We start from the raw sequence: 52,455 nt of genomic DNA, 5'->3' as shown, positions 1-52,455 counted from the left end.
AAACTTCCTCAAAGGCACAGTGGGTGATGCGATAAATCTCCTCATGGCTGCGTGTGCCTGGAATTTGAGAAAATGGATGATCAGGGCGCTGGAGGCGTTTTTTTGTGCCCTAAAAAATCGTTTTCACCTATTTTTATGATCTTAAATCCGTTCCGGCTAATAATACGGATATTTTACTTACGTTTTGGAAGGTGGATTTAGTCCGAATCGCCCCGTAAACCCTCATTACACCGTGCTGGAGGTAAGTGTTTGGTTTTTTTTCAGGGCCGACTACTTATGTCCTTGCTTGCACTCCGCGCGGAGAAAGCACAGAGCCATTTGATTAGGATTGGAAATCTGTGAAGTTTGGCGATCAGTTTTAAGTCCCGGTTTTTTAACAGGTCGTTCATTCCAGTCTCGCCCAGTGGTGCCACAGGGGAGGCCAGAACGACCCTGCTGACCTTTTTCGGAAGATGATAAGCGATGGAGAGCGCATGGGGGCCACCTCCGGAGTGCCCGATTACAGAGAACTGATCTATTTGCAGGAAGTTAATCAGTGCTTCCATGTCCAATCCCCATTCCACCATTTTGCGCCCTCTACAGGGAGAAGAGCCACCCACACCCGGTTGATCAGCAGCAATCATTCTTATTCCGAGAGAAGCGGTCAGGGAGTTATCGGGGTTGCGGATCAGTCTCGAGTCAGAAAAGCCATGGTTAAAGATTACCGGGAAACCGTTGGGATCGCCGTAAATGTCGAAAGTGAGTTTACGCCCATCTTTTAACTGAAGTTCTGGCACCTTTGCGCCCCGTTTGGCATTGTTGGCCTTGTGAATCAGTATCGATTTATCGGAGTATAGTGTTACAAAAAATCATGGGGCATTCCTTCTGGGGAAATGCATTTTCCGCCTATTGGATTCAGCTAAAGATTCTTTAGACCTTTTGGGCAACGGCTGTGAGAGAGCACTTTGATCGTTATAAGATGGTTCCTGCTATTTATTCTTTGCTTTTCCGTACTACCCGGCAAAGCCCACCTTTCTGCTCAGGAAACAGCTTCCGGTGATCATGTGACCGTACGCTGGTTGGCACCAGCCAGTTTTGCGGAGGGGAAGACGGAAAAAATTGGCTTCTACTTTGAGGTGGATCCCGACTGGCATGTGTACTGGCGCAATCCGGGGGATTCAGGTGCGGCTCCGCGTTTCACTATAAGGCCGGCTGGCGCTTCAGTGGGACCTATCGAATGGCCATTCCCTGTGCGCCTCAGGATTGAGCACCTCACCAACCTGGGTTACGCGGGTAATGTGGCTTACCTGTTCGATTTAACGCCTGATCCGGGGGTAAAGACAGTCTCCCTGCAAGTGGATCTCGAGTGGCTGGTATGCAAAATTGAGTGTATTCCCGGATTTGCCACCATGACCTTGTCCCGCCCGGTAGGGGATAAGACTCGCTGGCAATCAGGAGACCAGAATCTGCGGAATCATTTTGCGCAACGAATTCCACGGCCCAGTACCAGCAGCCCCTGGGAACCGGTTGCTCTCGCTGCACTGGGGGAGGATCGAATACGTCTACTGTTGGAAGGGGAGAAAGGGCGTAAGCCGCCGCAAGTTTTCCCTCTGGATGGCAATCTGTTTTCCGCGGCCAAGCCGGCGTTACAGCGTGAAGGGAAAACCCTGATTTATATCTTTGAGCGTCTGCCGGGGGCCGCCTTGCGTCAATCTGCCGATTTTGTCTTGAGCGATGGCAGCCGTGCCTGGCAGTTGGATGAGGTGTCATTTAGCGCAGCTCTGCCTCAGGCGCAGCAGCGCCCTCTATGGCTATTGGTTCTGGCCGCCCTGGCCGGGGGGATTATTCTGAATTTAATGCCCTGTGTTTTTCCCGTGCTTTCAATCAAGTTGCTCGGTCTGGTACGAGAGGGACACAGTGATAGAGGGCGCCTACTCGAAGGGCTATTGTATGCCACTGGAGTACTCACCACTTTCACGGCACTTGGGGCATTACTGTTAGTACTTCGCGCCGGAGGGGCCGCTATCGGTTGGGGGTTCCAGCTCCAGTCTGCCCCGGTGGTAATGGCCCTGTTACTGCTGTTCTGGCTTGTGGCTCTGTCATTCAGTGGAGCTTTCGAATTCGGTCATCGCCTGATGAATCTTGCAGGTGTTAGTCGTGGCGGGAGCTTTGCAACCGGAGTATTAGCGGTATTTGTTGCGGCGCCCTGTACCGGCCCTTTTATGGGGGCTGCACTGGGCACAGCGGCAATACTCCCTGCCACTGAGGGAATATTGATTTTTCTTGGGCTCGGCGTTGGGCTCGCTGTGCCATTTGTTGTGTTGTGTGCCAGCCCTGCGTTATTGAACCGGCTGCCAGCGCCTGGGCCCTGGATGGAAAAGCTGAGGCAATTATTGGCCTTCCCCCTTTATGCTACGGTGATCTGGCTATTGTGGGTGCTGGGCCGGATGTTGGGAGAAAGTGGCTGGTTGATTGGTGCCCTATTGCTATTGGCGGTGACCTTCGCCCTGTGGCTGGGACGTAATTTTTCCCGTGTTGGCCGGGCCTGTGCCTGGGTGCTACTGCTGGTTTCCCTGGGGATTGGGTATTTGGCGCTGGTTGAAGGGCATGAAGAGGCACCGCAAGCAGTCGACAGTTGGCAGAAGTATGATCCGCGGCTACTTGAGCAGGCCCTTGGTGATCATCGCCCAGTGTTTATCGACTACACTGCGGCATGGTGTATCACCTGCCAGGTAAATAAAAAATTGGTTTTGGATACACCAGAAGTCCAGAAACTATTCCGTGACAATAACGTGTTGCTTCTGCGTGCAGATTGGACCCGGCAGGACCCGGAAATCACAGAGGCCCTGGCTTTACTTGGGCGCAACTCGGTACCAGTCTATGCATGGTACCCAGCCGGCGCGACAGAGCCCGAGCTTTTGCCACAAATATTACAGAAGCATATGATTTCTGACCTGTTTGCTGAAAACAATAACACCCAAAATGAAAAGGAGAATTAGTCATGTGTAGGCATCACTGGTGCGGCGGTCTTGGCCGGATGGGAAGCCTGTTATTTTTTTCACTATTTTCGACCCTGGTATTGGCGGTGGCGATACCGGGTGATAAAGCACCGGATTTCTCCGTTGTGGATGCAGAAGGTGAAAGACATTCCCTGGCTGATTATGCGGGGCAGTGGCTGGTGGTCGAGTGGTTTAATAAAGATTGTCCCTATGTAAGGAAGCATTATGGTAGTGGCAATATGCAGGCCCTACAGAAAAAATATACGGGCCAGAATGTCAAGTGGCTAACGGTTATTTCCTCGGCAAAAGGCAAGCAGGGCTACTTGGAGCCGGCAGAAGCACTCGACGTCGCCAAATCCCATAATTTAAATGCCAGTCGGCCTTTTCTATTGGATGCCAGTGGAGATATGGGACGTGCCTATGGCGCCAAGACTACACCGCACATGTTTATTATTAATCCACAGGGAGTAGTGGTGTACGCGGGGGCGATTGATGACAATGACTCGGCCAATCCGGCGGTGATTGCCAGCTCCCACAATTACGTTTCTGCCGCCTTGGATGCCTCTCTTAAGGGAAAGGGAGTCCCGCAGTCTTCATCTAGAGCCTATGGTTGCAGTGTGAAGTATTGAAGAGGAATCACCTGAGGTGCTAAATCGCAGGTATCAGCTGGCGGGCAAACTGGCAGTTTTTATTTTGCTGGCGATCTTGGTGACGACAGCTGTTGCCTATTACCAGCAACGGGATATACCAAAAGGACAAGCGCCCCCCTTAAAGGGGCGCACCCTCCATGGTAACTTTTTAGATCTCCAGCAGATGACCGCCCAGGGGCCGGTGCTTATTTATTTTTGGGCCTCTTGGTGTCCATACTGTCGCATAGTTTCACCAAAAATCTCTGAGTTGGCCCGGGAGCACCAGGTCATTGGGGTTGCTATGCAGTCGGGAGGAGAGGAGAAGGTTGAAGAGTTTATGCAGCGCTACAACCTGAAGTTTCCCACCATCAATGATCCAGGGGGTGCAATTAGTGCTCTCTGGGGCGTCAGGATTACACCGACTATGGTTATTGTGGGAAGTGATGGGAAAATTGCCTGGATTACCAGCGGGACCACTTCCAAACTAGGCTTAAAGCTTCGATTGGAGATGACTGATTAGATGGCTTTTGCCGTATAGATAGTGATGGAAAAGCCCCCACGGAGTACGAGATCAGCTTGAAGCCAGAGAAATTTCTCAAGCTTTGTTAATCTACTAAAAAGGGGGGAAGGAAAGAATACACTGCGCTCGGGACCGTATGAGGCATGGATGCCGATTACGAGCTTACAGGGATGTATTCACAGCGCGTCTTGAGTGCAGTGTATTCTTTCCTTCTGGCCCAGTGGTAATAATTAATTGCCGTTGGGTGAGCAGCTAGGTGGCGCAAGCTACCTTCCCAAGAATGTAACTTCAAAATTTGCTTTTCGACGCCGGAGGGTGGCGTGTCGGTTATTGATTCTTTTGACTACAAAGACCTGGATGCGCAAAGGGTTGGCAGGTTTGACTTTGGAATCAACACTACTTTTATTGTTTATCGTCTAAAAGACACCATTATTGACACCGGGCCAAGCAACCAATGGAAATACGTTAAGTGGTTTGTAAAGAACAAGCCATTCAAGCAGCTGCTGCTGACACATCACCATGAAGATCATAGTGGGAATGCTGGCGCTATTTATAAACTAACCGGCGTCCAGCCCCGGGCTCCCAAGGCAACCGTAGATATACTGAAACGAGGTTTCCAAATCCCGCCGATTCAACGGTTAATATGGGGCGCTGCCGGATTGGCTGAGGCCGCTGAGTTACCAAAAGATTTGCGAATTGCCGGTGAAGAGGTGATTCCAATTGCAGCGCCTGGACATGCCAAGGATATGACCTGCTACCTGATGCAAGACCGCGGTTGGATTTTTACTGCGGATCTCTATGTTGCCAGTCACCTGAAATTACTGCGCAAAGATGAAAGTATCCCCATCCTAATGCAAAGTATTCGCAAAGTGCTTAAGTACGATTTTGAATTGATTCTCTGCCCGCACAGGGGAATAGTGGAAAATGGGAAAAAGCGTCTTCAGGATAAATATGATTATTTATTGAACCTCTCCTGCGCTGCTCAAGAGCTGGGTCGCCAGGGGCTTCCACTAAAAGAAATTACCCGTAAGCTGTTGGGTCGTGAAAATATGATGGGGATTCTATCCGGGTACAACTTTAGTAAAAGAAACCTGATTGCCTCCTGTATGGCTTTGGACCCTTCTCAAATTTCTGAGTAGGTTTGTATTACTAAAAAGAGGGAAGGAAAGAATACACTGCGATCGGGACCCTATGAGGCATGGATGCCGATTACGAGCTTACAGGGATGTATTCACAGCGCGTCTCGAGTGCAATGTATTCTTTCCTTCTGATCCAGTAGTAACAACTTTGGAGAAATTCGCAGTGAAGAAATTGGGCTTGCTCGGTGGTATGAGCTGGGAAAGTACAGTGGTCTATTACCAATTAATTAATGAGGGGGTTAATCAGCGACTTGGGGGGCTGCATTCTGCAGAAATGATTTTGTACAGTGTCGACTTTGAAGTAGTTGAGAAACTTCAAAGTGCTGGTGAGTGGGAGGAGGCCGGACAACTGCTGGCTTGTGCAGCAAAAGGAGTAGAGCAGGCTGGTGCCGAGTGTGTGCTGATATGTACTAATACCATGCACAATGTTGCTGGCCAGGTAGAGGCATCTGTTGAAATCCCGCTTTTGCATATTGCAGATGCTACTGCTGAAAAGCTGGTTGAAAATCAAATAAAAACAGTTGGCCTATTGGGGACAGCGTTTACTATGGAGCAGGATTTTTATCGTCAACGAATGCTGGAAAAGTATGGAATCGCTGTTCTTGTTCCTCAGAAAACTGACCGGGAGATAGTCCACTCAATTATTTATAAAGAACTCTGCAAGGGTAAAGTGTTAGATAGTTCCAGGAAGGAGTATCTGCGTATTATTCAATCCTTATCGGATATGGGGGCGGAAGCTGTTATCCTCGGTTGTACTGAGATTGGGTTGTTAGTAAGCCAGGATGATACTGGAATTCCACTTTTCGACACTACTCGAATTCATGCGGATAAGGCGATTGATTTTGCTCTGTCGGAATCCTAAAAATGGATTTTGGTAGAGCCGTTAAATAAGTGTTAACAGGTCATGTCTGGTAATACCTGTTCAGCTCTATTCTGCAAGTTGTTGGGCTGGGATAAATAATTGGATTGTCACATATTGAGCCCCCTTCTTGATAAATCGATAATTTAGGATGTAATTACAGCTGGATAGCTCTTCTAATAGTAATTGTTTGTAGTATATCGTTGTAAAAGGATGTTGGTCATTTCCCTGCTTTTTTCTCCGTAGTTTAATTTTCTCTTAGTTGGGGTAAGTCTAATAATAAAGGTGTCACAAAAGGCAGGAAATCGCCACAAGACATAATCTAAATTGTAAATATCTGTTAATTAGGTGTTTTAATTTTTCATTTTTACTGGCACTTTCTACATGTGTCACAGCTTTCTGTTGTGATTCTCCAGGATGATAATCCTCGTCCAGTTGCCGAACTGATGTGGTGCGTTGTCTGTAGTTATGACGGTTAGCTTTGATAGGCGCATTTTTTAGGATAGTGATCTGGTCCTGTCTGTAGAAATAAGACTGCCTGGCAAGTTGGCCAGTTTTAACTTGGAAGATAAGACAGATAATTAACAGGGTATTTCTATGAAAGAAAACAAAGGGCGCTGGTTGGCGGCCTGTGGTGTTCCATCACTGCTGGCGGTGACGATTGCCGCCGTATCGAGCCCCGTCGTCGCCGACGATACACTTCTGGAAGAAGTGATCACAATTGGTACCCGAGTTGAAGGCCGCTCTGCGACCGACTCCTCAGCACCGATTGATATTGTAACTGGTGATGAATTTGTCAATCAGGGAGATGGTGACCTCAACAATCTGTTGCGCAATGTTGTGCCGTCTTACAATGTGAACGCCAAGCCAATCTCTGATGCCGCATCCATTGTCCGCCCCGCAAACCTGCGTGGACTGCCACCGGATAGCACCCTGGTTCTGGTGAATGGCAAGCGTCGCCATCGCGCTGCTGTAATTGCTTTCCTTGGTAGTGGTGTCTCTGATGGCGCCCAAGGGCCAGATATTTCTGCAATTCCTGCTATTGCCTTGAAACAGGTGGAAGTATTGCGAGATGGTGCTGCCGCGCAGTACGGGTCGGATGCCATAGCCGGCGTGATTAACTTCCAACTGAAGGATGCCGCTGAGGGGGGCTCGGTAGAAGTAAAGCATGCGACTACCGCTGAAGGGGATGGCGACCAGAGTATGGTTGCTGCCAATTTTGGTTTGCCTCTAACGGATTCCGGGTTCGTCAATTTTAGTTTGGAATATCGCGAACAGGATTCGACCAGTCGCAGTGTACAGCGCGATGACGCAGCACAGCTGATTGACGACGGATATACTGAGATTGCTAATCCTGCTCAAGTCTGGGGGCAGCCTGAAGTTAACGACGATACAAAGTTCTTTGTTAATAGTGCTATCGAACTGAATGATGCCGCTGAGCTATATGCATTCGGCAACTATGCTAGTCGTTCTACCGACGGAGGTTTTTATTACCGTAATCCGGCAACTCGAGAAGGTGTTTTTGCTAAAGAAGTCGAGCTGAATGAGGATAGGGATGGAGATGGAGAGCCCGATAAGATTTTAGTCCCTCTAATCGGCGATCTTGATCCCACAAATGGAATTGATAGTTGTGAAAACGTTTCTGTTTCAGAAGCGCATGAAATTGTTGAATGTTTCTCTTTCACAGAAATGTTCCCCGGTGGCTTTACTCCACGTTTTGGTGGCGATCTGGAAGACTACTCCATGGTCTTCGGCCTACGCGGTGAGTTTGCCAATGGTATTGGCTACGATGTAAGCGCGAGCAGGGGACATAACAAGGTAGATTTCAATATCTATAACACCGTGAATGCCACCATGGGACCGGATACACCGACCAACTTTAGCCCCGGTGGTTATGCGCAAACAGAAACAAACTTTAATATTGACTTGACCAAAGCGACTGAGCTTGCCGGCAAAACGCTTTATATGGCTGGTGGGTTTGAGTGGCGTGAAGAAGAGTTTGAAGTCAATATGGGAGATGAAGCCTCCTGGACAGTTGGGCCTTTGACGGAGCAGGGTTTCCTTATCGGGTCTAACGGTTTCTCCGGTTTTGGGCCGGAAGTGGTCGGTACTTTTGACCGCGATAATATTGCACTCTACACCGACTTTGAACTGGAGGTGACTGATAACTTGAGGCTGGGTACCGCCTTACGCTGGGAGGATTTCTCAGATTTTGGTGATACCTCAAACATCAAATTGTCAGGTCACTATATAGTTAATGATATGTTGGCCTTACGTTCAACTATTAGTACAGGTTTCCGTGCACCTACACCAGCCCAGTCGAATATTACTAATGTTACGACAGCATTTACCGATGGCCAGCTGGCAAATAAAGGCACTATTCCTCCAACAAACCCTATCGCTGAGTTGAAGGGTGGTAAACAGCTACAACCTGAAGAGTCTGAGAGCTTTACTCTGGGTGCTATTGTTTCGGCTGGTGACTGGGAGATTACCCTGGATTATTTCCAGATCGCAGTAAGTGATCGTATTACCCAATCAGCTGATCAGGAGTTGAGCGATGCTGAGCGTGCCCAGTTAGTGGCAGATGGTATCAGTGGTGCCGATTCACTAGAGTATTTCCGCTTCTATACCAATGACTTTGATACCAAGACTCGTGGTATTGATCTAGTGGCAACCTACCCTCTGGGTGATGCCACCGACCTGAGTTTTGCTGCTAACTGGACGGATACGGAAGTTACTGATTACAGGGAAGAGACCATTAGTGACATGCGTCTGAGGCAGTTGGAGGATGGATTACCAAATATTCGCGGTAATGCCACAATTAACCATGTTGGTGATGGCTGGCGTGGCCTCGTTCGCCTGAACTACTACGGCAGTTACTGGGAAGCGCACCTGGATGATTACAGTCTTCCCATTAATGCAGGTGATGAGTGGACGGTGGATGTCGAGGCTGCTTATGACTTTACTGAATCCCTAAGTCTGATAGCTGGTGCCGAGAATCTGTTCAATAACTACCCTGACAAGAATCCTTGGTCCGGCGTTGCTGGTGCACAATATCCGGAAACTGCGCCCATGGGGTTCAATGGCGCGCTTTATTATGTGCGTGCGCAGTATGACTTTTAAAGTCTAGTGCGTGGTTGCATAACCTATATTTTTGGTGAGTTCAGACAGTCTGCTGGCTGAACTTGCTGAAAGGGTTTGTTACCGAGAGAGACAGCCCGCTCTAGTCAGCGGGCTTTTTTATCGGTGATTTGGACTAGTTCAGCCCAAATCTGACTCACCCTCTTGAAATAGAAGGGGGGTACTGGTTTTGATGGAGGTGACCAAACCTGCAACCAAAACCAAGGATAAACCTCATGGTCCATACTAGTGATCGGATCATTAAACACAAGGCTGGGTTGCCCAATCTAAAAGAAGAACTCGGTAATATCTCAAAGGTTTGTAAGATGCTCGGCGTGTCGAGTGTAGTGGTGGTGCGGGATGTGTCACGTCACTACTCTTTGTTGTCGAAAGACTAGTGACGCGGAAAGTCATATTGGCAGGAAACTAGTCACAAAAAGTATACTCTGGGTTTTTCATGCATCAAAAAATTCTGATGCGAAATATTCCAAGCATATGCCCCCGCCAAGGGGAAGCAGAGATAGTCCCCAAGAGACAAAGATTTGACCATTTCTGATTTTGCTAACACATCTTTGGGAGTACATAATTGGCCAACGATAGTGATTTTTTCGTTTTCTACGCTAACTTCGGAATTTCCCCCCTTGATGACAGAGAATGGGTGGCTGTGCCCTTGTGCTGCAGGTGTCCTGAAGTGATGCGTACCGCCCCTGGCAATGGCAAAGAACTCTCCATGATTACGCTTGATATCAAGTACTTCCATCACGTAGTAACCGCACGTGGCTGTTACGAAGCGACCGCATTCGAAACGAATTCTCGTGTCATTCATTGATTCCGCATCAATCAGCACTTTTAACCCTTCACAGAATCGCCACCAATCAAAGTGGTTACCCGGGTCTTGGTAGTTGATTCCCATGCCCCCCCCCACATTCAGTATCGGCGGTGATAATTGATAGTCGGTGCACCACTGCTTAAATGTGTTGAAATACAACTGGATCAACTTGAGGTGTGTATCAACGCAAAGTTGGTGAGACATCAAATGAAAATGAAACCCCTTTAGTTCCAGGTAATTACTACGCTGAACAATTGCCAGGGCATCAGGTAGCTCTTGGGGGTCAAAGCCAAAAGGCGTGGGCTTGCCTCCCATAGCGAGCTTGGTAACTTCTATGTTATCCAGTGGTATATTCATCCTGAGGAAAACCGGTGCTGGTCGTCCCATTTGGGCCGATAACTCAGCGAGTCGTTTTAACTCGTTCTGGCTTTCGACATGAATGGCATCCACTCCGCACTCTAAAGCCAGTTTGAGTTCACTGGGAAGCTTCCCAGGCCCTCCAAAAATCAGGGGTTTCTCCGGGTGCAATTGATGCAGCCACTTCAATTCGCCACCGGAAGCAGCCTCAAACCCATCTACAATCGGTGACAGCGCAGCCAGAATCTCTCTTTCTGGGTTAGCCTTGGCGGCATAAAAAAACTCTGCATTTTTTGGCAAGGCAGATATCATCTTTTGAGCATGAGACCTGAGTTCTCCCAGGTCATAGAGATATGCACAGAATGGTTCTTCACTGTGCGTTACTAACTGCTTTATCGTTGCCTCAATATTTAACATTAGGCCGGCTCCCACTGCATTGGATTGGACAGCGGCGTATAACTTGAAAGTCGGTCCGCCTGCTTAAGTAATCGTGTGATCATGTTGTTTTTGCAGGGTATAGCTTCACCCTGCAGGACACCTTGTAATTCAAGTTGCTTGCCAAAACGGACTTGCCAGTTATTGAGTGCTTGCTGCAGTTTTTGCCAAAGTTGCTGCTCCAGTCCCGGCTCGCCCACAGACAAGTAAAAAATCGCTTCGCTCAGGTTATTGATTAACAGACAATAGGCAATTCGTTGCCAGCCTTTTTGCCTAGAGTAGTAAACAGAAGAGCGTGCACGTTCGGACAGAGTTCCTAAACGCTGCTCTGGCCAGAACTCCGGCAGTAGCTTGGTTCCTTCGAGATCACGAATCCACACGCAGCTTGGAACTCCATCCTTGAGCCCAATTACTGTATTCTGAAGATGAGGTTCGAATACGATTCCCAGTTCAAAGAAATAGCGAAGTACGCCTGGCACTAGCACACGGACATAATTATCAAACCAGTTGGTTGCCAGTTTGTGGTAAGGAGTGCGCATCTTATGACAGGTTGCTTTGAGTGATTCAGCAATTACGCTCTGTCCTTCCAGGTTCCAGGAAAACAGACTGGCAGCTAGTACTGGTTGATAACGTTCACGATCTTTGGGTGCAATATTTTTTCGGTATAAAATACCGAATGATTCCCGGCATTGCTCTTCGTGATTCTGCTTGCTATCTCCGGCCAATGCACTGAGGTCAATTGTGGTCGCCATAGGCTCCAACATTACCCGAAACTCAGGGAGGTCGGTATTAATGGATTTTCCTGCTTTCTGAATCAGATCGGTTAGAACCACTGCGCTTTCCAATTCATACCAGGCATTTTTCCTGACGCAGTTAGTCAAGCGCACATGGATGGATAACTTCATTTGGACAGGGGATTGTGGATGATAGAGTGTCCTTACCGAAGAAGTCGGAGCCCAAAATTGTCCCTGGTAGCCCCGTGGCTTGATCAGTCCTCGCTCGACTGCTTCCTGAATCAACGGGTTTTCCAAAATAGTTTCCACTTCCCAGGGGTGACAGGGGTACAATCGGGTTGAGTTCTGGGATGGGTTATCTCCGTTTGCCCCTGCTGGCACAATGCCGCCATCGAACTCGCTGTTGCCGAGCACCTTGATCAGTGAGGCATCTACTTCAAACCAATATAATTGGAACCGTGCAGCAGTCTCCGGCGAGCAATTCAGCAAGGAGGCTATCGAAACTCCTTCCCGACTTTTGGGGGTGGGGTGCATCGCATGCCCCCACAACAAACTTTGTTCAGAACGAATAAAACTGTCATCTTCACACGGGGTTTCAACTTTCTTTGCCAAAAATTCTTGCGTTACTTCGATACTATTTCGGACTTGAAGTAGAAACTCTTCATTAAAATTATCCGTTAACGTCAGTGACAAATGTTTGAGAAGAAACCGGCACAGCGTTTCTGCTTGTACAGGAAGCCAGGGTTTTCCGGATATTTTCAGGTAAGGCCTACTGATAAATCGACAACGCTGCAAGGCACTGACAATATCAGCCACAATCAGTATGCGAGCACTGGACTCAGGAAAATCAATGCACACCAACTGACTTCCCGAGCTTACAGATTGCCTCAGCGCCAACGGGCAATCGGCCACATTTGTATCAACGAATACTTCTTCTCTGGCACTGGCGTACTCGCGAATATAACAGTTAAGTAAGCAGCTAATCGCATTGTTGCCCGAAAGCTCGGTTAAAAAATGGGTGTGGCTATTTTCAAGCACATCCTTGGTATTCACGAGTCGTTTTTCCTTTGTTAAATATCCGCAGCAAACTGATAGCCAGTAGGGCGCTGACTACCGATAGTAAGAAGGGCATCCTGATGTCAATCTGTGCGACAACGATGCCAGCCAATATACCGGCTGCAACACCAGCCCATTTGCCACTGGCATCAATCTGGCCGAACACTGTGCCCGAATTGGCCGGTGACACTACATTCGTTATCAACAAATGCAAACCGTTGTAAGTCATTAATATGCCGGAGCCAAACAACAGGCGAGCAAGCACCAGGATCTCTGTTGAAGCTGTCAATGACTGCATAGCACCAGAGGTCGCCAATAAAGACAGCCCCACTACGGTTTTTGACATCGCGCTCCAAGACAGTTTGCCTATGGGTATCAGCAATAGGGCATATACCAGGTGCGGCAGGCTGTAGAGCAGCCCTACCAAGCTGTCGTTCGTCAACCCCAGCATCTCGGCGTAGGGGAGAAAATAGGGGTAAGTCACCACCATCGAAAAGCAGAATAAGAACTGTAATACTGCTAGTTGAGTCACAGCGATTGGCTGCTCTCCGTTTTCCGCTATTTGCTTATCGCCTACAACCGATGAATCGACAGGCAACCACAAGGTGGCCAACAAGGCCAGCAGGGGAAGTAATGCCAGCCCCCGGTAAAGTAGCAGTGGCTCGGAGAGCTGGGTAAAAAATCCCAAAGCAATGGGGCCGACGATTAGCGCAACACGTGCGGATAGCTGCGTCAGGTTCAGACTGTTGGTCAGATGCTGTCCTTTTAGCTGGGTTGCCAGATAAGCGTTGGAGGCGGCTAATGTTCCGCCGCACAATCCCTGTACCAACAGCCCCAAGATGAACATCCCCAGTGAGTCTGCAAACCCACACAGCAGGAACCCCATGGTCAACCCCAGTTGGGCACGCAGCAACGATGTGCGCTTCCCATATCGATCTGCAAAACGGCCCCAAAAAGCGGCGGCCATTGCGGTACAGATACTGGGTAAAGCAAACAGAATTCCAATCAGGTAATCAGGCGCTTCACTCCCGAAGGTTCCCAACATTCGAGGCATAAAAAGCGGCATTCCCAGCACGCTGAAAGCCGATAGAAAGTGGCATAAAAGAACACAGGCAAGGATTCGCATAGCCTCAGTCCTTGAGGAAGTTGGGGGCACTCAGGCCATAGTATTTGTTAATATCCGCAGCGCCCGATTGCTGCTTGCTCAGTAAACTGCCCGCCGTCAACAGGTACTTCACATAAAGCCGATCCGCGAACAGGATATCCTGTGCGCTCTTGGTTCTTATTCCCTCGCTCTCCAGGCTATCAAGATGATTTCGCAGCCTTAGCCGCAACTGTCCATACAGGTCGCTACGTTGAGCCATACCAGCCTTGATCATGGCTTCAAAAATAGCGCTGATGTTCAGTTGCAGAGTGATGGTGCAGAACATTTGGGCAAGCGGCAGCTCATCCTCAACTTTTATTCGCTGGTCCTGAATAGCCGTTACAGTACTTGCTACTTCGGGCACGGCGCTCAATAAACGTCTCGGCCATAGCCGCGCTGAATCGTTGTCTTTCATTACCAACGTCAGGGGACGCTCGTGGTCAAACACCAACACGGCGTTTTGCTGATTGGCCTCTAGCGCGATGCCATAGCGCAGCCACAACCGCAGGTGTACACCAAGCATTAAATCCAGATACTCACCCAGCCATTGGCAAACATCTCCCTGGTAATAGGTATCCAGTAACTGTTGAAGGTAAAGATCGCCATTTGGCATTGGGCTGACCAGTGCAGCAACGGGAACCAGAGAGCAGCTTTCCGGCAGAGGCTCAGGGTAGCGGCGTACGATATAGGCTATCGAATTATTACCATCGAAGTGTGCGCCATGCTCTTCATCACAATGTTGATAGCGCCCACGCAAGGCTACATCTATTTGCTCAATACGTTGCAGAATGAGTGATAGGTTGTGACCATCAATAATGGTGCTAGGTTTGATTAGGCGTACGTTACGCGTGCCCAACGTACGCACCTCCAACGGAACTTTAATGTGGGTATAGGGGTCATTGGCAACGGCTACTGTTCTCACCGACAAGGTCGGTATGACAGTTACTGCCGTCAACGGCGCTTTGATCACGCCCAGCCGATCTTCCGGCACATTTTCCCAGCTCACCGGATGAATCGGAAATAACCTATGACTCTGTTTAAGGCTATCGGGCAATCCAACATCGCTCATACTTGGCCAACATGAAGGTGGTGAGCCCGCCACAGATACCCGCTGTTTGTCCACGGCAATCCAGCGCAATTGGAATTCCGGCGTAAACTCCGGTGCATACTGCCGCATTTCTTGTTCACCAAACCCTGGTTTCGCACGTGCAGTCGGGTAATAGGGGTGATCCAGGTAGGATGCGATCTGATCACTGAATAGCATCCGGGCCGACCAGTCTTGCGCATCGGAAATAAGACATTTCAATAGCTCGCGCTTATCATTGAAGGCCTCGCGGCACAAACGGCGGTGCTCTACCGCTATGTCTGCTTCTAATACGTATTGCTCAAAAGCGTCCTGCGTCTGCTCATCCCTGTCGGCTGCTAGCATTCTCAGCCATTGCCGATATCCCAGACACAACCGCCAACCAGTCGCATCTTCTACCCACCAAACCGGGTTCGCTACCAGCCAGCGCTGCATAGTGGAGGCCTCCACAACCGGCAGATGCGCTGTACCTCCCGCTATTTTTATCTGTAGCCAACGATTATTCGTATTCCCTTCATCCCAGGCCGGTGCGTCTTGTGGCAGTTCATGCGTTAACCTAGCACTATCCAGTAAGCCAAACAGGTTTTCTCGCAGACAGGCATCAATAATGCGTCGAGTGATGTAGATTTCATCTGCCTCAATCACGCCACGACCTCCCACTCCAATTTGGATAACTGCAGCTCGACCAGTTCGGCCAAGGGTAGTTCTGAGGGCGTGATAGCAACCAGCACACCCAGATAGTCCTTGTTGGATTGCGTCAGCTCAATAGCGTCGCCCTGTTGTTTCAACGGTCGGTAATGGTATTTGACGCCCTGTGCTTCCCAGTGGCACTCAGACGAATGTCGAGTCAACTGCCCTTCGCTTGTCGCAACGAGGTAACGAATCATCGCCTGGCTCTTGCCAAGCTCGACGGGGGTCAATGGTGCACCGGTATGAAGCTGGAGAATGGGCTTAAACCAACCGCCGGGTAGCAGTTCTTCCAGTAGAAATTCCCGGCTATCACCGACACTGCGGCAGTTGATTTCCACCAACTTGGGGCCCGTCGAGGTAACAATGAATTCACTGTGACAAACCCCCAGCCCAACACCAAATTTTCTTACTTGCGCCAGCGCCTCATCGCGATAACGAACGCTGTTTTCACCGTTCCACGTCGCACTCAATTCAACAAAGTGCGGTGGTGGCGAAAGCTCGACATCAAATCCGCCCACAGCGATAATTTCACGACCATCCGACAGGGTTTCCAGAGTAAACAGCTCTCCCGGCATATAGCTTTCCAGCAGCAGTGGGACGGTTGGACTACTTCGATGATAATCACGCCTGATACTCTCCAGTGCTCGGCGATTTTCACAAAGGGCAACGTTCATACTCCCGACACCTTCCCTGGGCTTGGCTACCACTGGGTAACTCAGGTCATCTGGCACCGGATCCGTGATCTGCAACACAACGGACTCTACTGAAGACAGTGATAGGTTCTGCAGCTGTAATCGCATTGCCGCTTTATTCTTTGCTTGATAACAACGCTGCCAGGATTTTGCAGGCAATGAAAAGTAGTTGGCTACCAATGCCGTTGATGATTGCAAGTGGTCGCTGTTGGAAAACACGGCCTGCGGCACAATAGCTGCTGTGGTCAGAGCATCAATGATGGCAATGGGATTAAATACATCACACTCAAGGATCCTCACTGGTGAAGGGTGACTTGGATGAGACGCATAGTGTTTTCGGTACGCCAGACCGTGATCGGTAACTATTGTGATCTCGTAACCCAGCTCAATAGCGGCTGGAGTAAACCCTTGAGTAACGGCGGGGTGAAGCACATGGCTGATCAATACCAACTGGGGGGGCATTACTTTTCTCCTTTTAAGGCACGCTCCTGTTTGTCTGGCTATCAAATAGCCCTCTCAAGCTGGCCGAAAGGGGCTCATTCATCCGCCCCCGGCCAATGACGGCACTTTCCTGCTCGAACCATTACCCTGAGCAGAAAAAAGGTATTTCCCAGTCATTAATCGATCTTGAGTGGCTGAACAATGATGGTCAGAGAGCGCTAGGCTACTGACAAAGACTTGACTTGTAAATGATAATGATAATAATTATCAGAATTATACAGAGGAGGTCACACTGTGCTTGGATGCAACCGCGTCAAAAAGAAAATCAGTATTGGGGAAGAGGTCTTTGGGATATTGAATTCCATTCCTAGTCCTTTGCTCTGTGAGATGCTTGGTTATGCGGGTTACGACTTCATCATCCTGGATACCGAGCATGTTCTGACCTCCCCAAGGGATCTCGAGCACGCTATACGCGCCGCTGAAAACGCTAATCTGACTCCCTTTGTACGCGTACCCAGCACAGATTCGGCTCTGATTGCCCGTGTTTTGGACTGCGGCGCACAGGGTATTGTAATTCCAAGGGTTTCTTCCGCGAAACAAGCTGCTGATGCTGTTGCCGCCGTCCGTTTTCCGCCACTTGGCAAGCGCGGTATTACCGGTGGGCGGCCTACGGGGTTTGGCACGCTCACGTTGGATGATTATATGGCGCAAGCTAACCGGGAAATCATGCTGATATTGATGATTGAGGACTGCGACGGTTGTGATGCTCTTCCCCAAATCCTTCAGCTATCCGGCATTGACGCCATTTTGGAAGGAGCGCTGGATTTAAGTATTGCCATGGGGCATGGCAGCCAGGTTCAGCACCCTGAAGTACAGTCAGCCATTGCGAAAATGGCGGCAGACTGTGCCAGCGCCAATACGATTTTTTGTGCTCTGCCCCGCCAACCTGGCCAGATTGAAACCTGGCGTCAGAAAGGTATCCAGATGTTCCTGGCCGGTGAAGACCGAGGCATTCTCTTTCGTCAGCTCAAGGGGCACTTGAGCACCCTTAAACAAGGCTAACCCTCTTCAGAAATCCCACACGAACTAATCGCACTTATACACAAGGGAAATACCATGAGTTATCACCAACGTCTCGGTCGCCGCACATCTTTGGCAATCGCGATTTTTAGTGCTCTGCACGTAAGCGCTTCACTCGCTGAGGAGGGGGCTGCTGTTGATATGGAGGAGGTAACAGTCACCGGCAGCCTGCTAGGGCAATCAAGTCTGGAGGAGATTAAAAGCTATGCGGGCAACCGCAGTATTTTGACCGCAGAAATGCTGGAGAAAAGTGCGAGCCTTTCCATCGACGCTGCTTTACAGCAAGTGCCCGGCATCAAAGTTCAGGATGAAACGGGTACCGGCGTGTTGCCCAATGTTGCCGTTCGCGGCCTGAGCGCGAGCCGTAGCGGTTACACTCAATTCTTGGTTGACGGTGTGCCATTGACGCTTGCCCCCTATGGTCACACTGGCCAGTCACTCTTCCCTGCCACCTTGAAGAGTCTGGACCGGATAGACATTGTCCGCGGTGGCGCGGCTGTTCAATACGGTCCCAACAATGTCGGTGGCGTTATTAATCTGGTTACCAAACCAATTGCTGAAGACTGGCAAACTAGCCTGGAGGAGAAAGTAACTTTTTTCAGCGGGGGTAATCACTTAACAGATACTTACTTGCGCACTGGTGGTCAAGTTAATGAGAGCTTCGCACTGCAACTGGAAGGCAACATCGTTAAAGGAGAATCTTTCCGGGATCACTCAGATACTGATGTGCAAAACTGGATATTGAAAAGCCGATGGGATATTGATGCCGAGCAGTCTCTAGGCGTTACTCTGCAACAGTATGATGCCGAAACCGATATGCCGGGAGCTCTACATACTGAAGCCTTCGAGCAAGATCGCACCCAATCACTTCGTCCCAATGACGAGTTTAGTGGCGACACAACTCGAGCCACTGTGCAATATAATCGCCAGTTCGACAGCTTGGGAGCAGCCGATGGTGGTGAATTCAATTGGACCACATTTGGCCACAACTCCAGCCGCAACTTCCAATGGGATTTCACCACAGACCCTAGTGCTGACCACTGGGCTGATACCCGCGCCCCTGCTACTCATCTGCGGAGTTCCCCAAGAGAGTTTAAAGTTTGGGGAACTGAACCTCGTATGGCTTTGCAATTCAACGGTGAAGACGTCAATCACAAACTTACAGCGGGTGCCCGCTTGGTCAAAGAGGACATTGACTATCAACTCGGGCAGGTCTTGCTCAGCACCAATACAGAAAGCATCCCAAGAGACTGGCACTTAGAGACCTCTGCTGTCGCCATCTACTTAAGCGATGAAATCCAGTTACTGGATCAGCGACTGACTATTAGCCCCGGTATCCGGTATGAAAATGTTGATATGACTTTTCAGGACTTGATAGCAGGTACAGAAACGGACAATTCCCTGACTGAAGTCTTGCCAGGATTGACAGTTGGCTACCAGGCCGGAGACAACTGGTTCGTTTACAGCAACGCCCAGCGTTCTCTACGGGTACCGCAAATAGCGGTCATTCGCGGAGTAGGTGAGGAAGGCGCTGAACTTGCTTGGAATTACGAAGCCGGACTACGCTACACACTTGGTGATTCTGTTAGCCTGAATACCTCCTTGTATCGCATTGATTTCAAAGATCAACTGCTCTATAACAGCTTTGAGCAGAGCTTTGACAATATCGGTGAGACACGGCACCAGGGGATAGAAATCGAAGGTAGCCTTACTCCTCAATCTCTGACCAACTTGACACTAAATGTGGCGTACAATTACCTCGACAGTGAACAAAGAGAGGGGGTTAATACCGGAAACGAGTTGCCTTACGCATCAAAGCATCAGATACACTGGGATGCCAGTTACGCCTTCGACAGTGTTGATGCCACGCTTTCCGGTTTCTACTACAGCAGCGCCTTCAGTGATCAGTCGAATGCCGAAGAAGAAAACGCCGCAGGCACAACCGGAGAGCTGCCATCTTATATGGTGTGGAATCTGCAAATAAGTAAGACAACGGAGCTTAGCGGTGATGGCACTTTATACACTGCCCTCTCAGTTAACAATCTGTTTGACAAAGAGTATTACTTCCGAGGTATTGATGTTAGCCCTGCCGGTCGCTACCCCGCACCTTCCCGTTCTATCAGTGCTGAAGTGAGATACACATTCTGATAACTTGTCAGCCAACGGCCTGCACCGGTTCCCAAATCCGGTGCGGGATTTAGCAGGGTTCCCTCATGAAACGCCGGTTTAAACAACTCCACATAGTCCTGGCTTTGATAAGTGGTCTATTTATCCTCAATGCCAGTATCACTGGATCGCTATTGGTTTTTGGTAAAGAGTTACAGCAGCTGTTGCAGCCGGATCTATGGACAATCGCTCCTGACAACAAATCTGTTGATATCGTTGCTGTTGTTAAAGGCATTTCACAGACAGCCCAAGAACAAGGTCTGAAGATCGAACAGATCAGTATCGAGGAAAAACCTGACCGGCCATGGGTTATCACTGTGTCAAATGCCGTTCAGTGGAACTTTAATCCTTATACTGAGAAGGTGATTCATCGCTACCCCAAAGGCCAGGACTTTTATCACAAGATCATGAGTTGGCACCGGTGGCTGTTGATGGAAGACAATGCTACCAAGTCGTGGGCTCGCTATATCACCTCCAGTGCTGCACTGATTCTGATTATTGAAATCGTGCTCGGATACATGCTGTGGTTTAACTCGAAGAAAGCACGGCGGAAGTATCGGCGCTCAGGCAAGAATAACTGGCGACTTCGCATTCGTCAGTTCCATATCTCCGTCGGAGTCTATACCGGTATCGTGCTAATATTGGTTGCGTTTACAGGCCTGAGTTTTCACTGGCCTACAGCTCCTCTGTATGAAGCCGCAACCTTCAGCGCTATGGAGCCCCGCCCTAAACTGGAGCCAGTCACCAAAGGCGGACTCGACCAACTGGATGTGGCCCTACAACAAGCAGGCACCCATCTTCCCGATGCGGCGCTACGCCGAATTTACTTTCCCAAGCAAGAGGGAGAGTCTTTGCTGTTGAGAATGCAGTACCCTGATGAGTCTGCGCCATTCAGTTATCTATGGATAGACGGCGGTAGTGGGCATGTTCTCGGGGTACAGGATTCATCCAAATTGAGCAGAGCAAATCGACTTTGGAATTTTAAATACGCTTTTCATATTGGAGACTTTGGAGGGGGGGTGACCAAGGCACTTTGGCTACTATTCGCGTTATTGCCAGGTTTGTTCGTTGTCAGCGGGCTATGGTTATTTTTGAGTATGTCATTTAAACGCAAAGGAATTTTGCTGCACCATTTCAAATTTAATCAGCCTGAAATACCCAGATAACAGCGATTGTTCTATCTTGGAAGATCTCATAAGGGAAGGGTGATTTCCAAAGTACAAACGAGTGGAAAACATTTTCGTTCAAAACTAAAGCGAGTAAACCATTGGGCCAGGGAGGCCCGGAACAGGGGTAGTCTGTCGGATATATGGAAAATATTCCGTGCAAAGCTGGTGGGGCATATCGGATACTTTGGCATTACCTTCAATACCGAGCCCGTAAGAAGACTCCTGTATCAAGCACCCCGAATTCTGTTCAAATGGCTAAATCGAAGAGGCCGGAGGAAGTCGTTCAATTGGGCTCAGTTCAACCGCTTTATACGGGTCTTTCCATTGCTGAGAGTGAGAATTTATCACTTTCTTTATCAACCGATAGCAGCGTGAATGGTTCTGTTTTGAGTCCAGTGTGTAAATAGCGCCTAACGAGGGGAGTCCGAGTGACCCGCTCCTTTATTCACCCAGCTGATTACATGTCCCACAATGAGTTAGTGGCCATAGACAGAGTGATTCGCTCCTTATCCTGTATCTGTTTCAGGTCCTCGAAAACCTCCTTAACCTCCAGGGATTCGATTGCTCCATAAACAGCTTCGTAGAGGCCGGAAAAATATCGATCTACTTCACGCCCCATACTATTGATTTCTCGAATGGTCGGTGGATCACTGAGTGGCATGTGGCGAATAAAGTCCTTTGAACTTTCTTCATGGGTGTATTGCAGCCACGTCTGCATCGCTTTCTGCTGTGATATCTCCCCGTAATTGGCCAAATTTCTAGCCATTCGCTGTTCGTGTTCCAACATATGTTTCAATAATAACTGCGTTCGGTAATCTTCAGATTTATCTAGCAGTTCCTCATAAAGAGCTGCCATATCCAAGTGAAATTTCTCGGCGTCTTTTATTACTTCAAAAGCTTGCTTGAAGGTTTTCATAGGTTTGCCCTTTGGTACCTAGTGATTTTACATTGGGCAGGAAAAACAGGTCATATCCTTTTGTGGCCATACCCTAAAGTATCGTTATAGTGCATTTATCCAATTGATCAAGATCTGGGGAAATACGCCAAACAGCAACAGAGTTCCGGTAAGAATTGTAAGTAGTAGCTGACCGGAAACAGCAATTTGAATACTACCCGCTGATTCTGAAACGGTGGTGCTTTCCCGTTGAACCATGGTTAATAACAGGCGTAGGTAGTAGAAAAGCCCGAGAGCACTGCCAATGACGACACCTGCCAGGAGTATCCACATCTGCCCCTCTACACCAGCGGTAAAAATGTAGAATTTCCCAATGAAACCAATGGTCAGGGGAATTCCTGCGAGAGACAGGAGCATGGCTGCGAGACATCCGGCGAGCCAGGGGGAACGCCACAATAGACCTCGGTAAAATTCTCGTTGATAGGGGTCTTCTGATTCATCTCTTGGATTATCAGGGTATTTTCCCTGAAGAATTTTCTCCTCAATAGAATCTGCTATCAGGCCGACTACTGCAAATGACCCCAGTGTGGTGATGATATAGGCTACAAGGTAATAGATTACAGCTTCAGTCCCAAAGGTGCTTTTTCCGATAAGAAAAGCCACAATCAAGTAACCTATATGGCCGATAGAGGAATATGCCAAGAGTCGCTTGATATTGGATTGCATCAGTGCCAATAAGTTACCTACCAGCATACTGGCTACGGCTGCAATGGATAGCATGTCAATTAAAATCTGACTGCCATATAGGTCCAAAGTATTAAAGAAGCGCAACATGAAGCCAATAACAGCCCCCTTGCTCACAGTCGCAATCAGGGCCGTGGTAGGTGTTGGGGCTCCCTGGTAGACATCTGGCGTCCAGATATGAAAAGGGACCAAGGATAGCTTAAAGGCAATTGAAATAAGGAGCAGGGTAACTCCAGTGGCAAATAGAGTGGATGTCTGTGAAAGTTCTGCCATATGAGAGGCTATACTGCTAAATTCCAGGGAACCACTCGCGCTGTAAATTAACGCTATACCAAACAGCCCGAGCGCAGTGGATAAAGCAGACAAGATTAAATATTTGATTGCAGATTCCAGTGACTGCACCTGTTCCCTTTGAGATGACAGGTCACCGGTTACTGAGAAACCGAGCATCGGATACAAGGCCAAGCTGATTAGCTCAAGCCCTAGAAAAAACGTGGCAAAGTGGCTGGCAAATACCAGAGTGGTTGCTCCCAACATCGCCAATAGCAATAGTATGTAAAACTCTTCTGGATAACTATCTGAATTTTCGTTTGGGTTACAGCGCAGTCGCAGGTAACTGTATCCCATAATACTGACTGCAATGGCAGTAAGGAGAAGTAACAGGCAGAAAAACAGTGAAGTGTGATCCACCAATAAAAGAGCTGTTACCTGAATGGAGCTGACGCCATTAGATAAAGTGGCACCAACCCAGAAACATGAAGCGATTGCCAGCAGCAAGGTAATCATGGTGGTTGCCAGCCCCCCCGCATGCCCCCGCCAGAAAGAAACCTGTAGCAAGAGAATGACGATCCCAGCACTTAATAGCAGTAGAGGCAGTATCCCAAAAAGTTCCTGTGAGCTCATGGAGACGAATTCTCTTGTAGGGTTGGATTTATCCAGGCCTGTACCCGGGAGGAGGATTGGCCACTGATTGTGCTAGCGGTTTCTATTTTTTTGATTGATCTGGCAACAGTGGGCTCGGAGATATTGAAGATCGGTTGCGGACGTAAGCCAATTAGGATTAGGACTAAGGCCAGGGAGAGCAGAGCACAGGATTCCCGCAAGCTCAAATCTGTTGTTGCACCCTCTTGTCGAGGCAGTTTCAGCCGTTTATTTAATTCCCCAAAGAAAACTCTTTGCATCATTAGTAACGCGTAGAGGGCGGCCCCGATCAAACCAATAGCGGCGAGCGCTGTGATCCAGTGGTTACTACGGAAGCTGCCTACCAATACGGTAAATTCGGCAACAAAGTTTCCCAGGCCTGGTAAACCGAGGGAGGCCACTGCAAAAAATAGTGCAACCGCCGATAACTTGGGTAATAGCGCCCATACTCCTCCCAGTTGCTGCATATCCCGCGTATGTAATCGGTGTTGTAGGGCGCCGACGAGGGCGAATAGGGCTGCGGTGCTTAGGCCATGAGCAATCATTTGCATCACGGCGCCTTGGACTGCAATGGTATCCAATGCATAGAGCCCCAAAAGGACAAAGCCCATATGGCTGACGCTGGAATAGGCTACCAATCGCTTCATATCCTGCTGTGCAAATGCCATCATGGCTCCGTAGACGACACCGATGGCTCCAATCGTCATAGCCACAGGCGCAAATGCCATTGAGCTTTCTGGGAACAAGGGAAGGTTAAAGCGCAATAAACCGTAGGCACCGGTTTTTAGAAGAATGGCGGCCAGCAAAATACTGCCAGCTGTTGGGGCCTGAGTATGGGCGTCCGGCAGCCAAGTATGGAAGGGTAGTGCCGGCAGCTTAACAATAAATGCCACAAAGAACCCTAGCATCAACCAATAGGCTGCAGAGGATGAGAGTTCGGCCCCGAGTAGGTCGTTGTAATTGAAAGTGAGCTGGCCAGTGTTTTTAAAGTGTATGTAGGCCAAAGCCACTATTGCGATTAACATCAGCAGGCTGCTGGCCTGGGTAAAGATAAAGAACTTGATTGCAGCATAAATTCGCCCTTCATAGCCCCATACCGCAATCAAAAAGAGCATGGGGATCAGCATGACCTCCCAAAAGAAAAAGAATAGGAACAAGTCAATTGCGGTGAAGACTCCCACTACACCGGCGAGAGTCCAAAGGTAATTGAAATAAAAGAATCCACGGCGAAATTGGATATCATCCCAGGTCATGATTAGCCCAAAAATCCCCATCGCAATTGTCAGAGTGAGCATTAGAAAACTCAATCCATCAATGGCCAGGTGAAAGCTGATGCCGAATCTGGGAATCCAATTGACCTGTAAACTATCCCACCAGGACCCACCGCCCACCACCTCGGGGGTGGCGAGAAAAGACCAGTAATTAAAGAGAAGCAGAGCTGCCAACAAGAGACTGAAAAGGCTGATCCAGCGTCCACCCCGTTGTAAATACCGCTCCGCAAGCCAGGCGATAATACCCCCCGCGAATAATATGAGAATGATTGCGAGTAATGTCATAGGGCCACCAAGAGTGCGAGGAACAGGATGGAACCTGCGGCGAAAGTTACCAGATACCAGCGCACCTGGCCGTTTTGGGAAGAGCTAAGGATGCTGTTGAGCTGCTGGCTGAATGCCGCAGTGCCCTTATAAAGGCTGTCGATAATGTCGTTGTGATTCAGGCGGGCCAGCGCTTTAAATGGCTTGGCCAGAAGGTGCTCATAAAGCCAATCGAAACCCCATCCACTGAACCAGTACTGCATAATGGAAGAGCGTTGTTCACCAGATTTTTTCTCTTTCTTGAATAGCTGCCAAGCGATAGTTAACCCGATCAGGGGCATGGCAATGGCTATTCCTTCGACCCAGGCCGCGTGATGCTCGCTCGGTGTCACTCCAAACACTGCCTGTAGTGGTGGTGCCAACAGTCCACCAAAAAGGGCCAGTACAGCGAGGATAGTCAGGGGTACAGTCATTACTGCTGTATTAGCATCCTTACATTGTAATGAAGCGCTTCCCTCACTGCCGGCAAAAACCATAAAGAGCACGCGGAAACTGTAGATACCGGTCACCAGCGCGCCCACGATGCCGGCAAGCCAAAAGCTGTTAAAGCCCTGATGGAATTCCCAGGCGCTCAACAGTATATGATCTTTGCTGTAGAAACCGGAAGTAAAGGGCAGGGCAGCCAGGCAGGCACATCCGATAGTGAAGCAAATAAATGTAAATGGAATTTTTCGAAAGAGACCACCCATAGCAAAAATATTTTGCTCATGATGCAAGCTAAGAATTACTGAACCGGCTGAGAGGAAAAGCAGAGCTTTGAAGAAAGCGTGGGTCATCAAGTGGAAGATGGCTCCAGACCAGGCTCCTACGCCCAAGGCCAGAAACATATAGCCTATTTGACTAATCGTGGAATATGCCAACACCCGTTTGATATCGCTCTGCGCAATGGCGCTAAAGCCCGACAGTAGCAGGGTGAGGGCGCCAACAATTGCCACCGCCGTCATGGCAGTCTCGGATAGTAGATACAGGGGATGCATACGGGCAATCAGGTAAACACCGGCGGTTACCATGGTAGCTGCATGGATTAAGGCACTAACCGGCGTCGGACCGGCCATAGCATCCGGCAGCCAGGTCTGTAATGGTAGTTGCGCGGATTTACCTACGGCGCCACCAAGTAATAATAGAGTGGCGATGGTAATGACTTGTGGATCGACAGCAGAACTTTCGGCGGCAGAAACCAATTGCGGAATGTTGAGCGTCGAAAACTCGAAAAAAAGAAGAAATAGACCAATCGCCATGGCGGTATCGCCGATACGGGTGACGATAAAAGCTTTTTGTGCGGCCGCACCATTGGCCGGGTTTTTATACCAGAAGCCAATAAGTAGGTAACTGCACAGACCGACGCCTTCCCAGCCCAGGTAGAGTAAAACCAGATTGTCGGCCATGACCAGAATCAGCATGGCGCATACGAATAGATTCAGGTAGGCAAAGTAGCGACGAAAGTCTGAATCCTCGCGCATATACCCGGCAGAATAGAGATGGATTAAAAAACCTACACCAGTGATGATCATCAACATGACCAGCGTAAGCCAGTCTATATGGAAATTGAACCCCAACTGTAGGTTGTCGACCAGCATCCACTGCCACAGTCTGATATAGACTACCTCAGCGGGGTTGCCCCAGAATACTGTTGCAGCCACGATTGCAGTAATAAGCGCGGCAATACCGACGCTGCCCACACCGATAAAAGTGACAATCTTTTCTGGAGGCTCACGACGATAGAATAGCGGTATGGCCACCAGTACCAGGAAGCCAATAAGCGGTAGAAGTGGCACCCAGGCCAAAAGCCCCTGCATATTAACCTCTCAATTCACTCAGTTGATCAATATCGACAGTATGTTTACGGTGGTAAAATTGCAGGACCAAGGCGAGAGCTATGGCGACTTCCGCAGCTGCCAGGGTTACCACAAATATGAACATAACCTGCCCATCAGCATTGCCCCAATGTGCGCCGGCAACGACAAACATCAAGGCTGCGGCGTTGGTGCAAACCTCGACGCTCATCAACATAAAAATGACGTTACGCCGCATCATCAATCCGGCAAGTCCCAGACAAAAGAGTATCGATGCTAAAAGTACGCCCGCTTCCAACCCTGGTGCAGTTTCAAATGGCATTGCCGGAATCCCCTGTATCTATTTTTCTGCGGCGAGCGAGGTGAAAGGCACCTACCAGTCCGGCCAGCAATAGCATTGAAGCCAGCTCCACAGCAAGTACGTAGTGACTGAAAAGTGCAATGCCCACCTGTTTTGGGCCTATATAATGAAACGTCTGCGTCGAAGAGATCTGGCCACTGCTAACTAATAGAATCAATTGAATCAGTAAAAGCGCCGATAACAGTGCGGGCCCGATCCAGGTAGTGGGTTGCAGCCATGCCTGTTCCTGCGTAACCGTAGAGTCCCCCTGGTTGAGCATCATAATTACGAAAATAATCAGTACCATTATTGCGCCAGCGTAGATAATCACTTCCAGTGCGGCTGCCAATGGAGCACCGAACTGGTAAAAAATAACCGCCACCGACAATAGAGACGTTACAAGATAAAGGAGGGCGTGTACGGCGTTCCGGTGGAAAATCACCATAGTGGTGGAGACCACGGCGATTGTCGCAGTGAGATAGAATACGTAATTCATTTAGGCGCTCCCTCTCTGGTAGTTTCCATCATCTTTTTTATACGATGGGGATATTCCCATTGAAGATGATACGTCAATGTATTTATGGTTCTTTACAGATTGAGACTCTTTATATTGATCGGCTCGGCTTCGTTTTGAGCCTCGCCTTTGTCCTTCCCTGTAATGGCTTTACCGGCTACCTGATAAAAACTGTAATCGTGATATTTCCCTGGTCCGCTGATTAGAAGATCTTCTTTTTCGTACACCATGTTCTGCCTGTCGTATTCGCACATCTCGAAGTCTGGTGTTAACTGTATGGCGTAAGTAGGACAGGCATCTTCACATAGCCCACACATAATGCAGCGGGAGAAATTGATACGAAAATATTCTGGTCGCCAACGCCCATCCGGATCCTCGGTTTTTTGTAACGAAATGCAATCGGGGGGGCAGGCCACAGCACAGAGGTTACAGGCCACACATCGCTCTTCACCATTGGGGTCACGGGAGAGTATGATGCGACCCCGGTAGCGAGGCGCCAAATAGGGTTTCTGTTCCGGGTACTGTACGGTGACATTACGTCGAAATAGGTGCTTGAATACCAGCCACATGCTGCGAAGTTGACTAGCGATCATTTCCTTTCTCCCACCGGTAGTTCCAGAAATGTGTTGGGCTCTAGGCAATCCATAGCAATATCCCCGCAGTGGCAAGTAAATTTGCCAGTGATAAAGGCAGCATGACTTTCCAGCCAAACTTCATCAGCTGGTCATAGCGAGGGCGGGGCAGTGAGGCACGGAGCAAGATAAAAACCGCTACAAGAAGCGCAGTTTTCAAACAAAACCAGATAATGGGAGGCAACCAGGGACCGTGCCAGCCACCGAGGAAAAGTGTGGTGATCAGCGCAGAGATAAGAATTACAGCGAGATACTCACCTACGAAGAACATGCCAAACTTCATGCCGGAATACTCGGTATGAAATCCTGCAGTGAGTTCATGCTCTGCTTCGGGAAGATCAAATGGGGTTCTTCTGCTCTCGGCGATGCCCGCAATGAAAAATACAATAAAGCCGAGGAACTGGGGAACAATAAACCAGAGATCCTCTTGAGCATTGACAATATCCCGCAGATTAAAGCTGCTGGACAACATTACCACACCCATCAAGCTCAAACCCATAAACACTTCATACGAAACGGTCTGAGCAGCCGCACGCAATCCACCGAGTAAAGCATATTTATTGTTTGAAGCGTAGCCACCCAGAATAATGCTATAAACAGCAATAGAGCTCATTGCAAGTACAAATAATAAACCAATGTTGAGGTCAACCACTCCGATGTTCGGAGACATAGGCACAACGGCAAAAGCAATTAGCATGGTGGCCATAACAACGGTCGGTGCCAGTACAAAGACTGGAATATCGGCAAAACGTGGAATAAAATCTTCCTTAAAGAACAGTTTGATCATATCGGCCATTACTTGCAGTGTGCCGAAAGGGCCCACGCGATTTGGCCCTGGTCTGTCCTGCCAGAAACCGAGAAGACGTCGCTCGCCCCAGGTGAGTATTGCCGCAAGTATTACCGTAGCAATCAATACACCGAAAATATTTAGTAGTGTTATCCAGACTGGAGCGCTCATGGCTGATTCAACCTTCGGTAATGAGTGGGGCTGCCGCGGGCCGCAATAATGCGAATCCGGGCAACAGGGGAGACAGTGTCTCAAAATCCGGCAGGCCGAAGGGCACGCCTATAGTGCCAGGTGTGGTCGTGGAATTTATACGTGCCTCGGCACGATAAACCCCACAGCCTGTCTCCAGCTCTACCATCTCTCCTTGTCGGATGTCTGATGCCGCTGCATCTGCTTGGTTAACCAATACGAAAGGTGCCTCAATCACTTCTGAAATTCCCATAGCTTGGTTACTGAGCTCCTCAGATCCGAACAAACGATATACGGGAAGCATCTGTAGTTGGTCGGGATTACCCGGCAGCTCCGGTGACGCGGTTGAAGAAATTTCCCACTCTGGTATTGAGTGTTTAGGGCGCTCAATTCTGATTCCTGAAGGCCCTCCTTTTCGCTCACCACCCACCTCTTCCTGAAATTTGAATATGGATTGATTTGAGTTCCAGCCAGGTGACCAGATGTTGGCTTGCAATAATGTTTTATTAGGATTGTGTATGCCTTCCATACTGAAACTCATAGGGGCATCGGGATCCTGAATTGGCGGATCCTCGGAAACATGCGTTTCTGCGTGGATTGCCGTGCGTCCACTGTAGCGAGCCGTTTGGCGAGCGATCTTGAGACCATCGATGCGGAAATTTTCATCTGGCCCTAATGAATCTAGAACCTTTAATGTTCGAAATTCCCGAGCAACCGCATCGCTAAGGTCCGTGCTATGCTCCCATTCAGAAATATCTGCTAGATTTTCATATTTATCCGTGCAGAAATTGACAGCATCCACTAGCCAGCGCCAGCCCTCCTGGATAAACCCTCCACCCTCATAAACTGCGTAAAAACGTTGGGCCAGTCCATAATTGTTGACAAAGGTACCCTGAGATTCTGCCGTCGCCGATGTAGGAAAAATCCAGTCGGCTCGTTTTGCCGTGGGGCTAAGTAGGGTATCCAGAAGGAAGACCTCTTCAGTGTGAGTATATAGCTGTTCCAGGGATTTTTTATCCAGACGCCGATAGAGGTCATTTTCCAAAATAATTAATGATGTAGAAGTATTACTACTTTGATTTTCCTCAAGGGCTTCCAATAATTGTTCGAGGTGGCCCTTTTCACTATCGAATAATTGGATAATACCCAGGCTATTGACCTCATCACAGGTCAGGTAAAGCATGGTAGGTACTTTCCTAAACTCACTTAAGGTTGTGGCGAGCAGTGCGGCCCCTCTGAGGGTATCTGCATTTTTACTGGATGTGCCGGAGATGATTAATGGATTACGAGCATTGCGAAGTATTTCTACGATACTTTCAAGGGGTTCTTGTAGCTTTGGCTCAAGTCCGGTAGGAGGTCTTTCTGGATCAGAAATTGCTAAGGCTAGGTTTCTGGCAAATCCCGCAACCTTTTCCGGTGGCTCAAACAGGGCGGTGGAGACAATATCATTTAACGCACTCAGCTCTGTGCCGACAAAAATAATAGGGCTGCTGTCTCCCTCCAGCTGCCTTACAGAGGAATCCTGCCACAGTGGAATTTTCAGTGATTGCGCCTGCTGTTTTTGACGGTTGCGTGCTGCCTGACGCACAGCTAAGGAAATACGTGGGGCTGTATTGTAAATATCTTCTCCAAGTATCACTATTGCATCGGCATTTTCTATATCCGGTGTGGTAGGACTTTGGATACGCTCATCACATTGAATGGTATTGACCAGCTCTAACAATTCCTGGTCTCTTCTATTAAGGCCGGAATAAAAATTGGCTGGCCCCACTAGTTTCCTGAGCGCGAAATTATTCTCCAGTGAAGCACGGGGGGAGCCAATACCGATAAGCTTTTTTTCACCGCGCTGCCTAGCGGTTATTTGTTCAGCAAGGTGAAGGACGGCATCCTTTGGTGAGACCTCCCTGTGGAGTCGGTCGTCGGAATCTGCGGTTGAACTAATGACCTCTTCATGTCGGGCCGAGAGCACTTTCATGATACGTGTGGGGCTGTTGATATACTCGTAGCCAAATCGGCCTCTATCACAGAGGAAGTAACTATTAATATCATGATGATAGAGGTTGGTTACCCGCCGCAGTGTCGGTTCATGGCCATTGCCGGGTTCCCGTGCACCCGGAGCGGTATTACAGCCCACGGCACAATGTTCGCAAATGGATGGCGCGGACTGCAGGTCCCATTTGCGAACAAAATGTGCGCTAAAGGTTTTATCGGTAAACACACCAGTTGGGCAGACTTCCACCAGGTTTCCACTGAAGCTGTTTTCCAGGCGTCCCTCTTTTTGACGACCGAAATAAACCTGATGGTTTCTACCCAGTGCCTGCAGATCATTCCCACCAGCATAATCATTGTAAAACCTGACACAACGGTAGCAGGTAATGCAGCGATTCATTTCATGGTTAATAAAGGGACCTAAATGCTGGTTGCGATGGGTACGCTTTTTTCCCCGATAGCGGCGCATCGTATGCCCGGACATCTCCGTCATATCCTGCAGATGACACTCCCCGCCCTCTTCACATACAGGGCAATCGTGTGGGTGATTTGTCATCAGATCTTCGATAATGCCACCACGAAACTCCTCAGCTACCTCATTTTCAAGACTGTAAATGCCACCTTCGCGGACCGGCGTCATACAACTCATAACCAGTCGGCCATAATGGTCTTCGTTGTCTTTGTATTCGATCATGGCGCACTGTCGACAAGCACCGACGGATCCCATTTCGGGGTGCCAGCAAAAATAGGGTACATTTAATCCTAGTGATAGACAGGTGCTGAGCAGATTCTGCTCTCCGTCAACTTGGTATTTTTCACCATCAATAGTGATCGTTGGCATTGTCAGTCCATTATTGTTGTATCGACTTGCTTCCAATTACCGTTTTTTGTGCTAGCTCTGTTTGCCCGACTGCAACTCTGCATAGGGGCAGCAGCGCTTTTCTATGTGTTCGATAAAGTCTTGCTCGTATAATTTAAGGGCGCTTTGCAGAGGTTCGGCCGCGCCTGGAGCTAGGGCACAAAATGTCTTGCCCGGCCCTATATGCTGGCACTGTTCGCGCAGTAGATCGAGGTCCTCGGGCAATCCTGCACCCTCCTCAATTCGCTGAAGTATTTTTACAATCCAGGGCAGGCCATCGCGGCAGGGGGTACACCAGCCACAGGATTCTCGGGCAAAAAATTGTGAGAGGTTTAAGACCAGCCCTATAGGGCAGGTTTCGTTATCCAGTACAATAATTGTACCGGTGCCCATACGGCTGCCTGCCTTGCCAATAACGTCATAGTCCATCGGTAGGTCCAGGTGCTCTGGACCGAGGAAATCTGTGGAACCACCACCGGGCAGGAAACCTGTCAGTTCCAGCCCATCCTGCATGCCGCCGGCATAGGTTTCGATAATCTCCCGAATAGGGGTGCCCATAGGCAGCTCCCAAGTTCCGGGTTTTTTCACTTTTCCGCTCACCCCAAAAAGCTTACTACCGGCGTCTTGCCCGCGTCCCAATTCTCGGTACCAGTCGACCCCTAGTTCCACCAAGTGTGGGACATTGCAGAATGTCTCTACATTATTGACTACTGTGGGTTTTCCCCAAAGTCCACTAACCTGAGGAAAGGGCGGTTTAGCCCGGGGGATGGCACGGCGGCCTTCCAGTGCGTTTAAGAGCGCAGTTTCCTCGCCACAGATATAATTGCCTGCACTACGATGTATAAATATTTCCAGAGTAAATTTGCTATCTAAGATATTGCTGCCGAGCAACCCTTGTGCTTTGGCTTCTTCGACTGCATTTTCCAGTCGTTCTGCAGCTAGATGATATTCCCCTCGGATAAAAATGTAGCCAATCGAGGCACCGATCGCGTAGGCGGCGATGGCCATGCCTTCAAGTAGCAGGTGAGGATCGCGTTCCATCAACAATCGATCTTTGAATGTTCCAGGTTCCATTTCATCCGCGTTACAGACAATAAATTTTTGCCTGGGAGCATTCTCTCCGCGGGGAACAAAACTCCATTTGAGGCCTGTATTAAAACCTGCTCCGCCGCGGCCGCGTAAACCACCTTCCTTGACCTGATTAATAATTTCCTCTGGTCTCATGGTGAGGGCTTTGCGCCAGCCCTGATAGCCGCCATTTCCCAGATAGCGCTCGATATCTGTGGCAATATTCTGGTCGATGACATTTTTAGTCAGAGGATTTGTCAGCATGGTATTTCTTCTTTTTATCGATTAAGTCGTCGATAGCCGATTCATCGAGATTTCGATGCATTTCTTCGCCGAGCATCAGAACAGGAGCTTTATCGCAGTCTCCTAGGCAGGGAGTTTCCAGTAGCGTAAAAATACCGTCCTCAGAAGTTTGTCCTGGTTTAATATTCAGTGTGGTGGAAATATGTTGTTGTAGGCGACTACATCCCATAATCCAGCAACTGGCACTCTTGCAAAGATAGATGACTTCCTTTCCCACTGGCTGGCGGAAGATGAGCTGGTAATAGGTGGCCACGCCTTCGAGTTGCGCAACGGGAACCTTGAGGTAGTCGGAGATTGCCTGAATGCTGTCGTCGGAAATCCAACCGCGATATTTTTGTACAACTCTAAGTGCCTCCAATCCTACCGAGGACTTGTTCTCGTAGTGAGACGCTTCTCGATCGATTTCTGCTTTTTCCTGGGCGGTGAGTGTCCCAGAATATTTATCTGAATCCTTGTTACTGTGCTCCATTACTTCAACTGGTTCCGGTTCTAGTATGCTGGACATATATGCTTCCTCGGGCGAGTTCGCGGAGGCATATGTAAGGCGCCAGTACCGTAATGGGGCCTGGTGGCGCTGGCATATGGGAATATCCCGTGCACTGATCTCCTCCGCTGTAGTTCGGCCTTAGGCCGTGTTTTTATTGGTTACCGGTCCACGTCTGCCATAACAAAATCAATACTTGCAATGATTGCAATCAAATCGGCAATCAATAGCCCCCGAGATATCAATGGGATCATTTGTAAATGTGGGAATGAGGGCGTGCGTATTCGGGTGCGGTAGGAGGTGGTGCCGCCATCACTGATAATTTGGTAACTGTTCAGTCCCTTGGTGGCCTCAATAGGGAAACATACCTCCCCGGCTGGCATTACCGGCCCCCAGCTGTTATTGACGAAATGCTGAATCAGCGTTTCGATATCCTGCATAGTGCGCCCCTTGCGCGGCGGGGTAGTGAGCGGATGGTCTGACTTGTAGGGGCCTGAGGGCATGTTTTCCAGGCATTGGCGAATAATTCTCAGGCTTTGCCACATTTCATCCACACGCACACGGCAGCGATCGAAGCAGTCGCCACCATCGTAGCTGGGAATATCGAAATCAAATTGATCATAGCCACTGTAGGGGCGTTTTTTTCGCAGGTCCCATTCTAAACCAGTGGCGCGCAGTCCCGGCCCTGTAACACCCCACTCAATGGCTTCTGCAGTATTGTAGACACCGATCCCTCTGGAACGCCTCTGTAGTAATTTATTCTTAATAACCATACCATCGTAATCACGCAGGCGTGCAGGCATATAGTCGAGAAATTCCCGCACCATCTTATCCCAGCCCTCAGGCAGGTCCTCGGCCACGCCGCCGATGCGGAACCAGGCAGGATGCATACGTCCGCCGGTGATTGCCTCAACGATGCCAAACAACTTTTCCCGATCAATAAACATATAAAACACGGGGGACATCTGCCCGACATCCTGCGCGAAGGTGCCAAAAAATACCAAGTGGCTGGAGATACGGAAAAACTCGCACATCATTACCCGAATAACCTGGGCGCGCTCGGGAACCTCAATTCCCGCGAGTTGTTCAAGGGCTAAGACATAGGGCAGGTTATTCATAACCCCGCCCAAATAATCGATCCGGTCTGTGTAAGGGACGTAAGTGTGCCAGGCTTGGCGCTCAGCCATTTTCTCCGCACCGCGATGGTGGTATCCGATATCAGGCACCGCATCCACAATCTGTTCGCCATCGAGTTGCAGGGCAACGCGGAAAACACCATGTACACTAGGGTGATTGGGCCCCAGGTTAAGGAACATAAATTCAGAGTCTTCACTGGCGCGGGCCATTCCCCAATCTTCCGGACGAAACAGTAGCGCTTCCTGCTCTCGACGTTCTTTTTCCTCAGACAAGGAGAAAGGGTCCACCTCGGTGGCGCGAGCGTGATGATCTTTTCGTAAGGGGTGACCTTTCCAGGTCGGTGGCATCATGATGCGATGCAGGTGTGGGTGGCCGCTAAAGTCGATACCAAAAAGGTCCCACACTTCCCGTTCATACCAATTTGCGTTTTCCCATAGTTCGGTAATTGATGGCACCGAAAGATGGGACTCGGGAAGGGCAATCTTGATACGAATAAATAAATTACGGTTGAACGACAGTAATTGGTAGACCAGGGTAAAGTCGCTGCTGGGTTGTTTTTCCGGTCCCTCTCCACGGTTTACCCGCAGGCGCTCATCAATGGCACTGAGGTCGTAGAGCATGGAAAAGGGGCGAGAAATTTCCTGTTTTAGGAAACGCAACAGTGGAATCAGGGACTGGGAGTCTATCCACAGGGTGGGCATATCTCCGCTGTCGGGCTGCAGCCAGTAATTGTGCCAGCGGTACTCGCAATCCAGATCCCGCAGGAAGGACTGGGCTTCTTTACTGTAGGGAGTTTCACTGTGAACACTTTTTGCTATGACGCCAGTCATCGGGCATTCCGTTGTTATTGTCTATTCTGTCGGCGACAACAGTGCGATTACGGTTATACGGTATCTGGTGCGCGTAAAACGTCGGCGCGCATACGCTCCTCTCGATGTAAGTCACGTTGGCTCTGCTTAGGGATTTTCCTTGTTCCCTGGTCATCTACCACCCAGCTAAAGTTTCGTCGCTCGGCAGCAACAGACTTCTGCAATAGAGTCAATCCCTGAAGCAGTGCTTCAGGGCGGGGAGGACAGCCAGGCACATAAACGTCTACCGGAAGGAATTTGTCGACACCTTGTACCACGCTATAAATGTCGTACATGCCGCCTGAATTGGCACAGGAGCCCATGGAAATAACCCAGCGTGGTTCAATCATTTGTTCATATAAGCGCTGTAACACTGGGGCCATTTTTAAAAACACGGTGCCAGAAATTACGATTAAATCTGCCTGACGCGGCGTAGCGCGGATAACTTCCGCACCGAAGCGGGAGATATCGTGACGGCTGGTAAAAGCTGTGGCCATTTCTACGTAGCAGCAGGAAAGTCCGAAATTGAAAGGCCAGAGAGAATTGGATCGACCCCAGGCAATTAACTCTTGCAACTTGGTGAGTAAAATATTCTTTTCTAGGTCCTCGGTGTTATCACTCTTATCTGCCGGAGCAGAATCGGCCGCGATCACATCCTGAGCTTTCCTTAGCTGCCAGCGCATAGTGTGTTCCTAGTAGTATTTATTGATGATTTTTGCGCTGCTCAGACAGGCTTCTCTGGTGTCCACCCCAATCCAATGCTCCCAAGCGCCAGAGATAAATCAGGCCCACGAGTAAGATCACAATAAAAACGGTGGCTTCGATAAAGCCAAGCAGCCCTGTTTCATAAAATGCGATGGACCAGCTAAACAGATAGATAGCTTCCAGATCGAAAACAATGAACAAAATAGCAACAAGGTAATAGGCGACAGAAATACGTAAACGGGCGCTGCCCTGAGAAATAATGCCCGATTCAAAAGGTTCATCAGTTGCAGGGTCTCTGCGCTTTTGGCCGAGGAAATAGGAAAGTCCAAGCATTAATGTAATTAATGCCAATACGGCGAGGCAGTAAACAATTAGTGGCCATACTACCGGGTTGAACTGATCTGGGTAGTTCAACGTCTTTCTCCCCGATTTTTGCTGGGCCTTAGCCCGGGTTAATCACCGATACCGCAACGAAATTCACAGCACTAAAAATGATTGATAGGGGGATGCTTTCGCACTAAATGAAAGCTGAACGAATAAAGGTTTCTTATTCTCTGTACTTTGTGCCCACTCTGGGCGCATCTGTTTCGGTCTTGTGCCTATAAATGACCGTTCACTGTTTATAAATCGTTGCGGCAGTTTGCGCCAGTGCAGCTAAGGAACGTTTACTTCTTACGTATGCACTTTTTATGAGGGATAATTCTGTAATAATCCGCGACAGGTGGAATTTTGCGTAATTTGAAAATAAAAAAGGGGGTTGCTCCCCCTTTTTTTCGGTATTTAAATCGACATGCTAGTCAAAGTTATTGCCCCTTGTGGCTTATAGGTTACTGATTTCCTCCAGCTGCTGCTTCAAGCGCTCCTGGACACTCTTCATATCTGCAAGCTTGTCTTTTCCTTAGCGACAACCTCAGCAGGTGCTTTGTCAACAAACTTCGGGTTATTGAGCTTGCTTTCGACGCGAGCGAGGACCTTGGATAATTTTCGTTCTCTTTTTGCAAGTGTGCGCTTTCAGCTTTGACATCAATCAGTCCGGCCATAGGCACCAGCAGTTCCATATCGCCCACCACAACTGATGGGAAATACACCAGTCCTGGATATCGCACATCCAGGAGAAACACATATTTTCGAAGTTTTTTGGTACGAAGTTAACGCGGCCATCTTCAACGGTGGCGATGGCCTCATCGGCCAGGGGTTGGGTTTTTACGTACCGCCTCTATAACCTGCAGCAGCAACGCAGCGAGGTGTAAGCTGTCGGGCGCCGAAGGCGCGTAGTTGATTGGATTGGTACGCCCAGCATGGACGTGGACTAATGGGGTGAAAGTCCCCTGTAGGAAGCTCACCGTCTAATGGCTAACTACTAGCGAATGGCAACTGCAACACCGTGAGGCCTTGTGGGGAGGAAGCCGCTAGCAAAACTACGAGCTGACGAACAGAAACATCCTATAAGGCTTAGCCTGGAGGCGAGGTGGCCAAGGACACCGAAGACATGTGATCTAACGGGTAGAGTCAATGATGCAGCTGTGTAGTGAAAGTTCACGTTCTTATCTGGGGAGATCTGTTTAACTTGCTGCTGTGAAGCTGCCGGCGTGGCCGCTGACTTATAAGTAGGCCCACCACTATCGTGGGGTAGACAAAATGGTGGGACATAACAGCGCCTCGGTCAGTAATAACCAAGGTGATTAACCAGAAGTCGACAGACGGCATAGTAGTCGAATGCCAAGATTAATACCTTGGACAGGGTGAAGGCCTGAACCTAAATCCACGAGTTAAGAGACTGGGCTAGCCTACGGATATGTTTCCAGTCGGATAAAGTTGAGGTGGCGCACTGCCATGACACTCAACGCAAATGAAGAGCTGCTCGACATTATTGTTGGGTAGAGATTCATTACGGATAGGGAACCGCCCATTGTGGAGCCGTAAGATGGGTGGTGTGGGGGCGGGTAGCTAGAAACTACCGGCTACCCGATTTATGCTGTTAACTATCTTACAGCGACTTTACATTGTTAGCGCACGGCCCTTTTTGCCCTTGCCCCACAACATATTCTACTTTTTGCCCTTCATCCAGAGATTTGAAACCACTCATTTGAATTTCTGAATGGTGAACAAATAGATCTTTGCTTCCATCATCCGGAGTAATAAAACCAAAACCTTTGTCACCATTGAACCACTTTACCGTACCTGTACTCATACTAAATAGACTCTTTTTGGGTGATTGCTATTACCTATCTTCGTTATCACCATCACGAAAAAGGTTTCTTAACTATATTTAGACATAACGCCCAGCACACGGGCGGCCGAAACAGAGCGAAGCGGCGTGTAGGCCGTCCTGCCCGGTTTTTTTGCTGGGCTTACGTGCTGCTGCTTGGTACTCCCAGTATGGGCGCGAACTAATGGGGTCTATTAGATGCTAACTACTAGCGAATGGCAACTACAATACCGCGAGGCCTTGTGGAGAGGAAGCCGCTAGCAAATACGAGTTGACAAACAGAAACATCCTATAAGGCTTAGCCTGGAGGCGAGGTGGCCAAGGACGACCGAAGTCGTGTGATCTAAAGGTAGAGTAAATGATGCAGTTGTGTAGTGAAAGTTCACGTTCTTATCTGGGGAGATCTGTTTAACTTGCTGCTGTGAAGCTGTCAGCGTGGCCGCTGACCCATAAATAGGCCCAACCCGCTAGCCAGCATCGCGGGGATAGCAAAAAAGTGGTGGAACACAGCAGCGCCTCGGTCAGAAATGGCCAAGGTGATTAAACAGAAGCCAGCCGACGGCATAGTAGCCTAACGTCAAGATTAATACCTTGGACAGGGTGAAAGCTTAAACCCAAAATCCACGAGAAAAAAGACAGGGCTAGCCTACCGATATATGTCCAGTCGGATAAAGTCGAGGTAGCGCACTGTCATGACACTCAAGTTAAGTGGAGACCTGCTCGACACCATCGTTGGGTAGAGATTCATTACGGATAGGGAACCGCCCATTGTGGACCCGCACGATGGGTAGCCGGTAGCTAGAAACTACCGGCTACCCGATTTAGATGTTGCCTTGCACAAATGCTAGGAACTCGCTATGTACAGTCCCATTGGTGCCATGGCCTACCCCTTTAAAAGTACGAAAAGTCACATTTGCTCCATACTTTTTGTAGGCTTCTTGAGAATTACTCCAACGTTCTGGATGAATCGATTTACCCGTAGTTTTATAGATTACCAAACGTTCTTCTTCTGAGTACGCATCATCATATGCCACAGCATCATTAGTGTCATTTTCACCCATGAATAGAAATTGTTTAATAGTCAACCATTCATCTAGATTAAAATTTCTACCTGCTATTTGATTGAAATCATTTATGCCTAAGGGATACTTCAGGCTATGACTCTCAAGTGAGGCCGTAGGCAACATCAATGTACCGTTAAGCCCCCCAGCAACAACTATTTCAATAATTTCGGGATGTAACAGTGAAAAGCGATTTGCAAATGTTCCAGATGCCGAAAAACCAGCCAGTATGACTCCATCCTGAAGCTTTAACGAGCGCTCACGCAGTATATCGTATGCATTTTCAATCATTGCTTTAAGTTGCAGATCTAACCTTTCAAATGGTACAGATTTCACCAGCATAGAATCTCTATCAAGTGCGTGGGTATAAACTTGCCATGCCGACTCAGGCCGAGGAAATACCGGCATCAATATGGGGTAGGACAACTTCTTAGACAACCACGGTCCAACTGCATTACCTACAATTGCATTTTTGGCAGCTTCAAGATGGACATCATAATCATCAGAAACCTTTCCTGTGTTATTGGTTTCGACAATCAAAAAGATTTTATCCTGATTTGACACCACTTCTGGTAGTTTTATCAGGTACGGGTAATTGAACCCTTTATCTGGATTTGCCGGAATTTGCAGTAACTCAGCAGAGTGGCTCACACTAGCCATAACAGAAAGAAAAAATCCAATTACTATTATTTTCAATTTTATTCCTCTCAGTATGCTCGTACATCTAACGCCGCCATAATCGGCCGGAAAACCGCGCATCGGTTTGGAGGTCGTGGGCGATGGTTGATGGCCTTGGTACGCCCAGCATGGGCGTGGACTAATGGGGTGAAAGTCCGCTGTAGGAAGATCACCATTTAATGGATTCCATTAAATGCTAACTACTAGCGAATGGCAACTACAATACCGCGAGGCCTTGTGGGGAGGAAGCCGCTAGCAAAATACGAGTTGACAAACAGAAACATCTTATAAGGCTTAGCCTGGAGGCGAGGTGGCCAAGGACGACCGAAGTCGTGTGAGCTAAAGGTAGAGTAAATGATGCAGTTGTGTAGTGAAAGTTCACGTTCTTATCTGAGGAGATCTGTTTAACTTGCTGCTATGAAGCTGTCAGCGTGTCCGCTGACTCATAAGTAGGCCGAACCCGCTAGCCACCATCGCGGGGATAGATAAAAGTGCTAGGACATAGCAGCGCCTCGGTCAGAAATGGCCAGGGTGATTAAACAGAAGTCAGCCGACGGCACAGTAGCCTAATGTCAAGATTAATACCTTAGACAGGGGGAAGGCCCGAACCCAAACTCCACGAGTTAAAAGACAGGGCTAGCCTACCAATATATTTCCGGTCGGATAAAGTTGAGGTAGCGCACTGTCATGACACTCAACTCAAATGAGGAGCTGCTCGACACTATCGCTGGGTAGAGATTCATTACCAATAGGGAACCGCCCATTGCGGACCCGCACGATGGGTTGTGTGGGGGTCGGTAGTTAGAAACTGCCGGCTACCCGATTTAGTTGAAAACCCTATTAGAGCGCTCATTGCTTTGAGGCCCAAATTGCCAACCTATGCATGATAGCCTTCTGTGATATTTTGTCTTCTTGAAGCGGTTGAATTACTTTATCGTGAACTAAAAGACGATAAATATATTCGAGTTTCTCGTGAGCTGAATCGGTAGCTTCGAATTCGACAACTCCTCGCTTGGTGCCATATGCAGTACCGAGTGCTATAGCCTTTTTCACTAACTCTTTTTCGTTTTTGAGTTTCTTCATTATCATGCCTCAAAGAGGTTGTCGATATTTCGCACCTAACGCCCACCTCAACTTCCGGAGGCTACTGGCGCCTTTTTTGTCAAGGTTTTGGCAAAAAAGGTGACAGTGGTGGGAGGTCAGATTGCAGGCGCTTGGTACGCCCAGCATGGGCGTGGACTAATGGGGTGAAAGTCCCCAGTAGGAGGATCACCGTTTAATGGATTCCATTAAATGCTAACTATTAGCGAATGGCAACTGTAATACCGTGATGTCTTGTGGGGAGGTCTGTTTAGCTTACTGCTATGAAGCTGTCAGCGTGGCCTGTGGACTCATAAGTAGGCCAAACCTGCTAGCCACCATCGCGGGGATAGACAAAAGTGGTGTAACAAAGCAGAGCCTCGGTCAGCAATGATCAAGGTGATTAAACAGAAGTCAGCCGGTGGTGTAGTAGCCTAATGCCAAAATTAATACCTTGGACATGGTGAAGGCCTGAACCCAAAATCCACAAGTGAAACGACAGAGCTAGCCTACCGATATTTTTCCAGTCGGATAAAGTTGAGGTGGCGCACTGCCATGAGACTTAGCTCAAATGAAGACCTGCTCGACACTGTCGTTGAGTAGAGATTCATTGTGGGTAGGGAACCACCCATCGCGGACCCGCACGATGGGTGGTGTGGGAGTCGGTAGCTAGAAACTACCGGCTACCCGATTTAGCTTTGTCGCTACTTTGGTACAAACTGTATACCACTTGATGTTTCTTCTAGTTTGAACAAATTGCTCTTCCATAAGTTTGTCGAAATACTGGTATCGACAGAAAGGGCTGGGTAACTAGTAGGAAGGTAGTTTCGATCAATAAATTCCTCAGGCCTTAGTGCAATCATCTTGGCGCGCTCCATGTCTCGCTTTGGCAGCCTCTCTGGTATAGAGCTTTTGAGGAAGCTAGGAATATTGTTTCGTATAACATCGGCATCTTCTTGATTGTCGATGTTTTTAGAAATTCTTTCCATCGATTTTCTAATCGAGGTTATTCTTTCAGTTCTTTCTTGCTCTGTTAAATTTCGGTGCTCATTATCAAGTTTTTTAACTTCTGACAGTGTACGCTTTATTTGGCCAGGTACACCTAAGCGTCTTTGGAAATTTATGATCTTAGGTTCGGGTACACCTGAATCTTTTAGATCCTCAAGAACCATCTCGGAAACAGCCCTCGCGTCCTTAATTAGATGATCAATGCCAGATCGGAACGAACCATACGCGGAAACGCCTGCATAGATTATACCAGCATAGGTTAACCAAACTTTTAACGAGCCATCTTCCACAAAAGCTTCGAACTGAAGCGATTGTTCATATATGCCTTTAGCGTACTTTGGCGCTTGAGCAATAAGATAATCCTTTAATTTCGATTTACTATTTTCATCGAGATTAATGTCCAGATGGATATAGGTTTCGGCAATCTTAGTCAAAACAATAGTTCCTTAGTGGCTTCCGAAAGCTAACGCCCTGCACACGGGCGGCCGAAGTGAAACGTAGGCCGTCCAGCCCGCGTAGTTTGCGGGCGATCGTGCTGCTGCTTGTTATGTTTTTTTACACTTTACTCTTTCTAGTAACGCAAACACTTTATTTGCTATCTCTGCTAACTGGGTGTTTAGCTTATTTACCTTATCTTCATCTTCGGTTGCATATTCTGTGACCAACAAATCGTCAATATCACAAGTTGGTGCATATTTAATCCAAAGGTCTTCTAAAAAGCTAAAGTCATTTCTCTCTATTTTATTTACTGCCCCTAGGGCTTCAAGTTCCCATACGGGGATACCACGAGAGCGAAAGTAACTAGCGGCTTCAAGCAATGCGATCTTAAGTTCTTCTTCAACCATGATTCGAAACATAACGCCTAAAGCAACCGCGCGTGCATGTTGCGCGTCGGATTGCCTTTACTTGGTACGCCCAGCATGGGCGTGAACTAATGGGGTGAAAGTCTCCTGTAGGAAGATCACCATTTAATGGGTTCCATTAAATGCTAACTACTGGCGAATGGCAACTGCAACACCGTGAGGTCTTGTGGGGAGGAAGCCGCTAGTAAGATTACGAGTTGACGAAAAGAAACATCCTATAAGGCTTAGTCTGTAGGCGAGGTGGCCAGGGGCACCGAAGCCATGTGATCTAATGTGTAGAGTAAATGATACACTTGTGCAGTGAAAGTTTACTCTCCTATCTGGGGAGATCTGTTTAACTTGCTGTTGTGAAGCTGTCAGCGTGGCCGCTGACTCATAAGTAGGCCCAACCCACTTGCCACCATCGTGGGGTAGACAAAAATGGTGGGACACAGCAGCGTCTCGGTCAGTAATGAGCAGGGTGATTAAACAGAAGTCAGTCGACGGAATAGTAGCCTAATGCCAAGATTAATACCTTGGGCAGGGTGAGGGCCTGAACCTAAAATCCACGAGTTAAAAGATAGCGCTAGCCTAATGATATGTTTCCAGTTGGGTGAAATTGAGGTAGCGCACTGCCATGACACTTACCTCAAATGAAGACCTGCTCGGCACTATCGTTGGGTAGAGATTCATTACGGATAGGGAACCGCCCATTGCGGGCCTGCATGATGGGTGGTGTGGGGGCCGGTAGCTATAAACTACCGGCTACCCGATTTAGCATTGATTAACTCCAGACTCGATATTTCTGGTTTTTTAGCAACTGCAATTTCATGATCACGATCAATATCTGGTGAAGGAACAAATTCCAAGCCGCCAAAGACGCTCATACCCAGTAAATTCTTACCCTTAAACGGTTTAAATATATAAGCACCACCATAAGTGGTTTTACTCGGAAAGACCTCAAATTCAGTAACAACATACTCATCAGGAGAAACACTCCAATTATTGTTAGCTGCATACCAACGGTGTAACTGGTAACTACCAGGCTTAAGTTTTACTATATGCACAAACCCTTTGCCTTCATGATTGGTAAAATCTGGTGGCTTTGCATAAAATAGATTCCCTGGGGAATAGTAAAGCCTATGCGATGCTTGATAATTAGCACTCTCCCTAAACATGATGATGTACGAACCATCACGCTGTGCACCTTGACCAATTATTGAGGTTATGACCAAATAACCCGCATCCTCACCCTGGTACTCTATATTTTCTAAAGATGCGCAGCCACTTAATATTACCACCAACACAATTAATATGAATTTACGCATAATCACACTCGACTTCAATTACCTAAAATGCTAACGCCACCAACAGCTGCCGCTTTGTAGTTTGTTGGTGTTGCGCTAGCGTAGCGCCTAGCGCATAAGCCAAGCAACGGAAAAGCCGTCAGATGCTTGGCTTTGGTACGCCCAGCATGGACGTGGACTAATGGGGTGAAAGTCCCGTGCAGGAAGATCACCGTTTAACGGGCGTCATTAAATGCTAACTACCAGCGAATGGCAACTGCAAAACCGCGAGGTCTTGTGGGGAGGAAGCTGCTAGCAAAACTGAGAGCCGACGAACAGAAACATCCTATAAGTCTTAGCCTGGAGGCGAGGTGGCCAAGAACACCGAAGTCGGGTGATCTAACAGGTAGAGTAAATGATGCAGTTGTGTAGTGAAAGTTCACGCTCTTATCTGGGGAGATCTGTTTAACTTGCTGCTGTGAAGCTGTCAGCGTGGCCGCTGACTCATAAGTTGGCCCAACCCGCTAGCCACCATCGCGGGGATAGAAAAAATTGGTGGAACACAGTAGCGCCTCGGTCAGTAATGATCCAGGTGATTAAACAGAAGTTAGCCGACGGCATAGTAGCCTAATGCCAAGATTAATAGCATGGACACGGTGAAGGCCTGAAGCTAAATCCCCGAGTTAAAAGACAGGGATAGCCTACTGATATGTTTCCAGTCGGATAAAGTTAAGGTTGCGCACTGCCATGACACTCAAGTCAAATGAAGACCTGCTCGACGCTATCGTTGGGTAGAGATTCATTGCCGATAGGAAACCGCCCATTGCGGACCCGCACGATGGGTGGTGTGGTAGCCGGTAGCTAGAAACTACCGGCTACCCGATTTATACCTATCGTAGCCTTGATTGTCGACGTAACGATTCAACCGCAAAAACAATAGAGTCACTTTTTGATTCCTTGCTAGACCAGTCACGCCAAAAGTCTTTAGTTGCGCTTGCTGGCTCTAAATTTGGTTTATTCAATTTTATACGTGACGGCAACAATACTGCATCCCCTAGTACAACTGCCGTAATCGGTGCGCTTGCCGGGCTGGCAGTCGGTGCACTTTTTTAGGGGCGGGCAATGTCTGGATTGAGTAGGTCCAATGCGGCAAATGGATTTTTCCAGGGCTAACAGTTTATAGAGGGCCTGAAATCCAGTGAAGAGCGAAGAAAAAGTCGGGCCAGAGCAGATGCTCGCGCCGAAAAAGAATATGTCTACCAAAAGGAGCGGCAAAGCCTTGAAGATAGCCACAGTGACCAACGCTGGCGCCAACAGCAAATGCCCTATCGACAAAAGTTGGAAGAGCGCTTTAACAGCAAGCTAGACCAGCTTGCCCTGGCGCTAAAGAAAGGCCCGGAATATAAGTGGAGTAGTGATCTGCGCTTTGCCGTGCTCGCAAAGGCCGGCCCTATGCGCAAATTCAGAAGCGCCTGGGTAAACTGACTCATATTGGCTCAGAAAAGGGTGGCGCCCAGGTTGAGAAATTTACCGATGAAATGGGTATGGAACAGTTGGTAGAGCGCAATCCGGATGGCAGTTGGCGTTATATTGACCTTGGCAAGGCATTCGCAGATCAATAGGGTTGTTCAAAAACCAATCAAATAGTTTGAGGAGCGTGCTTGCCAGGCTAGTCAAAAGCCACTTTTTACTTTTAAAGATTAAGCTGGGCTTGTCGTCTGAGGTGGTGAATAAAGAATCACTTTCCCCTTATGGTTGGCTCTTGATAGCAGTATTAAGACTACCGCTTTCAGTTATCAGAGAAAAATAGAAGTCAGTTGAGTATTAGGGCTTCCCAAAGAGGTTCATAGCGGCGAAAATGCCGGCTCATAAACCTCCTGCACTATATCAGAAGGATTTGGCTTTTGGTGAAAGCTGAAAAGAAGACAAAGTAACAAATAAGCTTTGGGGGTAAATTTCTCAATCTAATGAAATGTTAATGAGGGTAAATGAAGTGAAATACGTGCTCTTTATTGTAGTCTTTCTTGTAGCTGCATCATCGTATGCGACTGAGGCCTTAGGTACAGCTTGCGGCGAAATACAGCGTCTAAGAACATGGGCGGAGGGTAGTGATACTTACGGGGTTTGGATTGAATATAAGTCAAACCCAGAAAATTGCGAAGGTGGTTTTTATATTCCGCATAACTCTAATAATAAAGAATTGGTATTTTCGATGGCCTTAGCAGCTAAAGCTTCAGGTCAAAAAATGTGCATCCAATTCAGAAACCTTGAAAATAAGATAGAGGATAGGTGCGTTATCAACTATATAAGGCACGAATAAGGAGAATAAAATGAAAAAAATATTTTATATGTTTGTAATGACTTTCATCGCTAATTTTGCGAATGCAGAGTGCTCTGGCCATTCATGTGTTGGTGTGTATGTTGATAGACTCTATGTGACAAGTCATGGAATTGTACATGTGGGAACCAGTGGTGATGAGAAATTATTAGATTGTGATGCGGAATCTGGAGTTTACGCAACATTGGACTTGAATAATTATACAGGTGCTGATGCCATATACTCCACTTTATTATCAGCGCAACTGGCGGATAAAAAGGTGCAAGTAAGGGTGGCCGAAGGGACTGCAGGGTGCAAAATTTCATATGTAACCTTGGATAGACAATGATTAGAGGCCAGTTATCGGTACTAATAAAGTTATGAATGACATGTAGCCCTATGCAATGAATTTGTAAAGCATATAGTAGCTTTGCGTGTATTGGCTACATGTAATTAAAGAAAATAATGATTTATAGATTTTAAATAAAGATATAGGGAGCGGGGGATATATGAGGCTAAAGTCTCGCGTCTTTGCTAAGGCGGTTTTACTAGGGTTTGCCTTAGTAGGTGTGAACATAGGGGTTAATGCCTCTACGATCAGTCCTTGGAGTAGTCATGCTGATGAAATTACTCTTATTGATAATGAAAACGTTGACACATTACGAATTAGGCCCGCGAATGCGAGCGGAATCTCCTATAATCGCTTTAATACCTTCTCGGTGTCTGGTCAACCTCTTCAGCTTCTAAATATTCCGGGTGAGCTTGAAGATTCTACAGTGGTGGAGCCGGCATCGCTGATCGTAATAATGGCCAACGATATCACCCTAAATGGCGCTGTTGAGGTTTTAGGTACGCCCGCTGATGTACTCTTCATATCTGAGGATAATGAGAGTGGTAGTATAAAGTGTGCCAATTGTAGTTTTGGAAATATTCCCCGAATTACTATGGCAACAGCGCGCGGTAGTATTGGCGACAGCACGAGTAGCATTGGGGAGCTATCCACAACGGATGGATCTATTTCAATCAATGGAATGGATGCACCGGGCGCGCTAATCTTAGAGGTATTGTCAGCACATTTAAATATTAACGGCACCATTGATTTGCAGCAGCCTGTGGATAAGGTAAGTGGTGGCTTTACTCCATCGGATAGTGGCAAATATTTACTCGGTACCGGTATGGTTAATGCCATAGTTGGTATTGATAAGTGGGACTATACATCGCAGCGTATTAGTGAAGTGTATTATAATTTTAGGCCAACGGAGCCTAAGCTGCTTGAAGGGAAAATACAGAGTGCTGCAGTAAAGTTAACTACTGGTGATTGCTTCCTTCTTGAAACAAATATAGATACTACCAGTGACTTTTTATCCTCCGTACGTTATGGGGATAAAATTCTATTGTCAGGAGAATCGATAACGGTTCAGTCTTTTGGAGACTGCACCACTAAAATTGAAGGGGATATCAAAAGTGATGGTGATATTGCCTTTAAATCAAACAGTGATCTTTTATTCCCTATCGCTAATAGTAATATTGAAGGGCTTGGCCTTAAAGCGATTGCCAAAGGCCGTATTGAAAATAGGGCGGATTTGTTCGCGCATGACCTTGAATTGGCTGGTAATGAGTTTGTGAACTTTGGCCAATTGGAAGGTGGAAAAACACTAGCAGTATGGGCTGATAAAAATGTCTATAACCAGTTCGGTGGCCGACTCACTGGAGGAACCGTAGATGTCCAGTCAGAAAGTGGCTTTGTTAGGAATGGTTCACGTACACCTTACCTGGCGCCGGAATCGAGTGTAGATGATTTATTAGAGTTTGTTTCAGATGATTTAATTCTCACTGCATCCGAAACATCGGAGCTTGGTACTTACTACAGAAATGGTGTGAATGTTAGTACTACGCACAATTATAGCCAGCCTGCAGACACTTCTGCACAAATCCATGGTCAACGAGTACGAATTAAAACGAAGGGCTTTGAGAATATAAACCCCTACTGGGAGCAGGTGCCTGATACCCAATATACGCTCCTGATGCGTAGTAGGGTAAATCAAACCGTTGTTGCTGGAGAGGATAGCCTGGAAGTTGAGGCTGCAAATTATATATTAAACTCATCTGCTATCCTGCGTACAAATAATAAAGATGGGGGGATGAGGCTAGAAGCCCCATATATTACTAATGAGCGGTATAGAAACCTTACGCTACTAGATAGGAACTTTTATTCAAGCACTGACTCCTTAACCTTGGATACCGAGACCCAAGAAACTATTGATAGTCGATCGTACACATATTCGCCCCCTGGTATTATCGTATCACTTGGCGACCTGGAAACTTATACTTCTAAAGGTTTAGTAAATAATGCCAGCTACCTGGAAATATTTGGCGATGCTACTTTTACAAGTGGAGTGCTTAATAGTAAAGGCGACACAGTTGTTGTGGGCCGCGTAAATGATTATGGAATAGCTCATAAAGGAATAAGTAAAACTACTATTGATAAGTTTGATTTATGTGTAGGGTCATCTAATCTACCAAGAGGTTTCGATATTATCTGTACCGGGCAAACGGGTCCAGATACGCAAATCGTTATTAATGATGCGCGATATGCAGATTCTTTGTTTTTTATTCATGGTAATGTAAGCAGTAACGCAGATTTTGAAAGTTTGACTTTAAATACCTTTGATGGCTTTCAGGACCTTGCTGTAGCGGCTCTATATAAAGCGCATGCCCCTGATGGCTGGGGAGATTATTTCTACTACCATAAGCAATTATACGGAGATCAAGCTTTTGCGGAAGATGAAAATAACGTTCCCGTTCTTTGGGGTACTATGTCCAATCAAACTTTTACCACAAACGACAAAGTTACCAATGATACGCTTCAGTTGTTTTGGACCCATGAGTGGTATTTTGATGTAATTGAGTCTAACGGGTGTTCAGGCTCAAGTAGCTGTATTCCATTCAATGTTACAGATGGTGAAAGAAGTAAAACTGAGAGTAAAGAGTTTTCGCTTTTTGCAGTAATGAAAGACGCCTATGAATCACTAAAAAGTACTATTGCTAATTTCTTTGCAGAATTCGACTGGTGGAGCTAAGGAGTAGGTTTTAAAAATGAATAAAGAAATAAACACCAGTCAAAAGAAAGGTATGGGAATGCGTTTCTTCACCCATTTGATTGTTTTCTGCTTCTTGTTTCAGGTGATGTTACCTGCATATGCTGTGGCGCTATCATCAGGGCAAATTCAGCAGGTTTTGGACTCAATTGCTGAAATAGAATTCTCCTCGGGAAATGGAAGTTATCAATATACTGTAGCACCTTATATTGATACTACAGCCCAGAGAGGCTTTGACGATATCAAGGGCTTTTATAATCGCTTAAAAGAAGAGCATATTGAGGCTCTTGGTGAAGTTACTTACGTTCCGATTGGGGTGAGTGATATCACTACCTTTATACCAGTTTATGAAAACCCTAAGCTGGTAGGGGATTCTTTTGTTCAGTCGCGATATGTACGAGATCAAATTCATGAGCTATTGGGGCGCCACCTTATTGATTCTGATCATGCGCAAGGGTTGTATAAAGATGAAGCTACCCAGATAAAGACGCTTTACGATAATGCTTATCTTTATGCGAGTGCTGCTAATACTTCTGAAATCTACGGCGACCCTATTCCAGCTAGTAAGTTTGACCGGGAAAGCAGTCCCTACGATATGATCTGGCCAGAGCGCAGGGTTATTCGGGGTGAAACAGTTGTTGTTCCGGTTGTATATCTCAGTGCAGATACGATTAGTAAGTATAAAGTTACCAACCACAAAGTACAGCTAAATGGTAATACTAGTTTCGCGGGTATTACGCTTCACGATGTAGATATTAAGCTGGGCCGAGAAGCATTTCTGAATGTAGCCGGTGATTTCGTAGCCCAAAATAGTAGTGTGAGTAGCTGTGATCTAGATATCGTGGTAGGCGGCTCTCTTCGCTTACTGTCTAGTCAGATTGATGACTGTGGTGATTTGACTATTGCTGCGGGGAGTATTGAAGCAAAGACTTTGGTCCATCGTTATGACTTAGGTAATGAGACGGGGGGCTTCTTTGGCGAGGTGACTTCCATATCTGCGAATGGTGATTTACTAGTTCGCAGTGATACGAATATTGTCTTACAAGGCGTTACAGTTAGTGCTGGAGATCAGCTAACTTTTGCGGCGGATGGCAATATATTTATAGGTACACAAAATATTACCTCCAGCCTTGATGGAAAGCAGGGTGGTTGGTATGTACAGAGGTCTGGAGTTAGCTATCTACAGTCAAAACTTACTGCGGAAGAAACGATCCAGCTAATCGCTGGTGGTCAGATTGTCCTGGATGCTGCAGAAATTGTGAGTGACCGAGGCCATATTGAGTTGCTTGCAGGGCTCGGCATTACTATCGAGGATGAGCTGGAAGTAACTCAGTCCTTTAAGAAAGGGAAGTTTGGTAAGCGAAAGATTGAGGAGTCGGTCTATCAGACTGTAGCTATTCGCTCTCTTTTAGATGCAGGAAAAAACATCCGTTTGCACAGTGACTTTGGTGATATCACACTCAGAGCTGCCGATATCAAAAGTGGTTTGGGTACTGAGGTCAAAGCTCTAGGCGGTAAAGTTAATCTTTTGATGACAGCCGAAACTGATCACTATACCTATAGTTCGGTTAAGAAGGGCTTATTTACAGTTACGACTAAAAACAAAGGCCATATAATTGAGACCGGAGTACCCAACTCCATCGTTGGTGGTTTTGCTGTCGAGGCCCTAGGTGGCGTTTCAGTTGAGTATGAAGGGAATCCTGAACTCTCCCTTGATGAACAAATAGCCGAATTATCCAAATTCGAAGGCATGGAGTGGATGGCCGAGGTCCGAACGAATTTTCCCGATGCGGACTGGACGGCGATTGAACTCCAATACGACAAATGGAATGAATCTAGTACCAGTATCTCCCCGGCTTTTGCTGCTGTTATAACTGTAGCGATGGCAGTAGCCTCTGGTGGATCAAGTCTAGCCGGAACAACTTGGTGGAATGCTGCTCTTGCCGCAGGC

General features: G+C 47.9%; 40 protein-coding genes and 3 pseudogenes. 15 read left to right on the top strand and 28 right to left on the bottom strand.

Annotation, left to right across the window (positions count from 1 at the left end; translation table 11 throughout):
- Positions 1 to 260: 260 nt before the first annotated feature.
- A complete protein-coding gene (locus tag ACCI49_RS14825) occupies positions 261 to 776 on the bottom strand; it encodes an alpha/beta fold hydrolase (protein ID WP_371839817.1) in 516 nt (171 codons plus the stop codon).
- Positions 777 to 944: 168 nt separating this feature from the next.
- Here ACCI49_RS14825 and ACCI49_RS14820 point away from each other — a divergent pair, with 168 nt between their 5' ends.
- The 7 genes and pseudogenes from ACCI49_RS14820 to ACCI49_RS14790 form a co-directional block, all read left to right on the top strand.
- Positions 945 to 2,978 (top strand): protein-disulfide reductase DsbD family protein, encoded by a 2,034-nt coding sequence (locus ACCI49_RS14820; protein WP_371839816.1) that lies wholly within the window; start codon positions 945 to 947, stop codon positions 2,976 to 2,978.
- Positions 2,979 to 2,980: 2 nt separating this feature from the next.
- The gene (locus tag ACCI49_RS14815; protein ID WP_371839814.1) at positions 2,981 to 3,607 is read left to right on the top strand and encodes a thioredoxin family protein; all 627 of its coding nucleotides are present in this window, start codon (positions 2,981 to 2,983) and stop codon (positions 3,605 to 3,607) included.
- Positions 3,608 to 3,623: 16 nt separating this feature from the next.
- Positions 3,624 to 4,127 (top strand): protein disulfide oxidoreductase, encoded by a 504-nt coding sequence (locus ACCI49_RS14810; RefSeq protein ID WP_371839813.1) that lies wholly within the window; start codon positions 3,624 to 3,626, stop codon positions 4,125 to 4,127.
- Between the two features lie 320 nt (positions 4,128 to 4,447).
- Positions 4,448 to 5,266, top strand: a complete 819-nt coding sequence (locus tag ACCI49_RS14805; protein ID WP_371839812.1) for an MBL fold metallo-hydrolase — start codon at positions 4,448 to 4,450, stop codon at positions 5,264 to 5,266.
- 163 nt (positions 5,267 to 5,429) lie between these two features.
- Complete coding sequence (locus ACCI49_RS14800; RefSeq protein ID WP_371839811.1) at positions 5,430 to 6,128, top strand: aspartate/glutamate racemase family protein; 699 nt, start codon at positions 5,430 to 5,432, stop codon at positions 6,126 to 6,128.
- Positions 6,129 to 6,722: 594 nt separating this feature from the next.
- On the top strand, positions 6,723 to 9,248 hold the full coding sequence (locus ACCI49_RS14795) for a TonB-dependent receptor plug domain-containing protein (protein WP_371839809.1): 2,526 nt from the start codon (positions 6,723 to 6,725) through the stop codon (positions 9,246 to 9,248).
- Positions 9,249 to 9,481: 233 nt separating this feature from the next.
- Positions 9,482 to 9,586, top strand: a pseudogene (locus ACCI49_RS14790) (IS481 family transposase); the annotation flags it as partial.
- A gap of 89 nt (positions 9,587 to 9,675) precedes the next feature.
- On the opposite strand, the gene ACCI49_RS14785 reads toward ACCI49_RS14790, so the two are convergent.
- From ACCI49_RS14785 to ACCI49_RS14765, 5 genes are read right to left on the bottom strand one after another with little or no spacing between them, the layout of a single operon-like run.
- Complete coding sequence (locus ACCI49_RS14785) at positions 9,676 to 10,848, bottom strand: type III PLP-dependent enzyme (protein WP_371839808.1); 1,173 nt, start codon at positions 10,846 to 10,848, stop codon at positions 9,676 to 9,678.
- Entirely contained in the window at positions 10,848 to 12,653 is a 1,806-nt protein-coding gene (locus ACCI49_RS14780) for an IucA/IucC family protein (protein ID WP_371839807.1), read from the bottom strand. Before ACCI49_RS14780 ends, ACCI49_RS14785 begins: the two co-directional genes overlap by 1 nt.
- Positions 12,631 to 13,782, bottom strand: a complete 1,152-nt coding sequence (locus ACCI49_RS14775; protein ID WP_371839806.1) for an MFS transporter — start codon at positions 13,780 to 13,782, stop codon at positions 12,631 to 12,633. Before ACCI49_RS14775 ends, ACCI49_RS14780 begins: the two co-directional genes overlap by 23 nt.
- 4 nt (positions 13,783 to 13,786) lie before the next feature.
- Positions 13,787 to 15,529, bottom strand: a complete 1,743-nt coding sequence (locus ACCI49_RS14770) for an IucA/IucC family protein (protein ID WP_371839805.1) — start codon at positions 15,527 to 15,529, stop codon at positions 13,787 to 13,789.
- On the bottom strand, positions 15,526 to 16,728 hold the full coding sequence (locus ACCI49_RS14765; RefSeq protein ID WP_371839804.1) for an ATP-grasp domain-containing protein: 1,203 nt from the start codon (positions 16,726 to 16,728) through the stop codon (positions 15,526 to 15,528). The genes ACCI49_RS14770 and ACCI49_RS14765 overlap by 4 nt, the downstream gene beginning before the upstream one ends.
- A gap of 273 nt (positions 16,729 to 17,001) precedes the next feature.
- On the opposite strand from ACCI49_RS14765, the gene ACCI49_RS14760 reads away from it, so the two are divergent.
- The 3 genes from ACCI49_RS14760 to ACCI49_RS14750 all read left to right on the top strand — a co-directional run bounded on the left by ACCI49_RS14760 (position 17,002) and on the right by ACCI49_RS14750 (position 21,119).
- Complete coding sequence (locus tag ACCI49_RS14760; protein ID WP_371839803.1) at positions 17,002 to 17,769, top strand: HpcH/HpaI aldolase family protein; 768 nt, start codon at positions 17,002 to 17,004, stop codon at positions 17,767 to 17,769.
- 54 nt (positions 17,770 to 17,823) lie between these two features.
- Complete coding sequence (locus ACCI49_RS14755) at positions 17,824 to 19,935, top strand: TonB-dependent receptor family protein (protein ID WP_371839802.1); 2,112 nt, start codon at positions 17,824 to 17,826, stop codon at positions 19,933 to 19,935.
- A gap of 65 nt (positions 19,936 to 20,000) precedes the next feature.
- The gene (locus tag ACCI49_RS14750) at positions 20,001 to 21,119 is read left to right on the top strand and encodes a PepSY-associated TM helix domain-containing protein (RefSeq protein WP_371839801.1); all 1,119 of its coding nucleotides are present in this window, start codon (positions 20,001 to 20,003) and stop codon (positions 21,117 to 21,119) included.
- A gap of 460 nt (positions 21,120 to 21,579) precedes the next feature.
- Here the strand turns inward: ACCI49_RS14750 and ACCI49_RS14745 are convergent, their stop codons facing one another.
- From ACCI49_RS14745 to ACCI49_RS14640, 22 genes and pseudogenes are all read right to left on the bottom strand, one after another.
- Positions 21,580 to 22,038 carry a hypothetical protein gene (locus ACCI49_RS14745; RefSeq protein ID WP_371839800.1) on the bottom strand — a complete coding sequence of 153 codons (459 nt, stop codon included), beginning with the start codon at positions 22,036 to 22,038 and terminating at the stop codon, positions 21,580 to 21,582.
- 84 nt (positions 22,039 to 22,122) lie between these two features.
- A complete protein-coding gene (locus ACCI49_RS14740) occupies positions 22,123 to 23,664 on the bottom strand; it encodes an NADH-quinone oxidoreductase subunit N (protein ID WP_371839798.1) in 1,542 nt (513 codons plus the stop codon).
- On the bottom strand, positions 23,661 to 25,238 hold the full coding sequence (gene nuoM / locus ACCI49_RS14735) for an NADH-quinone oxidoreductase subunit M (protein ID WP_371839797.1): 1,578 nt from the start codon (positions 25,236 to 25,238) through the stop codon (positions 23,661 to 23,663). Before nuoM ends, ACCI49_RS14740 begins: the two co-directional genes overlap by 4 nt.
- Positions 25,235 to 27,073 (bottom strand): NADH-quinone oxidoreductase subunit L, encoded by a 1,839-nt coding sequence (gene nuoL, locus ACCI49_RS14730; protein WP_371839796.1) that lies wholly within the window; start codon positions 27,071 to 27,073, stop codon positions 25,235 to 25,237. Before nuoL ends, nuoM begins: the two co-directional genes overlap by 4 nt.
- A 1-nt stretch (position 27,074) precedes the next feature.
- Positions 27,075 to 27,392, bottom strand: coding sequence for an NADH-quinone oxidoreductase subunit NuoK (gene nuoK / locus ACCI49_RS14725; RefSeq protein ID WP_442928493.1), 318 nt, complete (start codon positions 27,390 to 27,392; stop codon positions 27,075 to 27,077).
- Entirely contained in the window at positions 27,382 to 27,906 is a 525-nt protein-coding gene (nuoJ, locus tag ACCI49_RS14720) for an NADH-quinone oxidoreductase subunit J (RefSeq protein WP_371839795.1), read from the bottom strand. The genes nuoK and nuoJ overlap by 11 nt, the downstream gene beginning before the upstream one ends.
- A 92-nt stretch (positions 27,907 to 27,998) precedes the next feature.
- Positions 27,999 to 28,517 (bottom strand): NADH-quinone oxidoreductase subunit NuoI, encoded by a 519-nt coding sequence (gene nuoI / locus ACCI49_RS14715; protein WP_371839793.1) that lies wholly within the window; start codon positions 28,515 to 28,517, stop codon positions 27,999 to 28,001.
- A 40-nt stretch (positions 28,518 to 28,557) separates the two neighbouring features.
- Positions 28,558 to 29,514: an NADH-quinone oxidoreductase subunit NuoH gene (gene nuoH / locus ACCI49_RS14710; RefSeq protein ID WP_371839792.1), complete on the bottom strand. Its 957-nt coding sequence runs from the start codon at positions 29,512 to 29,514 to the stop codon at positions 28,558 to 28,560.
- Positions 29,515 to 29,521: 7 nt separating this feature from the next.
- Positions 29,522 to 32,362, bottom strand: a complete 2,841-nt coding sequence (nuoG, locus tag ACCI49_RS14705; RefSeq protein WP_371839791.1) for an NADH-quinone oxidoreductase subunit NuoG — start codon at positions 32,360 to 32,362, stop codon at positions 29,522 to 29,524.
- A 51-nt stretch (positions 32,363 to 32,413) separates the two neighbouring features.
- Positions 32,414 to 33,712, bottom strand: a complete 1,299-nt coding sequence (gene nuoF / locus ACCI49_RS14700) for an NADH-quinone oxidoreductase subunit NuoF (RefSeq protein WP_371839790.1) — start codon at positions 33,710 to 33,712, stop codon at positions 32,414 to 32,416.
- Positions 33,690 to 34,256, bottom strand: a complete 567-nt coding sequence (gene nuoE, locus ACCI49_RS14695; protein WP_371839789.1) for an NADH-quinone oxidoreductase subunit NuoE — start codon at positions 34,254 to 34,256, stop codon at positions 33,690 to 33,692. The genes nuoF and nuoE overlap by 23 nt, the downstream gene beginning before the upstream one ends.
- 140 nt (positions 34,257 to 34,396) lie before the next feature.
- Positions 34,397 to 36,202 carry an NADH-quinone oxidoreductase subunit C/D gene (nuoC, locus tag ACCI49_RS14690; RefSeq protein ID WP_371839788.1) on the bottom strand — a complete coding sequence of 602 codons (1,806 nt, stop codon included), beginning with the start codon at positions 36,200 to 36,202 and terminating at the stop codon, positions 34,397 to 34,399.
- Between the two features lie 53 nt (positions 36,203 to 36,255).
- Positions 36,256 to 36,903 carry a NuoB/complex I 20 kDa subunit family protein gene (locus tag ACCI49_RS14685; RefSeq protein WP_442928492.1) on the bottom strand — a complete coding sequence of 216 codons (648 nt, stop codon included), beginning with the start codon at positions 36,901 to 36,903 and terminating at the stop codon, positions 36,256 to 36,258.
- Positions 36,904 to 36,922: 19 nt separating this feature from the next.
- A complete protein-coding gene (gene ndhC / locus ACCI49_RS14680) occupies positions 36,923 to 37,339 on the bottom strand; it encodes an NADH-quinone oxidoreductase subunit A (protein WP_371839787.1) in 417 nt (138 codons plus the stop codon).
- A gap of 459 nt (positions 37,340 to 37,798) precedes the next feature.
- A pseudogene (locus ACCI49_RS14675) lies at positions 37,799 to 37,870 on the bottom strand (hypothetical protein); the annotation flags it as partial.
- 118 nt (positions 37,871 to 37,988) lie between these two features.
- Positions 37,989 to 38,135 (bottom strand): annotated as a pseudogene (locus ACCI49_RS14670) (class I tRNA ligase family protein); the annotation flags it as partial.
- Positions 38,136 to 38,912: 777 nt separating this feature from the next.
- Positions 38,913 to 39,116 carry a cold-shock protein gene (locus ACCI49_RS14665; RefSeq protein WP_252472993.1) on the bottom strand — a complete coding sequence of 68 codons (204 nt, stop codon included), beginning with the start codon at positions 39,114 to 39,116 and terminating at the stop codon, positions 38,913 to 38,915.
- 839 nt (positions 39,117 to 39,955) lie between these two features.
- Entirely contained in the window at positions 39,956 to 40,891 is a 936-nt protein-coding gene (locus ACCI49_RS14660; protein WP_371839786.1) for a hypothetical protein, read from the bottom strand.
- 831 nt (positions 40,892 to 41,722) lie between these two features.
- The gene (locus ACCI49_RS14655) at positions 41,723 to 41,956 is read right to left on the bottom strand and encodes a DUF5062 family protein (RefSeq protein WP_152452014.1); all 234 of its coding nucleotides are present in this window, start codon (positions 41,954 to 41,956) and stop codon (positions 41,723 to 41,725) included.
- Positions 41,957 to 42,657: 701 nt separating this feature from the next.
- Positions 42,658 to 43,395: a hypothetical protein gene (locus ACCI49_RS14650; protein ID WP_371839785.1), complete on the bottom strand. Its 738-nt coding sequence runs from the start codon at positions 43,393 to 43,395 to the stop codon at positions 42,658 to 42,660.
- A gap of 111 nt (positions 43,396 to 43,506) precedes the next feature.
- The gene (locus ACCI49_RS14645) at positions 43,507 to 43,806 is read right to left on the bottom strand and encodes a hypothetical protein (protein ID WP_371839783.1); all 300 of its coding nucleotides are present in this window, start codon (positions 43,804 to 43,806) and stop codon (positions 43,507 to 43,509) included.
- 755 nt (positions 43,807 to 44,561) lie between these two features.
- The gene (locus tag ACCI49_RS14640) at positions 44,562 to 45,131 is read right to left on the bottom strand and encodes a hypothetical protein (RefSeq protein WP_371839781.1); all 570 of its coding nucleotides are present in this window, start codon (positions 45,129 to 45,131) and stop codon (positions 44,562 to 44,564) included.
- Positions 45,132 to 46,409: 1,278 nt separating this feature from the next.
- Between ACCI49_RS14640 and ACCI49_RS14635 the strand changes: the two genes are divergently transcribed.
- From ACCI49_RS14635 to ACCI49_RS14615, 5 genes are all read left to right on the top strand, one after another.
- Positions 46,410 to 46,574: a hypothetical protein gene (locus ACCI49_RS14635; RefSeq protein ID WP_371839780.1), complete on the top strand. Its 165-nt coding sequence runs from the start codon at positions 46,410 to 46,412 to the stop codon at positions 46,572 to 46,574.
- Positions 46,575 to 47,082: 508 nt separating this feature from the next.
- Positions 47,083 to 47,409: a hypothetical protein gene (locus ACCI49_RS14630; RefSeq protein ID WP_371839779.1), complete on the top strand. Its 327-nt coding sequence runs from the start codon at positions 47,083 to 47,085 to the stop codon at positions 47,407 to 47,409.
- A 10-nt stretch (positions 47,410 to 47,419) separates the two neighbouring features.
- Positions 47,420 to 47,755, top strand: coding sequence for a hypothetical protein (locus tag ACCI49_RS14625; protein WP_371839778.1), 336 nt, complete (start codon positions 47,420 to 47,422; stop codon positions 47,753 to 47,755).
- 160 nt (positions 47,756 to 47,915) lie between these two features.
- The gene (locus ACCI49_RS14620; protein WP_371839777.1) at positions 47,916 to 50,486 is read left to right on the top strand and encodes a hypothetical protein; all 2,571 of its coding nucleotides are present in this window, start codon (positions 47,916 to 47,918) and stop codon (positions 50,484 to 50,486) included.
- A gap of 16 nt (positions 50,487 to 50,502) precedes the next feature.
- On the top strand, positions 50,503 to 52,455 hold a 1,953-nt coding region (locus tag ACCI49_RS14615), incomplete at its 3' end, for a hemagglutinin repeat-containing protein (protein ID WP_371839776.1).

The organism is Microbulbifer epialgicus, from assembly GCF_041447265.1.
GTDB lineage: Bacteria > Pseudomonadota > Gammaproteobacteria > Pseudomonadales > Cellvibrionaceae > Microbulbifer > Microbulbifer epialgicus.
The sequence above is the reverse complement of the archived record's forward strand: the minus strand, read 5'-3'. Positions and strand labels throughout refer to the sequence as shown.

Coding starts and splice junctions, on each gene's coding strand:
- ACCI49_RS14685 (WP_442928492.1), bottom strand. CDS start 36,903: ATGCGCTGGCAGCTAAGGAAAGCTCAGGATGTGATCGCGGCCGATTCT.
- ACCI49_RS14640 (WP_371839781.1), bottom strand. CDS start 45,131: ATGCGTAAATTCATATTAATTGTGTTGGTGGTAATATTAAGTGGCTGC.
- nuoJ (WP_371839795.1), bottom strand. CDS start 27,906: ATGAATTACGTATTCTATCTCACTGCGACAATCGCCGTGGTCTCCACC.
- ACCI49_RS14625 (WP_371839778.1), top strand. CDS start 47,420: ATGAAAAAAATATTTTATATGTTTGTAATGACTTTCATCGCTAATTTT.
- nuoI (WP_371839793.1), bottom strand. CDS start 28,517: ATGATCGCTAGTCAACTTCGCAGCATGTGGCTGGTATTCAAGCACCTA.
- nuoC (WP_371839788.1), bottom strand. CDS start 36,202: ATGACTGGCGTCATAGCAAAAAGTGTTCACAGTGAAACTCCCTACAGT.
- nuoM (WP_371839797.1), bottom strand. CDS start 25,238: ATGACATTACTCGCAATCATTCTCATATTATTCGCGGGGGGTATTATC.
- nuoK (WP_442928493.1), bottom strand. CDS start 27,392: ATGCCATTTGAAACTGCACCAGGGTTGGAAGCGGGCGTACTTTTAGCA.
- ACCI49_RS14665 (WP_252472993.1), bottom strand. CDS start 39,116: ATGAGTACAGGTACGGTAAAGTGGTTCAATGGTGACAAAGGTTTTGGT.
- ACCI49_RS14785 (WP_371839808.1), bottom strand. CDS start 10,848: ATGTTAAATATTGAGGCAACGATAAAGCAGTTAGTAACGCACAGTGAA.
- ACCI49_RS14775 (WP_371839806.1), bottom strand. CDS start 13,782: ATGCGAATCCTTGCCTGTGTTCTTTTATGCCACTTTCTATCGGCTTTC.
- ACCI49_RS14755 (WP_371839802.1), top strand. CDS start 17,824: ATGAGTTATCACCAACGTCTCGGTCGCCGCACATCTTTGGCAATCGCG.
- ACCI49_RS14655 (WP_152452014.1), bottom strand. CDS start 41,956: ATGAAGAAACTCAAAAACGAAAAAGAGTTAGTGAAAAAGGCTATAGCA.
- ACCI49_RS14765 (WP_371839804.1), bottom strand. CDS start 16,728: ATGCCCCCCCAGTTGGTATTGATCAGCCATGTGCTTCACCCCGCCGTT.
- nuoG (WP_371839791.1), bottom strand. CDS start 32,362: ATGCCAACGATCACTATTGATGGTGAAAAATACCAAGTTGACGGAGAG.
- ACCI49_RS14635 (WP_371839780.1), top strand. CDS start 46,410: ATGCCCTATCGACAAAAGTTGGAAGAGCGCTTTAACAGCAAGCTAGAC.
- nuoF (WP_371839790.1), bottom strand. CDS start 33,712: ATGCTGACAAATCCTCTGACTAAAAATGTCATCGACCAGAATATTGCC.
- nuoL (WP_371839796.1), bottom strand. CDS start 27,073: ATGCAGGGGCTTTTGGCCTGGGTGCCACTTCTACCGCTTATTGGCTTC.
- ACCI49_RS14645 (WP_371839783.1), bottom strand. CDS start 43,806: ATGGTTGAAGAAGAACTTAAGATCGCATTGCTTGAAGCCGCTAGTTAC.
- ACCI49_RS14740 (WP_371839798.1), bottom strand. CDS start 23,664: ATGAGCTCACAGGAACTTTTTGGGATACTGCCTCTACTGCTATTAAGT.
- ACCI49_RS14620 (WP_371839777.1), top strand. CDS start 47,916: ATGAGGCTAAAGTCTCGCGTCTTTGCTAAGGCGGTTTTACTAGGGTTT.
- ACCI49_RS14745 (WP_371839800.1), bottom strand. CDS start 22,038: ATGAAAACCTTCAAGCAAGCTTTTGAAGTAATAAAAGACGCCGAGAAA.
- ACCI49_RS14795 (WP_371839809.1), top strand. CDS start 6,723: ATGAAAGAAAACAAAGGGCGCTGGTTGGCGGCCTGTGGTGTTCCATCA.
- ACCI49_RS14815 (WP_371839814.1), top strand. CDS start 2,981: ATGTGTAGGCATCACTGGTGCGGCGGTCTTGGCCGGATGGGAAGCCTG.
- nuoE (WP_371839789.1), bottom strand. CDS start 34,256: ATGTCCAGCATACTAGAACCGGAACCAGTTGAAGTAATGGAGCACAGT.
- ACCI49_RS14750 (WP_371839801.1), top strand. CDS start 20,001: ATGAAACGCCGGTTTAAACAACTCCACATAGTCCTGGCTTTGATAAGT.
- nuoH (WP_371839792.1), bottom strand. CDS start 29,514: ATGAGCGCTCCAGTCTGGATAACACTACTAAATATTTTCGGTGTATTG.